The sequence below is a fragment of the Pseudomonas sp. P4_B4 genome (genome assembly GCF_056402255.1).
On record NZ_JBFUHS010000001.1, the window covers coordinates 338699 to 395780 of the forward strand.

At 58.6% G+C, this 57082-nt stretch carries 54 protein-coding genes (2 of these 54 cut by a window edge); 19 read left to right on the plus strand and 35 right to left on the minus strand.

Going from position 1 to position 57082, the window contains the following annotated elements; genetic code table 11:
• From AC1DVE_RS01595 to AC1DVE_RS01605, 3 genes are all read right to left on the minus strand, one after another.
• Positions 1-824: the beginning of a 2Fe-2S iron-sulfur cluster-binding protein gene (locus AC1DVE_RS01595; protein ID WP_223455194.1), read on the minus strand. It extends 1207 nt beyond the left edge of the window; the window shows 824 of its 2031 coding nt (coding positions 1-824); its start codon is at positions 822-824; its stop codon lies off the left edge, out of view.
• Positions 825-887: 63 nt separating this feature from the next.
• Entirely contained in the window at positions 888-1514 is a 627-nt protein-coding gene (locus tag AC1DVE_RS01600) for a glutathione S-transferase family protein (protein ID WP_223455192.1), read from the minus strand.
• A 119-nt stretch (positions 1515-1633) separates the two neighbouring features.
• A complete protein-coding gene (locus AC1DVE_RS01605; RefSeq protein ID WP_223455190.1) occupies positions 1634-2536 on the minus strand; it encodes a LysR family transcriptional regulator in 903 nt (300 codons plus the stop codon).
• Between the two features lie 584 nt (positions 2537-3120).
• Here AC1DVE_RS01605 and AC1DVE_RS01610 point away from each other — a divergent pair.
• From AC1DVE_RS01610 to AC1DVE_RS01630, 5 genes are all read left to right on the plus strand, one after another.
• The gene (locus tag AC1DVE_RS01610; RefSeq protein ID WP_223455188.1) at positions 3121-4278 is read left to right on the plus strand and encodes an AI-2E family transporter; all 1158 of its coding nucleotides are present in this window, start codon (positions 3121-3123) and stop codon (positions 4276-4278) included.
• A gap of 14 nt (positions 4279-4292) precedes the next feature.
• Positions 4293-5804, plus strand: coding sequence for an efflux transporter outer membrane subunit (locus AC1DVE_RS01615; protein WP_223455186.1), 1512 nt, complete (start codon positions 4293-4295; stop codon positions 5802-5804).
• Complete coding sequence (locus tag AC1DVE_RS01620; protein ID WP_223455184.1) at positions 5797-6915, plus strand: HlyD family secretion protein; 1119 nt, start codon at positions 5797-5799, stop codon at positions 6913-6915. The genes AC1DVE_RS01615 and AC1DVE_RS01620 overlap by 8 nt, the downstream gene beginning before the upstream one ends.
• Complete coding sequence (locus AC1DVE_RS01625) at positions 6905-7957, plus strand: DUF2955 domain-containing protein (protein WP_223455182.1); 1053 nt, start codon at positions 6905-6907, stop codon at positions 7955-7957. Before AC1DVE_RS01620 ends, AC1DVE_RS01625 begins: the two co-directional genes overlap by 11 nt.
• 180 nt (positions 7958-8137) lie before the next feature.
• Positions 8138-9442, plus strand: a complete 1305-nt coding sequence (locus tag AC1DVE_RS01630; RefSeq protein ID WP_223531986.1) for an MFS transporter — start codon at positions 8138-8140, stop codon at positions 9440-9442.
• Between the two features lie 330 nt (positions 9443-9772).
• Here AC1DVE_RS01630 and glmS read toward each other — a convergent pair whose 3' ends face one another.
• From glmS to rpmH, 21 genes are all read right to left on the minus strand, one after another.
• Positions 9773-11605, minus strand: a complete 1833-nt coding sequence (gene glmS, locus AC1DVE_RS01635; protein WP_223455178.1) for a glutamine--fructose-6-phosphate transaminase (isomerizing) — start codon at positions 11603-11605, stop codon at positions 9773-9775.
• 1 nt (position 11606) lies between these two features.
• The gene (locus tag AC1DVE_RS01640; protein ID WP_223455176.1) at positions 11607-12383 is read right to left on the minus strand and encodes a DeoR family transcriptional regulator; all 777 of its coding nucleotides are present in this window, start codon (positions 12381-12383) and stop codon (positions 11607-11609) included.
• 194 nt (positions 12384-12577) lie between these two features.
• Positions 12578-13945 (minus strand): bifunctional UDP-N-acetylglucosamine diphosphorylase/glucosamine-1-phosphate N-acetyltransferase GlmU, encoded by a 1368-nt coding sequence (glmU, locus tag AC1DVE_RS01645; RefSeq protein ID WP_223455174.1) that lies wholly within the window; start codon positions 13943-13945, stop codon positions 12578-12580.
• A gap of 113 nt (positions 13946-14058) precedes the next feature.
• Entirely contained in the window at positions 14059-14484 is a 426-nt protein-coding gene (locus AC1DVE_RS01650; protein ID WP_223455172.1) for a F0F1 ATP synthase subunit epsilon, read from the minus strand.
• 45 nt (positions 14485-14529) lie between these two features.
• Entirely contained in the window at positions 14530-15909 is a 1380-nt protein-coding gene (gene atpD, locus AC1DVE_RS01655) for a F0F1 ATP synthase subunit beta (protein WP_095057928.1), read from the minus strand.
• 27 nt (positions 15910-15936) lie between these two features.
• On the minus strand, positions 15937-16797 hold the full coding sequence (gene atpG / locus AC1DVE_RS01660) for a F0F1 ATP synthase subunit gamma (protein WP_008045673.1): 861 nt from the start codon (positions 16795-16797) through the stop codon (positions 15937-15939).
• A 50-nt stretch (positions 16798-16847) separates the two neighbouring features.
• A complete protein-coding gene (atpA, locus tag AC1DVE_RS01665; RefSeq protein ID WP_030132553.1) occupies positions 16848-18392 on the minus strand; it encodes a F0F1 ATP synthase subunit alpha in 1545 nt (514 codons plus the stop codon).
• A 21-nt stretch (positions 18393-18413) separates the two neighbouring features.
• Positions 18414-18950: a F0F1 ATP synthase subunit delta gene (locus AC1DVE_RS01670; RefSeq protein ID WP_008045680.1), complete on the minus strand. Its 537-nt coding sequence runs from the start codon at positions 18948-18950 to the stop codon at positions 18414-18416.
• A 12-nt stretch (positions 18951-18962) separates the two neighbouring features.
• On the minus strand, positions 18963-19433 hold the full coding sequence (locus AC1DVE_RS01675) for a F0F1 ATP synthase subunit B (RefSeq protein WP_008064601.1): 471 nt from the start codon (positions 19431-19433) through the stop codon (positions 18963-18965).
• A gap of 58 nt (positions 19434-19491) precedes the next feature.
• Positions 19492-19749 (minus strand): F0F1 ATP synthase subunit C, encoded by a 258-nt coding sequence (gene atpE / locus AC1DVE_RS01680; protein WP_003097235.1) that lies wholly within the window; start codon positions 19747-19749, stop codon positions 19492-19494.
• Positions 19750-19882: 133 nt separating this feature from the next.
• Positions 19883-20752: a F0F1 ATP synthase subunit A gene (gene atpB / locus AC1DVE_RS01685; RefSeq protein ID WP_108230975.1), complete on the minus strand. Its 870-nt coding sequence runs from the start codon at positions 20750-20752 to the stop codon at positions 19883-19885.
• A 16-nt stretch (positions 20753-20768) separates the two neighbouring features.
• Positions 20769-21176 (minus strand): F0F1 ATP synthase subunit I, encoded by a 408-nt coding sequence (locus AC1DVE_RS01690; protein ID WP_108230976.1) that lies wholly within the window; start codon positions 21174-21176, stop codon positions 20769-20771.
• Between the two features lie 148 nt (positions 21177-21324).
• Positions 21325-22197 (minus strand): ParB/RepB/Spo0J family partition protein, encoded by an 873-nt coding sequence (locus AC1DVE_RS01695; protein ID WP_223455170.1) that lies wholly within the window; start codon positions 22195-22197, stop codon positions 21325-21327.
• Between the two features lie 9 nt (positions 22198-22206).
• A complete protein-coding gene (locus AC1DVE_RS01700) occupies positions 22207-23004 on the minus strand; it encodes a ParA family protein (protein ID WP_007969897.1) in 798 nt (265 codons plus the stop codon).
• 18 nt (positions 23005-23022) lie between these two features.
• Positions 23023-23667 (minus strand): 16S rRNA (guanine(527)-N(7))-methyltransferase RsmG, encoded by a 645-nt coding sequence (rsmG, locus tag AC1DVE_RS01705; RefSeq protein ID WP_223455168.1) that lies wholly within the window; start codon positions 23665-23667, stop codon positions 23023-23025.
• Entirely contained in the window at positions 23664-25562 is a 1899-nt protein-coding gene (gene mnmG / locus AC1DVE_RS01710; RefSeq protein WP_223443616.1) for a tRNA uridine-5-carboxymethylaminomethyl(34) synthesis enzyme MnmG, read from the minus strand. Before mnmG ends, rsmG begins: the two co-directional genes overlap by 4 nt.
• A gap of 550 nt (positions 25563-26112) precedes the next feature.
• Entirely contained in the window at positions 26113-27483 is a 1371-nt protein-coding gene (gene mnmE, locus AC1DVE_RS01715; protein WP_223455166.1) for a tRNA uridine-5-carboxymethylaminomethyl(34) synthesis GTPase MnmE, read from the minus strand.
• Positions 27484-27562: 79 nt separating this feature from the next.
• Entirely contained in the window at positions 27563-29242 is a 1680-nt protein-coding gene (gene yidC / locus AC1DVE_RS01720; RefSeq protein ID WP_223455164.1) for a membrane protein insertase YidC, read from the minus strand.
• A 2-nt stretch (positions 29243-29244) separates the two neighbouring features.
• On the minus strand, positions 29245-29490 hold the full coding sequence (yidD, locus tag AC1DVE_RS01725; RefSeq protein WP_010565858.1) for a membrane protein insertion efficiency factor YidD: 246 nt from the start codon (positions 29488-29490) through the stop codon (positions 29245-29247).
• Positions 29483-29884, minus strand: coding sequence for a ribonuclease P protein component (gene rnpA / locus AC1DVE_RS01730; RefSeq protein WP_223455496.1), 402 nt, complete (start codon positions 29882-29884; stop codon positions 29483-29485). The genes yidD and rnpA overlap by 8 nt, the downstream gene beginning before the upstream one ends.
• Before the next feature lie 16 nt (positions 29885-29900).
• Entirely contained in the window at positions 29901-30035 is a 135-nt protein-coding gene (rpmH, locus tag AC1DVE_RS01735; RefSeq protein WP_003213577.1) for a 50S ribosomal protein L34, read from the minus strand.
• A gap of 566 nt (positions 30036-30601) precedes the next feature.
• Between rpmH and dnaA the strand changes: the two genes are divergently transcribed.
• The 5 genes from dnaA (at position 30602) to dinD (ending at position 37882) form a co-directional block, all read left to right on the plus strand.
• Entirely contained in the window at positions 30602-32122 is a 1521-nt protein-coding gene (gene dnaA, locus AC1DVE_RS01740; RefSeq protein WP_046038773.1) for a chromosomal replication initiator protein DnaA, read from the plus strand.
• Positions 32123-32161: 39 nt separating this feature from the next.
• A complete protein-coding gene (gene dnaN / locus AC1DVE_RS01745) occupies positions 32162-33265 on the plus strand; it encodes a DNA polymerase III subunit beta (protein ID WP_007969885.1) in 1104 nt (367 codons plus the stop codon).
• Between the two features lie 20 nt (positions 33266-33285).
• The gene (gene recF, locus AC1DVE_RS01750) at positions 33286-34389 is read left to right on the plus strand and encodes a DNA replication/repair protein RecF (protein ID WP_223455162.1); all 1104 of its coding nucleotides are present in this window, start codon (positions 33286-33288) and stop codon (positions 34387-34389) included.
• 5 nt (positions 34390-34394) lie between these two features.
• Positions 34395-36812, plus strand: a complete 2418-nt coding sequence (gene gyrB, locus AC1DVE_RS01755; protein WP_223455160.1) for a DNA topoisomerase (ATP-hydrolyzing) subunit B — start codon at positions 34395-34397, stop codon at positions 36810-36812.
• A 122-nt stretch (positions 36813-36934) separates the two neighbouring features.
• A complete protein-coding gene (gene dinD, locus AC1DVE_RS01760) occupies positions 36935-37882 on the plus strand; it encodes a DNA damage-inducible protein D (protein ID WP_263290207.1) in 948 nt (315 codons plus the stop codon).
• Between the two features lie 43 nt (positions 37883-37925).
• Here dinD and AC1DVE_RS01765 read toward each other — a convergent pair whose 3' ends face one another.
• Positions 37926-38642 (minus strand): response regulator transcription factor, encoded by a 717-nt coding sequence (locus AC1DVE_RS01765; protein ID WP_223455158.1) that lies wholly within the window; start codon positions 38640-38642, stop codon positions 37926-37928.
• A 170-nt stretch (positions 38643-38812) separates the two neighbouring features.
• On the opposite strand from AC1DVE_RS01765, the gene AC1DVE_RS01770 reads away from it, so the two are divergent.
• Positions 38813-40348, plus strand: a complete 1536-nt coding sequence (locus AC1DVE_RS01770; protein WP_223455156.1) for a sensor histidine kinase — start codon at positions 38813-38815, stop codon at positions 40346-40348.
• A gap of 216 nt (positions 40349-40564) precedes the next feature.
• On the opposite strand, the gene AC1DVE_RS01775 is transcribed toward AC1DVE_RS01770, so the two are convergent.
• The 4 genes from AC1DVE_RS01775 to glyQ form a co-directional block, all read right to left on the minus strand.
• Positions 40565-41344, minus strand: a complete 780-nt coding sequence (locus AC1DVE_RS01775; protein ID WP_223455494.1) for a lysophospholipid acyltransferase family protein — start codon at positions 41342-41344, stop codon at positions 40565-40567.
• Positions 41345-41427: 83 nt separating this feature from the next.
• Entirely contained in the window at positions 41428-41967 is a 540-nt protein-coding gene (gmhB, locus tag AC1DVE_RS01780) for a D-glycero-beta-D-manno-heptose 1,7-bisphosphate 7-phosphatase (RefSeq protein WP_165798734.1), read from the minus strand.
• A gap of 4 nt (positions 41968-41971) precedes the next feature.
• Complete coding sequence (gene glyS / locus AC1DVE_RS01785) at positions 41972-44026, minus strand: glycine--tRNA ligase subunit beta (RefSeq protein ID WP_477783678.1); 2055 nt, start codon at positions 44024-44026, stop codon at positions 41972-41974.
• Entirely contained in the window at positions 44023-44976 is a 954-nt protein-coding gene (gene glyQ / locus AC1DVE_RS01790; protein WP_003187265.1) for a glycine--tRNA ligase subunit alpha, read from the minus strand. Before glyQ ends, glyS begins: the two co-directional genes overlap by 4 nt.
• Positions 44977-45057: 81 nt before the next feature.
• Here glyQ and tag point away from each other — a divergent pair, with 81 nt between their 5' ends.
• From tag to AC1DVE_RS01805, 3 genes are all read left to right on the plus strand, one after another.
• Entirely contained in the window at positions 45058-45615 is a 558-nt protein-coding gene (gene tag / locus AC1DVE_RS01795; protein ID WP_477783679.1) for a DNA-3-methyladenine glycosylase I, read from the plus strand.
• 40 nt (positions 45616-45655) lie between these two features.
• Complete coding sequence (locus tag AC1DVE_RS01800) at positions 45656-46543, plus strand: lysophospholipid acyltransferase (RefSeq protein WP_223543163.1); 888 nt, start codon at positions 45656-45658, stop codon at positions 46541-46543.
• Between the two features lie 72 nt (positions 46544-46615).
• Positions 46616-46855 (plus strand): PilZ domain-containing protein, encoded by a 240-nt coding sequence (locus tag AC1DVE_RS01805; RefSeq protein WP_477783680.1) that lies wholly within the window; start codon positions 46616-46618, stop codon positions 46853-46855.
• Here the strand turns inward: AC1DVE_RS01805 and AC1DVE_RS01810 are convergent, their stop codons facing one another.
• From AC1DVE_RS01810 to def, 5 genes are all read right to left on the minus strand, one after another.
• Complete coding sequence (locus tag AC1DVE_RS01810) at positions 46856-47170, minus strand: tetratricopeptide repeat protein (protein ID WP_057397334.1); 315 nt, start codon at positions 47168-47170, stop codon at positions 46856-46858. It abuts the gene before it with no gap.
• 117 nt (positions 47171-47287) lie between these two features.
• Positions 47288-48664 carry a Trk system potassium transporter TrkA gene (gene trkA / locus AC1DVE_RS01815; RefSeq protein ID WP_075946934.1) on the minus strand — a complete coding sequence of 459 codons (1377 nt, stop codon included), beginning with the start codon at positions 48662-48664 and terminating at the stop codon, positions 47288-47290.
• Positions 48665-48686: 22 nt separating this feature from the next.
• The gene (gene rsmB, locus AC1DVE_RS01820) at positions 48687-49997 is read right to left on the minus strand and encodes a 16S rRNA (cytosine(967)-C(5))-methyltransferase RsmB (protein ID WP_223455148.1); all 1311 of its coding nucleotides are present in this window, start codon (positions 49995-49997) and stop codon (positions 48687-48689) included.
• Positions 49994-50953: a methionyl-tRNA formyltransferase gene (gene fmt, locus AC1DVE_RS01825; RefSeq protein ID WP_477783681.1), complete on the minus strand. Its 960-nt coding sequence runs from the start codon at positions 50951-50953 to the stop codon at positions 49994-49996. The genes rsmB and fmt overlap by 4 nt, the downstream gene beginning before the upstream one ends.
• Positions 50954-51010: 57 nt before the next feature.
• On the minus strand, positions 51011-51517 hold the full coding sequence (def, locus tag AC1DVE_RS01830; RefSeq protein ID WP_008045730.1) for a peptide deformylase: 507 nt from the start codon (positions 51515-51517) through the stop codon (positions 51011-51013).
• A gap of 187 nt (positions 51518-51704) precedes the next feature.
• On the opposite strand from def, the gene AC1DVE_RS01835 reads away from it, so the two are divergent.
• The 3 genes from AC1DVE_RS01835 to tsaC all read left to right on the plus strand — a co-directional run bounded on the left by AC1DVE_RS01835 (position 51705) and on the right by tsaC (position 54329).
• Complete coding sequence (locus AC1DVE_RS01835) at positions 51705-52529, plus strand: peptidoglycan-binding protein (RefSeq protein WP_223455144.1); 825 nt, start codon at positions 51705-51707, stop codon at positions 52527-52529.
• Between the two features lie 81 nt (positions 52530-52610).
• Positions 52611-53717, plus strand: coding sequence for a DNA-processing protein DprA (dprA, locus tag AC1DVE_RS01840; RefSeq protein ID WP_223455142.1), 1107 nt, complete (start codon positions 52611-52613; stop codon positions 53715-53717).
• Between the two features lie 54 nt (positions 53718-53771).
• Positions 53772-54329: an L-threonylcarbamoyladenylate synthase type 1 TsaC gene (gene tsaC / locus AC1DVE_RS01845; RefSeq protein ID WP_057397341.1), complete on the plus strand. Its 558-nt coding sequence runs from the start codon at positions 53772-53774 to the stop codon at positions 54327-54329.
• 151 nt (positions 54330-54480) lie between these two features.
• Here tsaC and AC1DVE_RS01850 read toward each other — a convergent pair whose 3' ends face one another.
• Positions 54481-55458 carry an NADPH:quinone reductase gene (locus tag AC1DVE_RS01850; protein WP_223455140.1) on the minus strand — a complete coding sequence of 326 codons (978 nt, stop codon included), beginning with the start codon at positions 55456-55458 and terminating at the stop codon, positions 54481-54483.
• Positions 55459-55621: 163 nt separating this feature from the next.
• Here AC1DVE_RS01850 and hemF point away from each other — a divergent pair, with 163 nt between their 5' ends.
• Positions 55622-56536, plus strand: coding sequence for an oxygen-dependent coproporphyrinogen oxidase (gene hemF / locus AC1DVE_RS01855; RefSeq protein WP_223455138.1), 915 nt, complete (start codon positions 55622-55624; stop codon positions 56534-56536).
• A 13-nt stretch (positions 56537-56549) separates the two neighbouring features.
• Positions 56550-57082, plus strand: partial view of a shikimate dehydrogenase gene (gene aroE / locus AC1DVE_RS01860; RefSeq protein WP_223455137.1) — the 5' portion only. Its footprint extends 289 nt past the window's final position; 533 of the gene's 822 nt are visible here — the first part of the coding sequence; its start codon is at positions 56550-56552; its stop codon lies off the right edge, out of view.

A 57082-nucleotide genomic window follows, 5' to 3' on the forward strand; every position in this document is an offset into this window, starting at 1 on the left:
GTCCACAGGCGCTCGGCCCCCTGGAACGCCTCTACCTGAGGGCCTTCCAGGATGATTTCGGTGCGTCCACTGAGCTGCAGCAAATCACCGGTATTGAAATCGATGAACAACAACCCGGCCCGGGGTTTGAGCAGCAGGTTGCCCAAGGTGTTGAAATGCAGGTTGCCGGCGAAGTCCGGAATGGTCAGGCGATTGCCTTCCACCTGTACGAAACCGGCCTGACCGCCGCGGTGAGAAACATCCACCGAGCGCTCACCGTCGACATCCACATAACTGGCAACGAAGAACGTGTCCGACTCGGCGATCATGGCTTTGGCCGTGTCATCCAGTTCGCTGAAATGCTGGGCGACACGCGTCGAGGGATCAGCCAGCGGTACCGAACGAAACTTGCGCAACTGAATGTACTGCGGACAATTGCCGAAGGACTGATCCACCGTCACCCCGAAACCATCCGTGGTCATGGCACGGACATGCCCATTGATGCGGTTGCGGCGGCGGGTGTGCAGCTCGATGCCCAACAGTCCGATGGCCGAACCGTCGCTCAACTGCGCGGGATCATCAAAGGCTGGCAAGCTGCGAAATTGCAGCAGGCCCGGTTCTGGCGAGTGGGCGAAACCGGGCTGACCTTCAAGGATACTGGCCCAGGGGTGGCCGTCGGCATCCACCGCTGCGTACAGCATGAATGGCAATTGCTGATAGAACGTGCGGTGCTGGTCCGGCATCTCGCTGCGAATCACCTTACGACCGAACGCCTCCATTCGTTCGGCAACGCCCACATGCGCCTGCAGTTGTTTCTCGCCGGCATGCCAGGGTGAACGGTCCATACGGCTGCTCCCTTGCGCCACTGGCGCAGAACGGGGCGACCCGGCAACACCGGGCCGCCAGCATCAGGCGGTTTTTTGCAGACCGGCGACGGTGCGCGGCATACCGACAAACCCCGGCAAGGCTTCGACGCGGGCCAGCCAGGCACGAATGTTGGTGTACTCGTCCAGCGACACATTGCCCTCAGGCGCGTGGGCGATGTAGCTGTAGGCGGCGACGTCGGCAATCGTCGGTTCAGTGCCGGCCAGATACGGCGTATCGGCCAGTTCGTGATCGATCACTTTGAGCACGGTATGGGCGTAGGCAATCACTTCTGCAGCGTTGTAAGGCGCGCCAAACACAGTGATCAATCTTGCCCGGGCAGGGCCGAAGGCAATCGGACCGGCAGCCACCGACAACCAGCGCTGGACCTTGGCGGCCCCTACCGGATCAGCCGGTAGCCAGCGACCGTTGCCGTACTTTTGCGCCAGATAAACCAGAATCGCGTTGGAATCGGCCAACACCACGCCCTGATCATCAATCACCGGCACCTGACCGAAAGCATTGAGCGCGAGGAACGCCGGTTGCTTGTGTTCGCCCTTGGCGAGGTCAACGAAGATCAATTCAGTCGGCAGTTTCAGCAGGGACAGCATCAACTCGACACGATGAGCGTGGCCGGAACGTGGGAAGTTGTAGAGTTTGATCGCTTGCATGGTCGACGCCTCGGGTGAGTGGTGCTGTTCAGGAGAGAGATGGGTCGTATCTTCTACTCACATCCAAAACAACAGAATCACCAGCCAACGCAATCCATTATTTCAGCAGGTGAAATAATTCAACGCTTGAGCGCCGGATGCTCGCGCAGGGTCTTCACCGCGAAATCGACAAAACTACGCACACGGGCCGGCGCCTTGCGCCCGCCCTGATAGACCACATGGATGGGCAACGGCGGCAGTTCGAAGTCGGCCAGAATGATTTCCAGCTCACCGGCGGCCACCTTGCTCGCCACTTGATAAGACAGCACCCGCGTGAACCCCAACCCCAGACAGGCTGCTGTGATGGCCGCCTGATTGGCCGTCACCACCAGTCGTGGTTCAGCCCGGACACTCAGGGTTTCGCCGCCTTCAATGAATGGCCAACTCCTGAGTTGGCCGATAGCCGAGGTCGCAATAATCGGCGCCCGGGCCAGTTCCCGGGGATGCCTGGGCCGACCATGGCTAGCCAGTAACTGTGGCGAGGCGCAGATCACCCGCCGCACCTCACCCACGCGGATCGCATGCTGGTTGCTGTCGGGGAGTTCGCCGATGCGAATCGCCACATCGACGCCCTCCTCGACCACGCTCACCACCCGGTCCACCAGCAGCGCGTTGATGCAGACCTCGGGGAATTGCGTCAGATAATTCACCATCAACGGCGTGACAAACAGCTCGCCAAACAAGACCGGTGCGGTGATGGTCAGTTGCCCACGGGGATGGATATGGCTGCCCGCTGCCGAATCCTCGGCTTCCTGCACCTCGGCGAGAATTCTCCGACAGTCCTCCAGATATCGCTGACCGGCCTCGCTCAAGTACACGCTGCGCGTGGTACGTGTGAGCAATTGTGTGCCAATCCGCTTCTCCAGCGCCGCCACCGCTCGGGTCACGCTGGCCGCCGACAGACCCAAACGCCGCGCCGCCGCCGAAAAACCCTGCTCCTTGGCGACAGCAGCGAAGACCTGCATTTCCTGGAAGCGGTCCATGGGACTGTCCTCATTTCAGATAGATAAATCGCAACCAAAGGCCGGAATGTTAAGCGCAAATGTTCAACAACATAGTTGGACGCCTGACATCAGGTAAATCAATGGGCTACTGCACTCTAGCGCCTGCGCCGTAAAAACCAAGCGTGTCACAAACCTCAAAAAACGGACCGGGGATTATTGATAATTATTGAGGATTATTTTCTTGCGACGGGTGCGACTGTTCGCAATTATCCGGATCAGCCCGCTGCAACGGCTAATGCCCGGTAGAGAAAAAGAGCCATTGGCTCAGCTTCCAAACCGTTTCCAGGCAAGGGCTCGTCAGCGGTATCTATCAACTGCGGCAGAATTCCAGCCTGCATAAACAGGCGGAATATACGACTGCTCCTATACTACAAACCACCCTGTTACCTATTGAGTATTTGGTAGGTACCTCGTTGAAATTTTCCCTACTTGAAGTAAGGCGTTATTGGGTTGTTAACGCTTGGACGGCTGTCCGTGGATCTTGCTTCAAGGATTCACTTAGTAGGGAAGAGTTGAACTTGAACTGGCTGGCCAACCTGTGTGACACAGCAAGGAGTTCGATAATGTTGCGCACTAACATTTCCGCTAGAGCACTGTCCGGTGGTTTGCTCGACGTACTGATTCGCGCCGGGCTGATTACGGTGCTGGTACTGTTCTGCTTCCAGATCTTCCACCCCTTCCTCAACCTCATGCTCTGGGCAATGATTCTGGCCATCACCCTGTATCCGCTGCATGCGCTCATCAAACGCAAGCTGGTCAACAAGGACGGTCGCGCCGCCACCCTGATCGTGGTGGTCTCCCTGGCCTTGCTGATGGTGCCGATCTACTTGCTGGGCACCTCGATCAGTGAATCGGTCCAGGGCACCCTGGCGATCCTCAAGTCCGATACTATGCAGATTCCGCTCCCCAGCGAAAAAATCGCTTCCCTGCCGCTCATTGGCAAGCCGCTCTACGGCTACTGGATGCAGGCTGCCACCGACATGAGCAGCGTGGTGATGAAGGTGATGCCCTATATCAAGTCCGTCGGCCTGACCTTGTTGGGCAAAATGGCCGACGTTGGCGTGGGCTTTCTGTTGTTCATCGGCGCCCTGATCATTGCCGGCGTGCTCATGGCCTATGGCGAAAACGGCGAAAGAAGCGCCATGGCCATCACCTCGCGCCTTTCCGGTCCAGAGCGTGGCCCTCGCATTACCGAACTCTGCACTGCAACCATCCGCGCGGTCGCCCAGGGCGTGGTGGGCATCGCGTTCATTCAGATGTTGCTGGTTGGCGTGGGCTTCGTGCTCATGGGCGTCCCCGGTGCCGGGCTGCTGGCCATGGTGGCGCTGCTGATGGGGATCATGCAATTGCCGGTGCTGCTGGTGACTCTTCCGGTGATAGCGTATGTCTTCGCCACCGACGGCACCACCTTGGGCACCGTCGTGTTTGGCATCTACAGCCTGATCGCCGGGATGGCCGACAACGTCCTCAAGCCGTTGATGCTGGGTCGTGGCGTCGATGTACCCATGCCGGTGATTCTGATTGGCGCCCTCGGCGGCATGGTAAGCGGCGGCTTCATCGGTTTGTTCATCGGGCCGGTTGCGCTGGCGGTGGGCTACCAGCTGTTCTGGCAGTGGGTCCAGGACCAACCGACTGTCGAGGCAATGAACGAGACACCCGAGATCGAGGCGTTGAACGAGACACCGAAGACAGAGGCAATGAACGACCAGCGTCCTGTTTGAGGAGTTTGCGCTTGATGCCACGCCCTGCTCGCATCAGCCGGCTTCTGCTCTGTGGCACCGTCGTTCTGGGGGGCTGCGTGCAACTGGGCCCGGATTTCCAGTCGCCGGCCCAGCCCTGGGTCGATCACTGGAACAGCCCGGCCCTGGAGATCGCCGGCCAACAACACGCGCAACCTGACAGCCGCCAATGGTGGCGCGTATTCAACGACCCGGTGCTGGACCATTTGATGGCCGAAGCTGACGCCCACAACCCCGACCTGCACGTCGCTGGCCTGCGGGTCATGGAGTCCCGCGCACAATTGGGCATCGCACTGGCCGGCCGCTACCCGCAATTGCAACAGGCCAGCGCCGACAGCCTGTACCTGAACCGTAAGCAATCGGGCGGCAGCAACCCCCAGGACACGCATTTCTGGCAACACAGCGTCGGCTTCGATATCGGCTGGGAGCTGGATTTCTGGGGGCGTTTCAGCCGTGCCATCGAGTCAGCCGACGCCTCCTGGTTTGCCGCCCAGGCCAACTATGAAAATGCCTTGGTGCTGTTGCACGCGCAACTGGCGCAAAACTACTACGCCTTGCGCACCGCCGAGGCGCGCCTGGCCATCGCCCGCAGTAACGCCAAATTGCAAAAGCGCAGCTACGAGATCACCGAGCGCCTGTTCAACAGTGGGGCCGAAGCAGAACTCGACCTGCAACAAGCCAAGACCCAGTACCTGGGCACCCTGAGTACCATCCCGGATTTCGAGAGCCAGGTGGCGAGCTTGCGCAATGCGCTGTCTACCCTGATCGGCCAGCCACCCGGCTCGATCCCTGACCTCAATCGCAACACCGGCTTAGTGCCGCTGCTCGATACCGCGGTCTTGCAGGATGTGCCGGCCAACCTGCTGGTGCGGCGTCCCGATGTTCGTGCTGCCGAACTGCAAGTGGCGGCGCAATCGGCATTGATCGGTGTGGCGGAGTCCGACCTGTACCCCTCCATCAGCCTGCTGGGCAGCATCGTCTGGTCCGCCAACTCGCTCAACGCTGCACCCAATACCCTCGACTTCGTGGCCGGCCCCAGCCTGCGCTGGGATATCTTCGACCACGGCCGGATCACCAACAACGTTCGCGTGCAGGATGCGCGCTTGCAGCAATTGATCGTTATCTACCAGGACAGCGTGCGCCAGGCGGCGCGTGAGGCCGACGATGCCGCGACCGGCTTGATCAAGGCGCTGGAGCGCGACCAAATCCTCAGCGAAGCCTCGGTGGCCGCCGAACGTTCGGTAACCCTGGCCAATGCCCAGTACCGCGAAGGCTATTCCGACTTCCAGCGCGTGTTGGATGCCCAGCGGGCCCTGTTTGCCCAGCAGGATATCTACCTGGTCAACCGTGGCACCGCGGTCAACAGCCTGATCGCCCTGTACAAGGCCCTGGGCGGTGGCTGGTACAGCGACCAGCCGATGATCGACCCGGCCACCCGCCAACAGATGCAACAACGGACCGATTGGGGCGATCTGCTCGACGAACCGAAGGAAAGTGCCCATGACTGACAGCCAACAACCGGTCGACGAGAAAGCCCCGGCACCCGCCGCCGACCCTGCGAAAAAAGCGATCAACTGGGTGGTGCTGCTGATCATCCTGAGCCTGGTCTGGTACCTGATGGCCGACCGTTACACCCCCTACACGCAACAGGCACGGGTGCAGGCCTTCATTGTGCCGGTGGCCGCTGAGGTATCCGGCCGGGTGATCAAGGTGCATGTACGCAACAACCAGGACGTCAAGACCGGCGAGTTGCTGTTTGAAGTCAATCCGGAGCAGTACCAGATTGCCGTCGATCGCGCCCGCGCCGACCTTGAGTCGACCCGTCGCCAGGTGGGCGCCAACACCGCCGGCGTCGACTCCAAGCAAGCGTCCCTGCGTGCATCCCAGGCCAACGAGCTCAAGGCACGCCAAGACATCCAGCGGCTTGAACGCCTGTACAGCGAAGACCCGGGCACCATCTCGCTGCGACGCCTGGAAATATCCCGCGCCACCCTGGAAGAATCCATCAGCCAGGTCGCCGCGGCCAAGGCCGAAGTGCAACGTGCACGCGAACAACAGGGCGGTAACGAAGGCGAAAACGCCCAGTTGCTCAGCGCCGCGAGCAACCTTGAAAAGGCCGAGCTGGACTTGAGCAATACCAAGGTCCACGCGCGCTCCGCCGGCCTGATCACCGATCTGCGCACCGATGTCGGCCAGTTCGCCGCCGCCGGTGCTCCGGTGATGACCCTGATCGCCATCCACGATGTGTGGATCAGCGCCGACATGACCGAAAACAATCTGGGCGACGTCAAGCCAGGTACACCGGTGTCGATCGTTCTCGACGCGTTGCCGGGGGAGATTTTCAAAGGCCATGTGCGCAGCGTTGGCTATGGCGTCGACATCGGCCAGACCACACAGCCGGGCAGCCTGCCGAAAGTGGAGAACAGCCGCGATTGGTTGCGCCCTGCCCAGCGCTTTCCGGTCATCATCGAGTTCGAGCCCGGAGAGTTGACCGGCCCGCAAGGCATCCGGTCCGGCGGTCAGGCTGAAGTCATGGCGTTCCCGAGTGAAAGTAATCCGCTGAATATTCTGGGTCGCCTGTTCCTGCGCGTTATGAGCTGGATGTCCTATGCGTATTGAGCGTCCGGCCCGGGTTCAGCGCGCCCTGCGCCTGAGCTTCGGTACGGCGCTGTGCCTGGCGGCAAGCTTCGGCCTGGCCCTGCCCATCCCGTTCCTCTCGCCGATGCTGGCGCTGATGATGCTGGCAGCGATGAACCGGCCATTGCCGTTCAAGGCCAGCCTGGGCCTGATCCTGATCCTTATGCTGACCACCGGGACCGGCCTGCTGCTCATTCCCCTACTGCGTTACTACCCGTTCAGTGGCGTGTTGCTGGTCGGACTGTGCCTGTTCCTGGCCTTCGGTTATGGCCTGCGCGGCGGCAACCCGCTGGTGGCGACTTTCCTGGTGGTGGGCCTGACCTTGATCAGTTCGGCGGGAACCACCGAATTCGCCCTGGCGCTTGAGGTGATCGTGGCCCTGGTCAAGGGCCTGTTCCTCGCCGTCACGACGCTGACCATCAGCCATTGGCTATTTCCCGACCCCGCCAGCGCCCCTGCGGCCAAACCCGGCCCGAGCCTTACGCCAACCGAAAGCGGTTGGCTGGCGCTACGTGCCACGCTGGTGGTGCTGCCGACTTTCCTGCTGGCCATGATCGACCCGGCCAGTTACCTGCCGATCATCATGAAAGCCGTCAGCCTCGGCCAACAAAGCTGCGCGACCAGCGCCCGCACCGCCGGCCAGGAATTGCTCGGCTCGACCCTGCTCGGTGGCCTGATGGCGATTCTTTTCTGGTGTGCGCTGAGCCTGTTCGTCAACCTGTGGATGTTCTTTCTGTGGATGTTGCTGTTCGGTTTACTGGCGGCCAGAAAGCTCTATGGCCTGGCCCGGACCCGACAACCACCGAGTTTCTGGCTCAACAGCCTGGCGACCCTGATCATTCTGCTCGGCCAGTCGGTACAGGACAGTGCCGCGGGCAAGGATGTCTACACCGCCTTTGCCATCCGCATGGGCCTGTTCATTCTGGTGACCTTGTACGCCTGCGTCATGGTCCATCTGCTGGACACGCGGCGCCAGCGTCGCCATGTCGCCAAGCCGACACCTGAAGGAGGTCAGCCCGGTTAATAACACGGTACGAACCAGGAAAGTGTCTTGAATATGCTAGAAAAGCCCCCCCTCACATTCCTCGGGCCCATCCAGTTACTGTAAGAAAACTCTCTAGTCAGTGAAGGCTGCATCCGTAAAAAAAAGATTCTTGAACATCCTGCTTGTGCCGTCGCCCCTATCTGGATCAAAGATACATCCATGAATGGAAATTTTTCAGGTACTACTTGGGGTCTTCCCGATATCGACCGGCGCCTGCTGAAACTGCAATTCAGCTATTTGCTGATCACTCTGGGTGGACGGTGCAATCAACTGGCGGTGGCTTGGTGGGCCCTGCAGGTAACAGGCTCTGCGACCTACTTCGCCAACATGATTGCCTGTTCCATCGCGGCGGAAGTGTTAGCCAAACCCCTGCTGGGATGGCTGGGCGACAAGTACAACAAAATCCTCATCATCAAACTGACCTCATGGATCAGCCTGCTGACCGCGTTATTGATGGCGGTACTGTCCGCCACGGAGTCTTTCAACCCTTGGGCGGTTGGCGTGCTGATGATGCTCAGCAGTGCGATCGTCGGCGTTCGTGACCCTCTCCAGGCGTCGATCATTCCTTTGTTTGCAGACGACGATAAAGTCTCCTTGGCCTTTCGGACCAAAAGTGTGATGTCGTCTTTTTCTATTCTTCTGGGACCGGTACTGGCCAGTGGGTTGATTTACGGGGTCGGTATCACTATGGCCTTTGCCACCGATTTTTTTGCAATTCTCATCGCCGGGGCATTGATTGCAACCATCCCGAGCCACATCGGTGCAGTTGACCCATGCGAAAAAACACCACGTGCAAGTGGCTTCAGCATGATCTTTTCAGGTTTCAAAGTGGTTTATGGCGTGAAAGTCGAATTTTACCTGGCCATCATTGCGATGCTGATCAATTTCGCGCTGTTTCCATTTTTCACTATCTTGATCCCACTGTACGTAAAGGACGTCATCCAGTATCCGGTCACTTACATTGGTCTTCTGGATTCGTGCTTCGGGCTGGGCATTTTGGCGGGAAGTTACAAAATCATCGGGTGGTTATCCGAACGGGTCCCTCGTGACATGTGCGTCTCCGCAGGTTTTGCACTACTGGGAGGCAACCTAGTGGTGGTTGGCACTATTTCATCGTCGTTGATCGTACCAGCGGCCTTTTTCTGCGGCGGCATCGGCCTGATGTTGATCAATACTCCTACCTCTGCGGTGAGATTGCTGGCGACGCCCACGCTCCATCGCAACCGGATTTTTGCCACGGTTTCATTTCTGTCTGCAGCGGCTAGCCCCCTCGGCAGTTTCGCGATGACCGCCCTGATCTCTTATCTGGGAATCACACTGACAATTACGCTGCTGGGCATCATGGTGCTGCTGTTATCACTGCTGGTCCTATTGGTACCGGACTTTAGACTTTTCATGCGCTCCCAAGATACGCAACTCAATGATGCCTACCTGGATAAATACCCTAAAGCGTTTGCGCACTAATGTGCCTCGTTGTACTTACAAACGGAGTGGCCTTTCATGATGCCGGAGTCCAAGGATCGACCCGAATCTGCTCGACATGAACAGATCTGCTCAGGCCAATACTTTGATAACAGGGGCTGTACCGGTTTCCTGTGTGATCCGGCTAAGGATCGGACCTCGGTTCTGATGTCAGGGCTTTCGGACGGTGTAGCGCTGGCACCGATCGCAGCCAGCACCAGAGTAGTCCGTCTAATCGCCGACGGAGGCGAACTTTGCCGCCCCTCAACCGTGTTGAGCTGATGGTCTCAAATAGTTCTTAAGCACAAACAGCTCAACTCACCTGTGGATAACTTATTCCACAGTGACCGATTTCGCCAGGTTGCGCGGCTGGTCAACGTCGGTGCCTTTGAGCACGGCGACGTAGTACGACAGCAGTTGCAGCGGGATGGTGTAGAGAATCGGCGACAGGATGTCGTGGATGTGCGGCATGTGCACCACGTGGGTGCCTTCACCGTTGGTCATGCCGGCCTTCTCGTCAGCGAAGACGATCAACTGGCCACCGCGGGCGCGGACTTCCTGAAGGTTGGACTTCAGCTTCTCCAGCAGTTCGTTGTTTGGCGCCACGGTCACCACTGGCATGTCGTTATCCACAAGCGCCAACGGGCCGTGTTTCAGCTCGCCGGCCGGATAGGCTTCAGCGTGGATGTAGGAAATTTCCTTGAGCTTGAGTGCCCCTTCCATCGCCACCGGGAACTGCGCGCCACGGCCGAGGAACAGCGTGTGGTGTTTCTCGGCGAACAGCTCGGAGATTTTTTCCACGGTGCTGTCCATGGCCAGCGCTTCGCCCAGACGGGTCGGCAAACGACGCAGTTCTTCGACCAGCGTTGCTTCGACACCTTCGGCCAAGGTGCCACGAACCTGGCCCAGGGAAAGCGTCAGCAACAACAGGCCAACCAATTGCGTGGTGAAGGCTTTGGTCGATGCCACACCGATTTCGCGACCGGCCTGGGTCAACAGGGTCAGATCGGATTCACGCACCAGCGAGCTGATGCCGACGTTGCAGATCGCCAGGCTGGCGAGGTAGCCCAGTTCCTTGGCGTTGCGCAACGCGGCCAGGGTGTCGGCGGTTTCGCCGGACTGGGAAATGGTCACGAACAGGGTGTCCGGCTGCACCACTACCTTGCGGTAGCGGAATTCGCTGGCGACTTCGACCTGGCAAGGAATCCCGGCCAGCTCTTCGAGCCAGTAACGCGCGACCATGCCGGCGTGGTAACTGGTGCCGCACGCGACGATCTGTACATTGCGTACTTTGGCGAACAGCTCGGCAGCCTGTGGGCCGAATGCCTGTACCAGTACCTGGTTCTGGCTCAGGCGACCTTCCAGGGTGCGCTGCACCACGGATGGTTGCTCGTGGATTTCCTTGAGCATGAAGTGGCGGAACTCGCCCTTTTCAGCGGCTTCGGCACCATCGCGATACTGCACGGCTTCGCGCTCGACAGCCTTGCCGTCAACGTCCCAGATCTGCACGCTGTCGCGGCGGATTTCAGCGATATCGCCTTCTTCCAGGTACATGAAGCGGTCAGTGACCTGACGCAGGGCCAACTGGTCGGACGCCAGGAAGTTTTCCCCCAGACCCAGGCCGATCACCAGCGGGCTGCCGCTGCGGGCTGCGACCAGACGATCCGGTTGCTTCGAGCTGATCACTGCCAGGCCGTAAGCACCGTGCAACTCTTTGACGGTCGCCTTGAGGGCTACGGTCAGGTCGCGCAGATCCTTGAGTTTGTGGTTCAGCAGGTGGGCGATGACTTCGGTGTCGGTGTCCGAGGTGAACACGTAGCCCAAAGCCTTGAGTTGTTCACGCAGGGCTTCGTGGTTTTCGATGATGCCGTTGTGCACTACTGCCAAGTCACCGGAGAAATGCGGGTGAGCATTGCGCTCGCACGGTGCGCCATGGGTGGCCCAGCGCGTGTGGGCGATGCCCAGACGACCGACCAGCGGCTCGGTGGTCAGTGCCTGCTCCAACTCACTGACCTTGCCCGGACGACGCAGGCGCTCGAGTTTTTCATCGTTGGTGTAGACCGCCACACCAGCGCTGTCATACCCACGGTATTCCAGACGCTTCAGGCCTTCGACGAGGATGGCGGTGATGTTACGTTCTGCGACTGCGCCGACAATTCCACACATGCTATTTCTCCTGACTGACAGCCGCGCAAATCAAATTGATGCCGCGGGCCTGAATCTGATCGCGAGCCTCAAGCGGCAGGCGTTCATCGGTAATAAGGGTATGGACACTGCTCCAGGGCAGCTCCAGGTTGGGAATCTTGCGGCCGATCTTGTCGGCCTCCACCATCACGACCACTTCGCGGGCGACTTCGGCCATGACCCGGCTCAGCCCGAGCAGTTCGTTGAAGGTGGTTGTACCGCGAACCAGATCGATGCCATCGGCGCCGATAAACAGCTGGTCGAAGTCGTAGGAGCGTAGTACCTGCTCGGCAACCTGCCCCTGAAAGGACTCGGAATGCGGGTCCCAGGTACCACCGGTCATCAACAGCACCGGTTCGTGCTCAAGCTCGCTCAGGGCATTGGCGACATACAGCGAGTTGGTCATCACCACCAGGCCGGGTTGCTGCCCGAGTTCCGGGATCATGGAAGCGGTGGTACTACCACTGTCGATAATGATCCGCGCATGCTCGCGAATCCGCGCGACGGCGGCACGGGCGATGGCTTGTTTGTATTTTGAAACCGGCTGACCAAGGTCCGCGACCAGCTCTTGAGGCATGGTGATCGCTCCGCCGTAACGACGCAGCAACAGACCATTGCTTTCAAGCGCCGCCAGATCCTTGCGAATCGTAACCTCCGACGTTTCGAAGCGCTTGGCCAACTCATCCACACTGACTTCGCCCTGCTCATTGAGCAAGGCGAGGATGTTGTGACGACGCTGAGGTGTGTTGCGCTTCGACATGAGCTGGTAAGTTTCGTTTCGAAAGATAACGGAAGCAATCAAAACCTATCAGCGAAACTTCGTCAAGCGCCATGCGATAAAAAGAGCTGTGGATAAAAGCATCGCGGGCAAGTTGGATCGGCGATCCGACTTGCCCGCGAATACGATAGATCAGCCTGTGAATAACTTCAGACGATCACCCATATGTGGATAACTTAGCTCTTGTTGATCTTCTCCGGCCGCTTCCAGCCGTCGATGTTCTTCTGACGAGCACGCCCGATGGCCAACTGGGATTTATCCACAGCCGAGGTAATGGTCGAACCGGCCGCCGTGGTCGCACCGTCCAAGATATCCACAGGTGCTACCAACGAGTTGTTGGAACCAATGAACACATCTTCGCCCAACACGGTTTTCCACTTATTGGCGCCGTCATAGTTGCAGGTGATGGTACCGGCACCGATGTTGGTACGCGCGCCCACTTCGGCATCGCCCAGATAAGCCAGGTGACCGGCCTTGGCGCCTTCGCCCAAGTGCGCGTTTTTCAACTCGACGAAGTTACCCACATGCGCCCGGGCCTCCAGCACGGTACCTGGACGCAGACGCGCGAACGGGCCGGCATCGCTGCCTTCACCCAGAATGGCACCTTCAATATGGCTGTTGGCCTTGATGACCACGCCTTTGCGCAGGGTGCTGTCCTTGATCACGCAGTTCGGGCCGATCACCACGTCATCTTCGATTACCACCTTGCCTTCGAGGATCACGTTGATATCAATCAATACATCGCGGCCTACGGTCACGTCTCCACGCACGTCGAAACGAGCCGGGTCGCGCAGCGTCACACCTTGAGCCATCAAACGACGACCGGCGCGCAATTGATAATGCCGTTCCAGTTCGGAAAGCTGCTTGCGGTCGTTGGCACCCTGCACTTCCATGGCGTCGTGCGGTTGCTCGGTGGCCACCACCAGACCATCGCTCACTGCCATGGCAATGATGTCGGTCAGGTAGTACTCGCCCTGGGCGTTGTTATTGGAGAGACGGCTCATCCATTCGCCAAGACGGGCAAAAGGCAGCGCCAGAATGCCGGTATTACCTTCGGTGATTTTGCGTTCGGCTTCATTGGCATCTTTCTGTTCGACGATGGCCGCAACCTTGCCGGCAGCATCACGAACAATGCGGCCGTAACCGGTCGGGTCATCCAGTTCGACAGTCAGCAAGCCCAACTGCTGCGGACCCACCTGCTTGAGCAGGCGCTGCAGGGTTTCGACCTCGATCAACGGCACATCACCGTAGAGCACCAGCACGGTGTCGGACTGAATGAACGGCACTGCTTGAGCAACGGCGTGACCGGTACCCAACTGTTTATCCTGCAGGACGAAATTCAGATCATCCGCCGCCAAGCGTTCGCGCACGGCGTCGGCACCATGACCGATCACGACGTGAATGCGCTGTGGATCAAGTTGCCGGGCGCTGTGGATAACATGACCGAGCATGGAGTTGCCGGCAATCGGGTGCAAAACCTTCGGCAAAGCGGAACGCATACGCGTGCCTTGGCCTGCAGCGAGAATAACGATTTCAAGAGACATGACTGGCTACCAATCCTGGGTGGTCAGCGGCTGCGACCGGGTTGTAAAAATCGGAAAAGAAAAAAGGGTAGCCGAGGCTACCCTTTTTAATCAATCACACAATAAGTGCAGCCTTAGTGGCCGAACTTCTTGCGGATCTGCTGGACGGTGCGCAGCTGAGCTGCAGCCTCGGCCAGACGTGCGGCAGCAGCACCGTAGTCGAACTCACCGCCTCTGTCGTGCAGAGCCTTCTCGGCAGCCTTGACGGCTTCCAAAGCTGCGGCTTCGTCCAGGTCGGCAGCACGTTGCACAGTGTCGGCAAGCACCTTGACCATGTTCGGCTGAACCTCGAGGAAACCGCCGGAGATGTAATACACCTCCTCTTCCCCGCCCTGCTTGATCAGGCGGATCGGGCCCGGCTTGAGATTAGTGATCAGCGGCGCGTGACCCAGGGCGATACCAAGATCACCCAGTGCACCGTGCGCAACCACCATCTCGACCAGGCCGGAAAAGATTTCTCCTTCCGCACTGACGATGTCGCAATGGACTGTCATAGCCATCTGATTGCCTCAACCTAAATTAGCGCCCGTTGCCGGGCGCCGGGATTACAGTTTCTTGGCTTTCTCGATCGCTTCTTCGATGCCGCCAACCATGTAGAACGCTTGTTCTGGCAGGTGGTCGTAGTCACCGTTGAGGATGCCTTTGAAGCCAGCAATGGTGTCTTTCAGGGAAACGTATTTACCCGATGCACCGGTGAAGACTTCAGCCACGAAGAACGGCTGCGACAAGAAGCGCTGGATCTTACGAGCACGGTTTACCAACTGCTTGTCGGCTTCCGACAGCTCGTCCATACCCAGGATCGCAATGATGTCCTTCAGTTCTTTGTAACGCTGCAGAACGTACTGAACGCCGCGAGCGGTGTCGTAGTGGTCCTGGCCGATCACGTTCGGGTCCAGCTGGCGCGAAGTCGAATCCAGTGGGTCTACCGCTGGGTAGATACCCAGGGAAGCGATGTCACGGGACAGAACGACGGTAGCGTCCAAGTGGGCGAAGGTGGTCGCTGGCGACGGGTCGGTCAAGTCATCCGCAGGTACGTATACCGCTTGGATCGAAGTGATCGAACCTTCCTTGGTCGAAGTGATACGTTCTTGCAGAACGCCCATCTCTTCAGCCAGGGTCGGCTGGTAACCTACTGCCGAAGGCATACGGCCCAGCAGTGCGGATACTTCAGTACCGGCCAAGGTGTAACGATAGATGTTGTCGACGAACAGCAGAACGTCGTTACCTTCGTCACGGAACTTCTCGGCCATGGTCAGGCCGGTCAGTGCTACGCGCAGACGGTTACCCGGCGGCTCGTTCATCTGACCGTAAACCAGTGCCACTTTGTCCAGAACGTTGGAATCCTTCATCTCGTGGTAGAAGTCGTTACCCTCACGAGTACGCTCACCCACACCGGCGAACACGGAATAACCGCTGTGCTCGATGGCGATGTTACGGATCAGTTCCATCATGTTTACGGTTTTGCCTACACCGGCACCACCGAACAGACCGACTTTACCGCCTTTGGCGAACGGGCAAACCAGGTCGATAACCTTGATGCCGGTTTCCAGCAGGTCGTTGCCGCCTGCTTGTTCAGCGAACGAAGGCGCTGGACGGTGAATGCCCCAACGCTCTTCAGTAGCGATTGGACCAGCTTCGTCGATCGGGTTGCCCAGAACGTCCATGATCCGGCCCAGAGTCGCTTTACCGACCGGTACGGAGATGGCTGCGCCGGAGTCGATAACGTCCAGACCGCGCTTCAAGCCTTCGGTGGAACCCATCGCAATGGTACGAACCACGCCGTCGCCCAGCTGCTGCTGAACTTCCAGAGTGGTCCCGGCCGCGCTTTGAACTGTCAGCGCGTTGTAGATGCTCGGTACGCTGTCGCGTGGAAATTCCACGTCGATAACGGCGCCGATGATTTGAACGATACGTCCGCTACTCATAGCTGGATCCTCTGAATATTTGAACCGTTAAACCGCGGCAGCGCCGCCGACGATTTCCGAGATCTCTTGGGTGATCGCAGCCTGACGCGCCTTGTTGTAGACCAGCTGCAAATCGCTGATCAAATCACCGGCGTTGTCGGTAGCGTTCTTCATCGCGATCATCCGCGCAGCTTGTTCAGCCGCGTTGTTCTCGACCACCGCCTGGTAGACCTGTGACTCCACGTAACGGACCATCAAGCCGTCCAGCAGCTCCTTGGCATCCGGTTCGTAGAGATAGTCCCAGTGGTGCTTGAGGTCTTGATCCGGGGTTGCCACCAGTGGAATCAACTGCTCCACGGTAGGCTGTTGCGTCATGGTGTTGATGAACTTGTTGGACACCACGGACAGGCGGTCAATACGGCCGTCCAGGTAGGCATCCAGCATCACCTTGACGCTGCCGATCAGATCATTGATCGACGGCTCTTCACCCAGGTGGCTGATAGCTGCAACGACGTTACCGCCGAAGTTGCGGAAAAAGGCCGCACCCTTGCTACCAACGACACACAGATCGATCTCGACGCCGTTTTCGCGGTTTACCGCCATGTCCTTGACCAGGGCCTTGAACAGGTTGGTGTTCAAGCCGCCGCACAGACCACGGTCACTGCTCACTACGACATAACCAACACGCTTGATTTCGCGGTCGATCATGAACGGGTGGCGGTATTCCGGGTTGGCGTTGGCCAGATGCCCAATTACCTGGCGGATACGCTCCGCATAAGGACGGCTAGCAGCCATGCGCATTTGTGCCTTGCGCATTTTGCTGACCGCCACTTTTTCCATGGCGCTGGTAATCTTTTGCGTGCTTTTGATGCTCGCAATCTTACTGCGAATCTCTTTTGCGCCTGCCATGTAACACCTATCAGGTTAGCAAGCGGGAGCCTTGCGGCTCCCGCTGCGGCTTACCAGGTTTGGGTGGCCTTGAACTTCTCGATACCGGCTTTCATGCCAGCGTCGATTTCGTCATTGAAGTCACCTTTCACGTTGATCTTCGCCATCAAATCGGCGTGATCGCGGTTGAAGAAAGCAATCAGCGCTTGCTCGAAGCTGCCGATCTTGGCGATTTCAACGTCAGTCAGGAACCCACGCTCAGCGGCATACAGCGACAGCGCCATGTCAGCGATCGACATTGGTGCGTATTGCTTCTGCTTCATCAGCTCGGTAACGCGCTGACCATGCTCAAGTTGCTTACGGGTCGCTTCGTCCAGGTCAGAAGCGAACTGGGCGAATGCCGCCAGTTCACGGTACTGAGCCAGAGCGGTACGGATACCACCGGACAGCTTCTTGATGATCTTGGTCTGAGCGGCACCACCCACACGGGATACCGAAACACCGGCGTTCACTGCAGGGCGGATGCCCGAGTTGAACATGGCCGATTCCAGGAAGATCTGACCGTCGGTGATGGAAATCACGTTGGTCGGAACGAACGCGGAAACGTCGCCAGCCTGGGTTTCGATGATCGGCAGTGCGGTCAGGGAACCGGTTTTGCCGGTCACTGCGCCGTTGGTGAACTTCTCTACATATTCTTCCGAAACGCGGGATGCGCGCTCCAGCAGACGGGAGTGGAGATAGAACACGTCGCCTGGGTAAGCTTCGCGGCCTGGTGGACGGCGCAGCAGCAGGGAAATCTGGCGGTACGCCACTGCTTGCTTGGACAGATCGTCATAAACGATCAGCGCGTCTTCACCGCGGTCGCGGAAGAATTCACCCATGGTGCAACCGGAGTACGGTGCCAGGAATTGCAGCGCAGGAGATTCCGAAGCACTGGCAGCCACGATGATCGTGTTGGCCAGGGCGCCGTTTTCTTCCAGCTTGCGAACCACGTTGGCGATGGTCGATTGTTTCTGACCGATCGCTACGTAGACGCAGAAAATGCCGCTGTTCTTCTGGTTGATGATCGCGTCGATCGCCAGAGCGGTTTTACCGATCTGACGGTCACCGATGATCAGCTCACGCTGGCCACGGCCGACAGGGATCATGGCATCGACAGCCTTGTAGCCAGTCTGTACAGGCTGGTCTACCGACTTACGCCAGATCACGCCTGGAGCAACTTTCTCGACCGCGTCGGTCTCGGTGTTGCCCAGTGGACCTTTGCCGTCAACAGGGTTACCCAGTGCGTCGACTACGCGACCCAGCAGTTCCTTACCAACCGGAACTTCCAGGATGCGGCCAGTGCACTTGGCGCTCATGCCTTCAGCCAGAGACTGGTATGCGCCCAATACAACGGCACCTACGGAGTCTTGCTCCAGGTTGAGGGCCATACCGAAGACGCCGCCCGGAAACTCGATCATCTCGCCGTACATGACGTCGGCCAGACCGTGAATCCGCACGATACCGTCAGATACGCTGACGACAGTGCCTTCGTTACGGGCTTGGGAGGTCACATCGAGCTTGTCGATGCGGCCCTTGATAATTTCACTTATTTCGGAAGGATTGAGTTGCTGCATTGCTCTGCTGCCCCTTCAAACTCAAGATTTCAATGCTTCGGCAAGTTTCGCGATTTTGCCGCGAATCGAGCCATCGATAACCAGGTCGCCGGCGCGGATGACGACACCACCAATAAGGGCAGCGTCCTCCGCAACTTGCAGGCGCACTTCCCGGTTGAGTCGTGCACTGAGAACCTTGGCGAGTTTGTCTTGCTGTTCTTGGTTCAATGCGAAAGCACTGGTCACTTCAACGTCTACCGACTTCTCTTGTTCGGCCTTGTACAGGTCGAACAGAGCGGCGATCTCCGGCAACAGCGGGAGACGGTCGTTTTCGGCAACGACGTGGATGAAGTTCTGTGCCTTGGCATCAAACTTGTCGCCGCACACGTCAATAAACGTGGCGGCCTTTTCTGCGCTCGTCAGTCGCGGGGCCTTGAGCACGCGCTGCATGGTGTCGTCTTCCGACACCGCTGCAGCCAGGCCGAGCATGGCTGACCAATTGGCCAGTTGCTGGTGGGCCTGAGCGTGCTCGAAGGCCGCCTTAGCGTAAGGTCGGGCCAACGTGGTCAGTTCTGCCATGATCGCCCTCGCTTAGATTTCAGCAGCCAGTTGGTTAACCAGCTCTGCGTGCGCGTTTTGATCGATTGTGGCACCCAGGATCTTCTCGGCGCCGCCGACTGCCAGCAAGCCCACTTGGGCACGCAGCGCGTCTTTGACACTGTTCAGTTCCTGTTCGATCTCGGCCTGAGCCTGAACCTTCACACGGTCAGCGTCGATACGGGCTTTTTCAACAGCCTCTTCGACAATCTGATTACCGCGTTTCTTGGCTTGCTCGATGATTTCAGCTGCCTGAGCTTTCGCTTCGCGCAGTTGCTGACCCGCTTTCTCTTGGGCCAACTCCAGGTCGCGAGCTGCTCGGCTGGCAGCGTCCAGACCATCAGCGATCTTCTTTTGACGTTCGTGCAATGCCGCAATGACCGGAGGCCATACGAACTTCATGCAGAACAGTACAAAAATCAGGAACGCAACGGACTGGCCAATCAGGGTCGCATTAATGTTCACGCCAACACCTCGCAGTTACGTTGTCCATCACACCAAATTACCCGGAAGATCCGAGTAATTAGCCAGCGATTTGACCAACGAACGGGTTCGCAAAGGTGAAGAACAGAGCGATACCAACACCGATCATGGTTACGGCGTCGAGCAGACCGGCAACGATGAACATTTTAACTTGCAGCATTGGAACCATTTCTGGCTGACGCGCTGCGCCTTCCAGGAACTTGCCGCCCAGCAGGCCGAAACCAATTGCGGTACCCAGTGCGCCCAGGCCGATCAACAGTGCAACAGCGATAGCGGTTAGACCAACTACAGTTTCCATCTTTCCTCCCGACTTTTACGTCGTATGGTTTAGGTTTTTTAGATTAAAGCGGTAAAACAAATCGTTTCAGATGCCCCGTAAGGAGCCCCTTCCCGTTTTACCGGGAAGGACATCAGACTAGTCGAGACTGGTCTTAATGGTTTTCTTCGTGCGCCATCGACAGGTAGATGATGGTCAGAATCATGAAGATGAACGCTTGCAGGGTGATGATCAGGATGTGGAATACAGCCCACGCCCATTGCAACACCACAGCCAGACCGCTGAGCCACAGCAGGCCGCTGCCGAACATCACCGCGATCAGGATGAACACCAGCTCGCCGGCATACATGTTGCCGAACAGACGCAGTGCCAGCGAGATCGGCTTGGCGATCAGGGTCACAAATTCGAGCAGGAAGTTAACCGGGATCAGCAGGATCTGCAGGAAAATGTTCTTGCTGCCAAACGGATGCAGGGTCAGTTCACCGAGGAAGCCACCGAGCCCCTTGATCTTGATGCTATAGAAAATGATCAGAGCGAAAACAGAGAAGGCCATGGCCAGCGTCGCGTTCGGGTCGGTCGTGGACACTGCACGGAACGGGATGTGCTTATCGCCGGAAATCAGCATGGCCAGTTGAGGAATCCAGTCGACCGGAATCAGGTCGATGGCGTTCATCATGAACACCCAGACGAAAACCGTCAGTGCCAGTGGAGCAACTACCTGGCTACGGCCGTGGAAGCTGTCCTTCACGGCGCTATCGACGAATTCAACCATCACTTCGACGAAGTTCTGCAGACCGCCAGGCTGACCGGAGGTCGCCTTCTTGGCCGCCATGCGGAAAAGCAGTACGAAAATCAGACCCAGCGCAACCGACCACCCGAGAGTATCGACGTGGAATGCCCAGAAGCCCATTGCTTTGGCTTCTGCTGCGGTGTGGGCAAAGCCCCAGCCGCCGGTAGGTAACTGACCGAAAGTCAGGTTCTGCAAGTGGTGCTGGATATAGCCCGAAGCGGATTCTGCTGCCATGGTTGCCTCAAACGCCCTAAGGTCTCGAAAGTCTTGTTTTCATAAGCAGGGGTGCGAACCAGCTGACCAGTTGGGTCAGCACGAAGACGCCGAATACAGCCAGCGGCGCCAACGGCTTCACACCTGCAAACGTCAGTGCAAACAGCACTGCCGTCAAAATCAGTTTGCCCGCCTCGCCGGCATAAAAAGACCGGACGATGGCTTGAGCTGCCCGGGCGCCGGAAAACCGAAATGCCCTGTGAGCGAAATACACATTGGGCAGCAAGGCTATCAGGCCTCCGCAAAGTCCCGAGTACCCGGCAACGACTCCATACCGTTGCCAGAGCGCCAAAGCGGCAATGAGCAGAACGACAAATTGAGCCATTAACACCGGAAAAACTGCCAGGCGATGGAACGGCAGGCGGTTTGGCGTGCGGGTTTCCATCACGTTTGCTCTCCAATGGTCGGCTGCCGAAATTCAATAACTTGGCATAATTTGTGCCGACAAAATGCGCGCAGAGTATAGGGGCGGTTCTGCCCCTATTCAACTGTCAGGTAGTGATTTCCGTCTGCGCGCTACATGTGGAAATGTTTCAGCGGATATGTGCGAGTACGCCTTGAAGCTCATCCAGGGAGTTGTAACCAATCACCAACTGCCCTTTACCCTTCTTACTGTGGCGAATCTGCACCGCAGAGCCTAGGCGCTCGGCCAGGCGCTGTTCGAGACGGGCGATATCCGGGTCCGGTTTTGCCGGTTCAACAGGCTCCGGTTTGCCACTCAACCACTGGCGAACCAGTGCCTCAGTCTGGCGCACGGTCAGTCCGCGTGCGACAACGTGTCGCGCCCCTTCAACCTGTTGAATTTCCGGCAAACCAAGCAAAGCACGGGCATGACCCATTTCCAGGTCGCCGTGGGACAACATGGTCTTGATGACTTCCGGCAAGGAAATCAGGCGCAACAGGTTGGCCACGGTCACCCGGGACTTGCCCACAGCTTCCGCCACCTGTTGCTGGGTCAGCTGGAACTCCTGCTGCAAACGCTGCAAGGCCACCGCTTCTTCAATCGGGTTCAGGTCTTCGCGCTGGATGTTCTCGATCAGCGCAATGGCAATGGCGGTTTCATCGGGTACATCGCGAACCATCGCCGGGATGGTTTCCTTCCCGGCTTGCTGGCTGGCGCGCCAGCGGCGTTCGCCGGCAATGATTTCAAAACGGCCGCTGCCGATCGGGCGAACCACGATGGGCTGCATGACGCCCTGGGCCTTGATCGACTGCGCCAACTCTTCGAGCGCTTGCGGATCCATGTCACGACGCGGCTGGTACTTGCCGCGCTGGAGCAGATCCAGGGGAAGGTGCTGCAGCTCACGCTGATCGGCTTGCGCCGCTTGATCTTCCAGCGAGCTGACAGTCGGACCACTCAACAGAGCATCCAGTCCACGTCCGAGACCTCGTTTCTTGACGGCCATGGGGATTCCTTAAGTTGCCTGAGCAGCGGCGATGCGTGAGTTTTTGCGTTGACGACGAACCATTTCGCCCGCCAATGCCAGGTAGGCAACGGCGCCTCGCGATGCTTTGTCGTACGCCAGCGCCGGCATGCCGTAGCTTGGCGCTTCGGCCAGTCGGATGTTGCGCGGAATGACGGTGTCGTAGAGCTGCTCGCCGAAGTGTTCCTTGAGCTGCGCCGAGACATCGTTCATCAGGCTCAGGCGCGGGTCGTACATCGTACGCAGCAGGCCTTCGACCTTGAGGTTCGGGTTCAGCAGTTCCGCGATACGCTTGATGTTATCCACAAGATCGCTCAAGCCTTCGAGTGCGAAGTACTCGCACTGCATGGGGATAATGACCCCGTCGGCGGCAACCAGTGCGTTCAAGGTCAGCATCGACAGCGACGGCGGGCAATCGATCAAAATGTAATCGTAGTTTTCCCGGATTGGCGCCAGCGCACTGCGCAAACGGCTTTCCTTCATCTGCATTTCCAGCAGAACCACTTCGGCCGCGGTGAGGTCGCGGTTGGCCGGCAACAACTGGTAACCACCGTGTTCGGAGAAGTGCATGGCCTGGGCCAGATCACATTCTCCGATCAACAGGTCGTAGACCGAGTTTTCCAGGCCATGTTTATCCACACCGCTACCCATGGTGGCGTTGCCCTGTGGATCAAGATCGATCAACAGCACCCGGCGCTTGGTCGCGACCAGGGATGCTGCGAGGTTGATGCAGGTGGTGGTTTTGCCCACGCCACCTTTTTGGTTCGCAATCGCGAATACCTTAGCCATTCTTGCTTGTGTTCCCAATCATGCCGTGCGGCGCAGTATCAGCAGATGGCGTTGGCCTTGGCAACCAGGTACGGCCAGGGCGTGTTCGCTATCGAGGTGGAAGTCTTCCGGCAATGCTACCAGCTCATCGGCCGGATGAACGCCCTTCATTGCCAGCCAGCGTGTTTCGCTATCGCCAAGGTGGCGAGTCCAGTTGCTGAAGTTCTCCATGCTGCTGAACGCCCGGGAAATGATCCCGTTGAACGGCTGGGCAGGCTGGAACGCTTCGACGCGACTGTGGATAACTTGCAGGTTATCCAGTTTGAGTTCGAGTTTTACCTGGGTCAGGAAGCGGGTTTTCTTGCCATTGCTGTCCAGGCAGGTCACCTGGGACTCGGGAAACAGGATCGCCAGCGGAATGCCTGGCATGCCGCCGCCACTGCCGACGTCGAGCCAGCGACCGTTTTCGATGAACGACATCACACTCAGGCTATCGAGCAAGTGACGGGAAACCATTTCGTCCGGATCACGCACGGCGGTGAGGTTGTAAGCCTTGTTCCATTTGATCAACAGGGCCAGGTAACCCAGCAGTTGTGCGTGCTGGGTTTCTGTCAGCGTGACGCCAAGCTGGCGGGCACCTGTGGATAACTCTTCTGCGTGTTGCGAAGTGACCAACGAACTCAAGCGCTTTGCTCCAACTGACGGCCCGCGCCGCGTTTTTTCAAATGAATCATCAACAGCGAAATGGCTGCCGGCGTAACGCCCGGGATACGCGAGGCCTGGCCCAAGGTTTCTGGACGGGTCGCGCCGAGCTTGCTCTGGATCTCCTTGGAGAGACCGGAAATGTTCGTGTAATCGATATCCACAGGCAATTTGGTGTCTTCGCTGGCGCGCAAGCGGGCGATTTCATCCTGTTGACGATCGATGTAGCCGGCGTACTTGGTCTTGATTTCGACCTGCTCGGCGACCTGTGGATCTTCTGCCCCCCCACCGGTCACGGCGATCAGACCAGCGTAGTCGATTTCCGGACGACTCAAGAGATTGAGCAGGTTGTATTCGTGGGTCAGTGGCGTGCCGAATTTTTCGGCAATGGCATCGCCCTGTTCGGTGCCCGGGCGTACCCAGGTGCTTTTCAGGCGCTGCTCTTCCAGTTCGATGCTTTCGCGTTTTTTGCAGAAAGCCGCCCAGCGCACGTCATCCACCAGGCCCAGCTCGCGACCTTTTTCGGTCAAGCGCAGGTCGGCGTTGTCTTCGCGCAGGATCAAGCGATATTCGGCACGGGACGTGAACATCCGGTACGGCTCTTGGGTACCGAGGGTAATCAGGTCGTCGACCAACACGCCGATATAGGCCTCGTCGCGACGCGGGCACCAGGCGTCTTTGCCTTGCGCACGCAATGCAGCGTTGGTCCCAGCGAGCAAACCCTGGGCACCGGCTTCTTCGTAACCGGTGGTGCCGTTGATCTGCCCGGCGAAGAACAGGCCGCCGATGACTTTGGTTTCCAAGCTGTATTTCAAATCGCGTGGATCGAAGTAGTCGTACTCGATCGCGTAGCCCGGCCGCACGATGTGCGCGTTTTCCATGCCGCGGATCGATTGCACGATCTGCAATTGCACGTCGAACGGCAAGCTTGTGGATATCCCGTTCGGATACAGCTCATGGGTGGTCAAACCTTCCGGTTCGATGAACACCTGATGGCTTTCCTTGTCGGCGAAGCGATGGATCTTGTCTTCGATCGACGGGCAATAACGCGGGCCGATGCCTTCGATCTCACCGGCAGCGGAATACATCGGCGAACGGTCGAGGTTCGCGGCAATGATTTCGTGGGTGCGGGCGTTGGTGTGGGTAATCCAGCAGCTGACTTGCTTCGGATGCTGCTCTTTGGACCCCATGAACGACATCACCGGGATCGGCGTATCACCCGGTTGCTCGGACATCACCGAGAAATCCACAGACCGGCCGTCGATACGTGGCGGAGTACCGGTTTTCAAACGACCCACACGCAATGGCAGTTCACGCAGACGGTGAGCCAGCGCGATCGATGGCGGATCACCGGCGCGACCGCCGGAAAAATTCTGCAACCCGATGTGGATAAGTCCACCGAGGAACGTGCCGGTGGTCAACACCACGGAATCGGCGAGGAAACGCAGGCCCATTTGCGTGACAACACCACGGACTTGTTCCTGCTCGACGATCAGGTCGTCAGCGGCCTGTTGAAATATCCACAGGTTCGGCTGGTTCTCCAGGATTTCGCGGACAGCTGCCTTGTACAGAACCCGGTCTGCCTGTGCGCGGGTTGCTCGCACGGCCGGGCCTTTGCGGCTGTTCAACACGCGAAACTGGATACCGCCTTTATCGGTAGCCATGGCCATCGCACCGCCAAGGGCGTCGATTTCCTTGACCAGGTGGCTTTTGCCGATCCCGCCGATGGCCGGGTTGCAACTCATGGCACCGAGGGTTTCCACGTTATGCGTCAGCAACAGGGTTTTAACCCCCATACGTGCTGAGGCCAGTGCTGCCTCGGTACCGGCATGACCGCCGCCGATGACGATCACTTCAAAACGGGAAGGGAAATCCACCACGCACCTCGTGCCTGCTTAAGTAGGTAATTCAGGAATAGTTTGAGCTCAGGTTTTTGGACCTGGTCGACAAGTATAGGGACTTCGCCCTTCCTAAAGAACCCTTTGCACAAAATTTAACCAGCTGTGGAAAAGTCGGAGTTATAGAAATTAAAAAGAAAGAAATTTATTAAATCTTTGTTTTTATGTTTATTTCTATGCACACGCCTTTCTGTGGACAGATTGATACAGCCCTTTGTTTTCAATATGTACAGAGATTCAAAACCCTGTGGTCATGTGCCAATGAGGCCCTTGGATAACCGGTGTAAGCCTGTGGATGAAAGGGGTGGTTATCCACAGAGGCGGTTATCTTCAGTTTTCAGGCCCTGTTATCAACTGCCCTTAGCTGCGGTTATTCACAGGGCTTAATCCACAGAAAAATGCCGTTTGCTCGAAATTCGGGTACAGGAATTCCGCTCAAGCAGACGAAGTCCGCTCGGCACTGGAGGTTTTTTTCAGAAAAGGAGAGAGCAGACAGGCACGGATGGCCTGTCTGTGAATAACAGGAGGGCTACTTACCGATACAGAAGCTGGAAAAAATCCGCCCCAGCAGGTCATCGGAACTGAAAGCACCGGTGATTTCACCCAGCGACTGCTGAGCCTGGCGCAAATCCTCGGCCAACAACTCGCCAGCACCGGCCAGGGTCAATTGCGCGCGGCCATGCTCGAGGGCAGCACTGGCATGACGTAGCGCCTCAAGGTGTCGCCGGCGAGCGCTGAAGCTGCTTTCGGACGTTTGTTCATAGCCCATGCAGGCCTTGAGGTGTTCACGCAGCAGCTCCAGCCCGACACCACCAGACTTGGCGCTCAGGCTGATGGTGACATGGCCGTCCTTGCTGACCTCCAGGGCAATGGCTTCGCCCGTAAGGTCGGCCTTGTTGCGAATCAGGGTGACTTTCGCAGGATCGGGACGGATTTCGAGAAACTCTGGCCAGAGTGCGAAAGGATCGAGGGCTTCAGGCGCCGTGGCATCGACCACCAGCAATACCCGATCCGCTTCGCCGATGGCTTTCAAAGCACGCTCGACGCCGATTTTTTCCACATGATCATCGGTATCGCGCAGACCGGCGGTATCCACTACGTGCAGCGGCATGCCATCGATGTGGATATGTTCACGAAGCACGTCACGGGTGGTGCCGGCAATTTCGGTCACGATCGCCGCTTCACGCCCGGCCAGGGCATTGAGCAGGCTGGATTTACCGGCATTCGGACGACCGGCAATGACCACGGTCATGCCGTCTCGCAGCAAGGCGCCCTGCCCGGCTTCGCGCATGACGGTGGATAACTCGTCGCGCACCTTGTCGAGCATGCTCAAGACGTGGCCATCGGCGAGGAAGTCGATTTCCTCCTCAGGAAAATCGATGGCCGCTTCGACATAGATTCGCAGGCCGATCAGTTGTTCGGTGAGGTTATGCACACGTGACGAGAAGGCACCCTGCAGGGAGCGCAACGCGTTTCGCGCAGCCTGGGCGGAACTGGCTTCAATCAGGTCGGCAATGGCTTCGGCCTGGGCGAGGTCCAGTTTGTCGTTGAGGAAGGCGCGCTCGCTGAATTCCCCCGGTCGGGCGAGACGGCAACCCAGTTCCAGGCAGCGCTTGAGCAGCATATCCAGAACGATCGGACCGCCATGACCTTGCAGCTCCAGCACATCTTCGCCAGTGAACGAGTTCGGGCCGGGGAAATACAAGGCAATTCCCTGGTCCAGCACCTCGTCGTTTTCACTGAAAAACGGACCGTAGTGAGCAAATCGCGGCTTGAGCTCGCGACCGCTGAAGGCCTTGGCCGCAACGCTGGCCAACGGCCCGGAAATACGCACGATGCCTACACCGCCGCGACCTTGAGCGGTGGCGACGGCTGCGATGGTTTCGCGAGGAACGCTCATAAACCGGTATCCAGACAAAAGTGACAGATAGCAAAACGCCCCACTAGGGGGCGTTTTGAGTGGTTATCCACAGTGTAAATCAGGCAGCTGCTTTAGCGGCCGCTTCGATCTTACGTGTGATGTACCACTGTTGGGCGATCGACAGGCAGTTGTTCACTACCCAGTACAGCACCAGACCAGCCGGGAACCACAGGAAGAAGAAGGTGAAGATGATTGGCATCAGCTTCATCACCTTGGCCTGCATCGGATCCGGAGGAGTCGGGTTCAACTGCTGCTGGATGAACATGGTTGCACCCATGATGATCGGCAGAATGAAGAACGGATCCTTGATCGACAGGTCAGTAATCCACAGCATGAACGGTGCCTGACGCATCTCGACGCTTTCCAGCAGAACCCAGTACAGCGAGAGGAAAACCGGCATCTGCACGAGGATTGGCAAGCAACCACCCAGCGGATTGATCTTCTCTTTCTTGTACAGCTCCATCATGGATTGCGACATTTTCTGCCGGTCATCGCCATGTTGCTCTTTCAGCGCAGCCAGTTTCGGTGCCACTGCACGCATGCGCGCCATGGATTTGTAGCTGGCAGCCGACAGCGGGAAGAATATCCCTTTGATCAGCATGGTCAGGAAGATGATCGACCAGCCCCAGTTACCCACAATGGCGTGGATATGTTGCAGCAACCAGAAGATCGGTTGGGCGATGAACCACAGAATGCCGTAGTCGACCGTCAATTCCAGACCTGGGGACAACTCTTTGAGCACAGCCTGGCTTTTCGGACCTGCATACAGAACAGCACTGGTCTCAGCCTTGGCACCCGGTGCAACACTCATCGATGGGCCGGTGTAGCCGATGATGTAGTTGCCCTTGCTGTCTTTACGGGTCTGGACGACGTTGTTTTCGCCCTTGGCCGGAATCCATGCGGTCACGAAGTAGTGTTGCAACCAGGCAACCCAACCGCCGGTGACGGTTTCTTTCAACGGCGCCTTGTCCATGTCCTTCATGGACACTTTCTTGTACGGCTCCGAACTTGTCCACAGGGCGGCGCCCAGGTAAGTCGCGGTGCCGGTAGCCGTGGTCGACGAAGGATCGGCGCTGGCGTCGCGCTTCAACTGGGCGAACATTGCACCGGTCCAGGGCTGGGCGCTCTGGTTGTCGATCAGGTAGGAAACGGTTACGTCATACAGGCCGCGTTTCAGGGTGAAACGCTTGATGTAGTTGACGCCGTCCTTGCTGAACTTCAGGTCCACGACCAATTGGTCCTGACCTTCAGCCAGTTGATAAACCTTCTTCTCCGAGGAATAAACCGGACGACCGGCCGGATTGGCATCCGGACCGTTGCTGCCGATCAGACCGCTTTGCGCCAGATAAGTACGTTCGCCGCCGTTATCGAACAGCTGGAACGGAATTTCCGGGTGATCCTGGCGACGTGGATACTTAGGTAACGTCAGCTGGGCAACATCGCCACCTTGTGGGTCGACAGCCAGGTCCAGTACATCCGTTTTGATCTGGATGAGGTCCTTGCTCACAGCCACCGGCGTTTCGGCAGGTGCACTGGTGTCGCTTGCAGCACGTGGAATGTCGTCACTGGCAGAAGCGTTGGAGCCAGATGCCGTATCCGGCAGGCCCGATGCAGTCGTATTGGTGGCAACATTCTGAGTCGGCAGGGCAGCCTGGCCATAGTCCTGGTTCCATTTAAGAACCATAACGTAGGACACGATTGCCAGGGCGACGATCAGGATCGTGCGTTTGATATCCATGATTACTCGGCCATCGAAGAAGAACGGGAGGTAGGGATAGGTGGAACCGGGTCATAACCACCGGGATTCCACGGATGACAGCGACCTAAACGACGAAAGGTCAGCCAGCCACCGCGAAGAAGGCCATGATTTTCGATGGCTTCTAACGCGTAGCAGGAACAACTGGGGTAGAAACGACAGTGATCGGCCATCAGGGGACTAATGGCATAGCGATAAAACTGGATCGGAACGAGTGCCAGTTTACGCATCCGGACTGTCTACCCCTACAGGTTCGGTTTTGACTGCTGGTACCGGCGAACTGCGAGCCAGACGTTTCCAGAGTTTGCCGAAATGCTGAATCAATTCGGGGTTTTCTACATCACCCAAACCTTTGCGCGCGACGATAACTATGTCCCAGCCGACCAGAGAATCCTGGTTCAGGCGAAACGATTCGCGCATCAGACGTTTGAGGCGATTGCGCTCGACGGAGAGCTTTACGCTCTTTTTCCCGATAACCAACCCGAGACGGGGGTGATCAAGATCGTTGTTGCGCGCAAGGAGCAGGAGATTTTTCCCCGGAACCTTGCCGGTAGGGGAGTCAAAGACTGCCTTGAATTGCCGGGGGGTAAGCAGACGCTTTTCCCGACTGAAGTCCTGACTCACCTCCAGTGCCGGATTATCAAACTGCCAGACGCGCACGACCTTTGGCGCGACGACGCGACAGGACGGCACGACCGTTCTTGGTAGCCATGCGAGCACGGAAACCGTGGGTACGAGCGCGTTTGATAGTGCTTGGTTGGAAAGTACGTTTCATTGTCGTGTTACCTGGTTCGTCCACAACGGGCCGGAATGGCCCCCGTTTTAAGAGACCGGGGATTCTAGAGAAAGCAAGCCTTCAGGTCAATTTCCAACCAACGTTTCCTTATAAATAGATCTCCAGAGGCTTTTCGGCGTTTGCACCTTGCGTAGATATAAAAATAAGAAAGGAAAGTATTTAAAGCTTTTCTGTAAAGCTTATAAAAGCTAGGCCCGCATCCTTCTGTGGATAACTCTATTCAGCCCTTGTTTTACCTGATGTACAGAGAATGACAACTACAGTGGAAAACAGTGTTCAGCCTGTGCTGCGCTGTCGGATAACCTGTGTGTGAAAGCACGCCTTATCCACAGGCCGGTTATCCACCGAGTTTCGCCCCCACTTGTGCAATGACCTTAACCCCGGTTATCCACAGAGCTTATGCACAGACCACTGGTCGCCTTTTTTGCGTAAGAAACGGTGATTCTTCTTGGTCGATGAACTACCTACGTGTGGATAAGTCGGCGTCTGGTCGCTACAATGGCCGCTTGTTTTTGCCTCACCGGCTTTCAACTTAGGGGATATCCGTGTCAGTGGAACTTTGGCAGCAATGCGTGGAGCTTTTGCGCGATGAGCTGCCTGCCCAACAATTCAACACTTGGATCCGCCCACTACAGGTCGAAGCCGAAGGCGACGAGTTGCGTGTCTATGCGCCCAATCGTTTTGTTCTGGACTGGGTCAACGAAAAATACCTGGGGCGTGTTCTCGAATTGCTCGATGAACACGGCAATGGCATGGCGCCTGCGCTTTCCCTATTAATAGGCAGCAAACGCAGTTCGGCACCCCGTGCCGCGCCCAATGCTCCCCTGGCTGCCGCGGCTTCCCAGGCCCAGGCTGCTCAAGCGCCCGCCAGTCCGCCGCCAGCACCTGCCGCAGCGTCGACCAAACGTGCGACGCAAAAAGTGGCTGAGGTCACCGAGGAAGAACCTTCCCGTGACAGCTTCGACCCAATGGCCGGTGCCAGTTCGCAACAGGCCCCGGTTCGCGCCGAGCAACGTACCGTGCAGGTCGAAGGTGCGCTCAAACACACCAGTTACCTGAACCGTACATTTACCTTTGAGAATTTCGTTGAAGGTAAATCCAACCAGCTGGCGCGCGCCGCCGCCTGGCAGGTGGCAGATAACCCCAAGCACGGATACAACCCGCTCTTCCTTTATGGTGGCGTCGGCCTGGGTAAAACCCACTTGATGCATGCTGTGGGTAACCACCTATTAAAGAAGAACCCGAATGCCAAGGTGGTGTACCTGCATTCCGAGCGTTTCGTGGCGGATATGGTCAAGGCCCTGCAACTGAACGCGATCAACGAGTTCAAACGCTTCTACCGTTCGGTGGACGCGTTGCTGATCGATGACATCCAGTTCTTCGCCCGCAAGGAGCGTTCCCAGGAAGAGTTTTTCCACACCTTCAACGCCCTGCTCGAAGGTGGCCAGCAGGTCATTCTCACCAGTGACCGCTACCCGAAGGAAATCGAAGGCCTTGAAGAACGCCTCAAGTCCCGCTTTGGCTGGGGCCTGACCGTAGCGGTCGAGCCGCCGGAGCTGGAAACCCGCGTGGCGATCCTGATGAAGAAGGCCGATCAGGCCAAAGTCGAGCTGCCTCACGACGCTGCGTTCTTCATTGCCCAACGCATTCGCTCCAACGTCCGTGAGCTGGAAGGCGCGCTCAAACGCGTGATCGCCCACTCGCACTTCATGGGCCGCGATATCACCATCGAGCTGATTCGCGAATCCCTTAAGGACTTGTTGGCGTTGCAGGATAAACTGGTATCTGTGGATAACATTCAGCGCACTGTCGCCGAGTACTACAAGATCAAGATCTCCGACTTGCTGTCCAAACGCCGTTCGCGTTCGGTCGCTCGTCCGCGTCAGGTCGCTATGGCGTTGTCCAAGGAACTGACCAACCACAGCCTGCCGGAAATCGGCGATGTGTTTGGCGGTCGCGACCATACAACGGTCTTGCACGCGTGCCGCAAGATCAACGAACTTAAGGAATCCGACGCGGACATCCGCGAGGACTACAAGAACCTGCTGCGTACGCTGACCACTTGATGAACACCAGCGCAGCTTATTAAGGCAAGGGACTAGACCATGCATTTCACCATTCAACGCGAAGCCCTGTTGAAACCCCTGCAACTGGTCGCAGGCGTCGTCGAACGCCGACAGACCTTGCCGGTACTTTCCAACGTGCTGCTGGTTGTCGAAGGCCAGCAATTGTCGCTGACCGGTACCGACCTGGAAGTCGAACTGGTCGGTCGTGTTCAACTCGAAGAGCCGGCGGATCCGGGTTCCATCACCGTGCCGGCGCGCAAGTTGATGGACATCTGCAAAAGCCTGCCGAACGATGCGCTGATCGACATCAAGGTCGACGAGCAGAAGCTTGTGGTCAAGGCCGGCCGTAGCCGCTTCACCCTGTCGACACTGCCGGCCAACGACTTCCCTACCGTGGAAGAAGGCCCGGGTTCGCTGACCTGCAGCCTGGAGCAAAGCAAACTGCGTCGTCTGATCGAACGCACCAGCTTCGCCATGGCCCAGCAGGACGTGCGTTACTACCTCAACGGCATGCTGCTGGAAGTTTCCGCTGGCGTGATCCGCGCCGTGGCTACCGACGGTCACCGTCTGGCCATGTGCTCGATGCAGGCCGATATCGGTCAGCCGGATCGTCACCAGGTCATCGTGCCGCGCAAAGGTATCCTCGAACTGGCGCGGCTGCTCACCGAGCCGGACGGCAATGTCAGCATCGTGCTGGGTCAGCACCACATCCGCGCCACCACCGGTGAGTTCACCTTCACTTCGAAACTGGTCGACGGCAAATTCCCGGACTACGAACGTGTTCTGCCTAAAGGCGGCGACAAGCTGGTACTTGGCGATCGCCAGGCTCTGCGCGAAGCGTTCAGCCGTACCGCCATTCTGTCCAACGAGAAGTACCGTGGTATCCGTCTGCAACTGGCCAGCGGTCAGCTGAAGATCCAGGCGAACAACCCGGAGCAGGAAGAAGCGGAAGAAGAAGTGGGCGTTGAATACAACGGCGGCTCTCTGGAAATCGGCTTCAACGTGAGCTACCTGCTCGACGTACTGGGCGTGATGACCACCGAGCAGGTTCGTCTGATCCTGTCCGACTCCAACAGCAGCGCACTGGTGCAGGAATCGGATAACGACGACTCGGCCTACGTTGTCATGCCGATGCGTCTGTAATCATGCTCAGCAGAAGCTAGATGTCCTTAAGTCGCGTCTCGGTCACCGCGGTGCGCAATCTGCACCCGGTGACCATCTCCCCCTCCCCCCGCATCAATATTCTTTACGGCGCCAACGGCAGCGGCAAAACCAGTGTTCTGGAAGCCATCCATCTGCTGGGGCTTGCCCGTTCATTTCGCAGCACCCGTCTGTTGCCGGTCATTCAATACGAACAACTGGCGTGCACAGTCTTTGGCCAGGTTGAACTGGCGGAGGGTGGGCATAGCGCCTTGGGCATTTCTCGGGATCGCCAAGGCGAATTCCAGATCCGTATCGATGGGCAGAATGCGCGCAGCGCCGCGCAACTGGCCGAGATCTTGCCACTGCAACTGATCAATCCGGACAGCTTTCGATTGCTGGAAGGTGCGCCGAAGATTCGTCGGCAGTTTCTCGACTGGGGTGTGTTCCACGTGGAACCGCGCTTCATGTCAACCTGGCAACGCTTGCAGAAGGCCCTGCGCCAGAGAAACTCTTGGCTGCGGCATGGTACACTTGACGCCGTTTCGCAAGCGGTTTGGGACAGGGAACTGTGCCAGGCCAGCGCTGAAATTGATGAATACCGCCGCGCTTATATCAAAGCCTTGAAACCAGTCTTTGAACAAACCTTGAGCGAACTGGTTGAGCTTGAAGGCTTGACGCTCAGCTATTACCGCGGCTGGGACAAGGACCGTGAACTGAGTGCTGTGCTCGCCGGGTCTCTTCAGCGGGACCAGCAAATGGGGCATACCCAGGCCGGACCACAACGTGCTGATTTGCGGCTCAGACTGGGCGCGCATAACGCTGCGGACATCTTGTCCCGTGGCCAGCAGAAGTTGGTGGTTTGCGCGTTGCGGATTGCCCAAGGGCACTTGGTCAGCCAGGCTCGACGCGGTCAGTGTATTTATCTGGTGGATGACTTGCCGTCCGAACTGGACGAGCAACACCGTCGCGCCCTTTGCCGCTTGTTGGAAGACTTACGCTGCCAGGTATTTATCACCTGTGTAGATCACGAATTATTGAGGGAAGGCTGGCAGACGGAAACGCCAGTCGCTCTGTTCCACGTGGAACAGGGCCGTATCACCCAGACCCACGACCATCGGGAGTGAAGGCATTGAGCGAAGAAAATACGTACGACTCAACGAGCATTAAAGTGCTGAAAGGCCTGGATGCCGTACGCAAACGTCCCGGTATGTACATTGGTGACACCGACGATGGCAGCGGTCTGCACCACATGGTGTTCGAAGTGGTCGATAACTCGATCGACGAAGCTCTCGCCGGCCACTGCGACGACATCAGCATCATCATTCACCCGGATGAGTCAATCACCGTTCGCGACAACGGTCGTGGCATCCCGGTAGACGTGCACAAAGAAGAAGGTGTTTCGGCAGCCGAGGTCATCATGACCGTACTGCATGCCGGCGGTAAGTTCGACGACAACTCCTACAAAGTATCCGGTGGCCTGCACGGTGTAGGTGTGTCGGTGGTGAACGCACTGTCCAAAGAACTGGTCCTGACCGTTCGCCGCAGCGGCAAAATCTGGGAACAGACTTACGTCCACGGTGTTCCACAAGAGCCGATGAAAATCGTTGGTGAGAGTGAAACCACCGGCACCCAGATTCACTTCAAGCCATCGGCCGAGACGTTCAAGAACATCCACTTCAGCTGGGACATCCTGGCCAAGCGGATTCGTGAACTGTCCTTCCTCAACTCCGGTGTCGGCATCGTCCTCAAGGATGAGCGCAGTGGCAAGGAAGAGTTGTTCAAGTACGAAGGCGGCCTGCGAGCGTTTGTTGAATACCTGAACACCAACAAGACTGCGGTCAATCAGGTGTTTCACTTCAACATTCAGCGCGAAGACGGCATCGGCGTGGAAATCGCCCTGCAGTGGAACGACAGCTTCAACGAGAACCTGTTGTGTTTCACCAACAACATTCCACAGCGCGATGGCGGTACTCACCTGGTGGGTTTCCGTTCCGCACTGACGCGTAACCTGAATACCTACATCGAAGCCGAAGGTCTGGCGAAGAAGCACAAAGTCGCGACCACCGGTGACGATGCCCGTGAAGGCCTGACCGCGATCATTTCGGTGAAAGTACCGGATCCGAAGTTCAGCTCCCAGACCAAAGACAAGCTGGTGTCTTCCGAAGTGAAGACCGCGGTCGAACAGGAAATGGGCAAGTACTTCTCCGACTTCCTGCTGGAAAACCCGAACGAAGCCAAGCTGGTCGTCGGCAAGATGATCGATGCGGCGCGTGCTCGTGAAGCGGCGCGTAAAGCCCGTGAAATGACCCGTCGTAAAGGCGCGCTGGATATCGCCGGGCTGCCGGGCAAACTGGCTGACTGCCAGGAAAAAGACCCTGCCCTTTCCGAACTGTATCTCGTGGAAGGTGACTCTGCTGGCGGTTCCGCCAAGCAGGGGCGTAACCGTCGGACCCAGGCCATCCTGCCGCTGAAGGGCAAGATCCTGAACGTCGAGAAGGCGCGCTTCGACAAGATGATCTCTTCGCAAGAAGTGGGCACCTTGATCACCGCGCTGGGCTGCGGCATCGGCCGCGACGAGTACAACATCGACAAGCTGCGTTACCACAACATCATCATCATGACCGATGCTGACGTCGACGGTTCGCACATCCGTACCCTGCTGCTGACCTTCTTCTTCCGTCAGTTGCCGGAGCTGATCGAACGCGGCTACATCTACATCGCTCAGCCACCGCTTTACAAGGTCAAGAAAGGTAAGCAAGAGCAATACATCAAAGACGACGAGGCCATGGAAGAGTACATGACGCAGTCGGCCCTGGAAGATGCGAGCCTGCACCTGAACGAAGAAGCACCTGGCATCTCCGGTGAAGCGCTTGAGCGTCTGGTGAATGACTTCCGTCTGGTGATGAAGACCCTCAAGCGTCTGTCGCGCCTGTACCCACAGGAGCTGACCGAGCACTTCATCTACCTGCCAGCGGTGAGCATGGAGCAACTGTCCGATCATGCAGCAATGCAAGATTGGCTGGCTCAGTACGAAGTTCGCTTGCGCACCGTAGAGAAGTCCGGCCTGGTTTACAAAGCCAGCCTGCGTGAAGATCGTGAACGTAACGTCTGGCTGCCAGAGGTCGAACTGATCTCCCACGGCCTGTCGAACTACGTCACCTTCAACCGCGACTTCTTCGGCAGTAACGATTACAAGACTGTCGTTTCGCTAGGCGCTCAACTGAGCACCCTGCTGGACGACGGCGCGTACATCCAGCGTGGCGAGCGCAAGAAGCCGGTGACCGAGTTCAAGGAAGCCCTTGAATGGCTGATGGCTGAAAGCACCAAGCGTCACACCATCCAGCGATACAAAGGTCTGGGCGAAATGAACCCGGATCAGCTGTGGGAAACCACCATGGACCCAAGCCAGCGCCGGATGCTCAAAGTGACCATCGAAGACGCCATTGGCGCGGACCAGATCTTCAACACCCTGATGGGTGATGCGGTCGAACCACGTCGTGACTTCATCGAGAGCAACGCCCTGGCGGTGTCCAACCTGGACTTCTGATCGAATGGGTTGTAGCTGTCTGTGAAGCAAAATCAAGCCCGGAGGATTTCTGATTCGCCGGGCTTTTTATTTTTGGATAATTGCTTTGGCGTGATGGCGCTGTCTGCGACTACGCGGTAACTATGTTTGCATTTGTTAATACACCATTGATTAGTTTTGGTGTCGATGCAACGCTCAACCGGGTTATCGAATCGAACCGGTTCTGGATATCCAATCCTGTGGAGGGATTACCTTTGAGCGAGCAGCATCAGTCTTTTGAGGGCCTGAAGCACCTATCGAACGATGGTTTTGAATACTGGTCTGCCCGAGAGCTTGCGCCTCTGTTGGAGTACCGAGAGTGGCGGAACTTCGAGAATGTCATTGGCAAGGCTATACAGGCTTGTGAGCTCAGTAATCACCTGGTCACCAACCATTTTGTTGACTCCACCAGAATGGTTTCTCTGGGGTCGGGTTCCCAGCGGGAACTGAAGGATGTCCGGCTCTCTCGTTATGCTTGCTATCTGATCGTACAGAATGGCGACCCTACCAAGCCGGTTATTGCCGCGGGGCAGACTTACTTCGCGCTCCAGACTCGACGTCAGGAATTGGCAGATGACGTCACCTTTCAGAAGCTAAGGGACGATCAGAAGCGTTTGTTACTGCGTAATGAACTGCGTGAGCACAACAAGCAATTGGTTGAAGCGGCGCAGCAAGCCGGAGTTGAAACAGGCTTGGACTTCGCCATTTTCCAGAATCATGGATACCAGGGGCTATATGGCGGGCTTGATCAGAAAGCCATTCACCAACGCAAAGGGCTTAAAAAGAGTCAGAAAATTCTGGATTACATGGGTTCAACTGAACTGGCTGCCAATTTGTTTCGTGCGACACAAGCTGAAGAAAAATTACGCCGCGATAACGTCCAAGGTAAGCACCAGGCCAATCAGGTTCATCTGGAAGTAGGTAGAAAGGTACGAGAGACCATTGCCGAATTGGGAGGAACCATGCCGGAGGATCTACCTGTTCCCGAAAGCAGTATCAAACAAGTGGAGTCCGCCGCGAAGAAACTTCATGGAAAGTCGGTGGAAGAGTGACCATTGAGATTCAAGCCTCCACCTGAACGTAAATGCTAATGGGCTATTCGGCTACGGGCGCCACACTCTCCAACCGATACCCATACCCGTAAATCGTCAGCAACTGCCAACCGCGATCCGCCGTCAGGCCAAGCTTGTTGCGCAGACGATAGATGTGGGTGTCCAGCGGCCGGGACGACGACATTTCTTCATGGGGCCAGAGTCGTTCGTACAGGTAATCCCGCGACAGCGGTCGACCGAGGTTGCTGAACAGGCAATGCGCCAGGCGGTATTCGCGTTCGGTCATGACGATTGGTTTGCCGTCGCGAGTGACGGTCAGTTCGGCGTCGTCGAAAACCAGATCATTGAAGCTCAACCCTTCGGCCGCCGCGCGCTGCTGGCCATGCCGGCGCAGGACCGCGCCAACACGGGCTTTCAGTTCATTGGGGCGGAACGGTTTGCTGACGTAGTCGTCGGCGCCGGCATTCAGGGCCTGAACGATATCGCTTTCGCCGTCGCGACTGGTGAGCATGATTGCCGCAGGCGGCGCTTCCATGTGCTCGCGGGTCCAGAGCAGCAATGACAAACCCGTGAGGTCAGGCAGTTGCCAGTCGAGGATCAGCAGGTCGAAAGTTTCCCTACGCAGTAGGCGCAACAGGTCTTCGCCCCGTTCGAAGCTGTACAGCGACCACGGCTGCTCTCCGGCTTCGGCCATCTGTTGCAGGGTTTGTTCGACCCGGCGCAGTTCGGCGGGCTCATCGTCCAGTATCGCAACGCGCATACAGGGTGATTCCTTGTCGCTTGGGCAGCTCTTTATCGACGATAGCGGCTCAATCGATACAGCGAAAGCAAGCGGCCCGCCGTTGGTCGCGGCGTCCGCTATGATTCTTTGAGTCGAAACCTCAGGCGTAGGAACCATGAACCCATTCACCCCGCCCTCCCCCGTTGGCCATGTTTGACCAACGCCGCCGTGAAAGCCGAGAGCCAAGCCAAGTGCAGCGATTGTTTCGGCAATTGGTGCGCGAGTGGTTGTGGATAAGTCTCGTGCTGTTGCCGCTGACGACGTTGCTGTCCTATCGCGCGCAAATCAACTTGGGCGATGCATCCCCAGGCTTGAGTGCATGGCTTTCCCTTGGTCTGGTGACGTGCGTGCTTGGGCTGTTGCTGTGGCGCCCGCGCCTGGCGCTCTGGCTGACGCTCACGGGGATGGCTTGTGCGTTGCTGATCAGCGCCGGCCTTGCGGAGTTCAAGCGCTGGTGGTGGTCACCGACGCCTGCGGTGCTGGGGATGCTGTTTGGTTATCTGATCTGGAACTGGCGGCGCCTCAGTGTGGTGCTGACCTATTTCGGTTGGGAATTGGCGCGGCTGGACAGCGAGCCGAAAGTGTTTCCGGAGCGCCGTCGTGCCCAGTATCCCGGTGGCGACCGATTGCAGAAGCAGATCATGGCGCTGGAACAAGCCATGAGCCTGACCCGCGATACCCACCGATTCATTGCCGATGGCCTGGAGTACTTGCCGGTGGCCACGTTGATCAGCGATCCCCAAGGCCAGATTCTGCTCGGCAACCGCAAGGCTCGCGACCTGTTTGGCGGGGATCTGGTCGGCGATGATGTGCTCGGGCGACTTAGACAGCTCGGTTATCCGGATATGAGCCGTGGGCCGGGCTCGTCTTTATCGACACTGCCGCTGCTGGAGTTTCGCGACCTCAAGGAACGCAGCCTGCGTCTGGAGCGTGCCGGGTTGTTGCCGGTAGACGGTGATATTCCGGTCGGCTGGCTATGGAACCTGACTGATTTGAGTGTGGAGCGCGATGCGGAGGAACAGCGCGCGGTCCTGTTGCGGTTCCTGTCCCACGACCTGCGGGCGCCTCACTCGGCCATCCTCGCGTTGCTCGACGTCCACCGTCATCAGGTGGGTGGTGATTCGCAACTCTTTGATCAAATCGAGCTACAGGTACGCCGGGCCCTGGAACTGACTGACGGTTTCGTTCAACTGGCGAGGGCCGAGTCCGAGGCTTATCAGTTTCAGCCGAGCCTGTTTGCGATGCTGGTGCTGGATGTGTTCGACCAAGCGCTGCCCATTGCGCAGTTGAAACAGATCGAACTGGTTCATCAAGTAGAAGAAGAGGCACAGGAAAGTCTGGTTCTGGCGGATCAGGCGCTGCTGACCCGGGCATTGTTCAATCTGCTGGAAAATGCCATCAAATACAGTGTTTCAGGTACTCGTATCCGTTTGCGCGTCAGTCAACGCGACGGCTGGCTGATCTGTGAGCTCATCGATCAGGGCAAAGGCATCGCCGCTGAGGAGTTACCCGAACTGTTCAGCCAATACCGACGCTTTTCTTCCGCCCAGGGTATTGATGGCGTGGGGCTGGGATTATCGATGGTCAAAGCCGTTGTGGATCGGCACGGCGGGCGAATCGAGTGTCACAGCGAGGTGGGTCAGGGCACGACATTCAGGCTGCAATTTCCACTGTTTACAGAATGAAAGCGAGCGACCCAGGTCGCCCTGTCATGTCGACAGTCTGCGATTGTTCCGGGCATAAAAAAACCGGCTATATCAGCCGGTTTTTTTACGTCCGAAAAAAACTTATGCACGCTTTTATGGTTTTTATCTCTCTGAGAAATATGTAAAAAAATCATGAAGTTACGTACAAATAACGACGGTTTTCAAGGAAACGGTACACAGGTTATCCACAGAATCTCAGACAGCCACCTGATCGTTTGAAACCGGGGCTTGCGGAGCCGGTGGCAGCGAGCCCATTTCCCGTTGCATCTGCTCGTTCCACGCCTGGACCCGGTCGTTCAATTCGGCAATGGCTCGTGGCCCGTTGCCTTCGGCATACATCGGTGCGCCAATGATCACAGTGATGACGCCCTGCTTCTTCGCCCAACCGGTTTTCGGCCAGAACTTGCCTGCGTTGTGCGCAATCGGCAGCACCGGCAATTCGGCGTTGACCGCCAATGCGCTGCCACCGCGCGAGAATTTTCCGACGGTGCCGAAAGGAACGCGCGTGCCTTCAGGGAAGATCAGCACCCAAACATTGTCCTTGAGCAGTTCATCGCCCTTCTTCGCAACATGCTTGAGTGCGGCTTTCGGGTTGTCGCGATCGATGGCGATCGGTCGCAGCATGGCCATGGCCCAACCGAAGAACGGCACATAGAGCAATTCACGTTTGAGCACCTGGCTCAGCGGTGAAAAGTAAGCAGAGAGAAAGAACGTCTCCCACGTGCTCTGGTGGTTCGACTGAATGACGCAAGGCCGTTCAGGTACGTTCTCGGCACCCTTCACTTCGTAGCGAATGCCCAGAAACACTTTGCTCAGCCACAGGGCGCAGCGGCACCAATACACGTTGATGAAGCGATAACGCGCCTTGAAAGGCAAAAACGGCGCGATAAAAAAACTCAGGCTGCACCACAGCAAGGAGCTGGTGCCCAGCAGCAGGTAAAAGAGGAAGGTTCTGATGGCCTGCAATATCGACATGGTGACGTTTACCGTTGCGGGCATTGCCCGCCTGTATAAAGCGCACTCCTGATGGGTCCTTTATCAGGAATTTCAGAAGCACTCTAATTGTGGATAAGTTCTGCGGCAATCGCCGCCAGATCGTCAAAAATCAATGTGCCAACCGGAAGGGTTTTACCCAAAGTCTTTTCGCCTTTCCCGGTCTTTACCAAAACTGGCTGTGAATCGACGGCTTTGGCGGCTTCCAGGTCACCAAGGCTGTCGCCGACGAACCAGAGATTGGTCAGCGACACGTTGTAATGAGCGGCGATGGTTTTCAACATCCCGGGTTTCGGCTTGCGGCAATCGCAGCCTTCGTCCGGCCCGTGCGGGCAGTAGACGATCAGCCCGACTTCACCGCCCTGCTCTGCCACCAGCGCGCGCAAACGCTCGTGCATGGCATCCAGGGTGGCGAGGTCGTAATAACCGCGAGCGATGCCCGACTGGTTGGTCGCGACAGCTACCGTCCAGCCGGCCTTGCTCAACTGCGCGATGGCTTCGATCGAACCGGGGAGTGGAATCCACTCCTCCACCGACTTGATGTAAGCGTCGGAGTCGTAATTGATCACTCCGTCCCGATCGAGAATCAGCAGTTTCAACAGCAATCCCTCAACCCAGCAGCGAAATGTCGGCGACGCCGAGGAACAACCCACGCAGGCGCGCCAACAACGCATAACGGTTGGCGCGGACTTTTGCGTCCTCCGCGTTGACCATCACGGCTTCGAAGAACGCATCCACCGGCTCGCGCAGTGCAGCCAGGCGTGCCAGGGATTCGCTGTACTGACGCGAGGCGGCCATTGGCTGTACAGCCTGGTCAGCCTGCTGGATCGCCGAGTACAGGGAGAACTCGTTGGCGTTGTCGAAGTACTTGGCTTCCACGACTGTCGGAACGGTGCCTTCGACCTTGCTCAGCAAGTTCGACACGCGCTTGTTCACCGCGGCCAGGGCGGCAGCTTCCGGCAGTTTGCGGAAAGCCTGAACCGCTTGCACGCGCTGGTCGAAGTCCAGGGCCGAGCCTGGCTTCAGGGCACGTACCGACAGGTAGGTCGCAACATCGACACCTTCGTCTTCGTAACGGGCACGCAGGCGGTCGAAGATGAACTCCAGCACCGATTCGTTCAGGCCGGCAGCCTTGACCTTGGTCCCGAATGCATTCACAGCGAAGGCCACCGCGTCGTTCAGGTCCAGATCCAGTTGCTTCTCGATCAGGATACGCAACACACCCAGTGCGGCACGGCGTAGGGCGTACGGGTCTTTGCTGCCGGTCGGCAGCATGCCGATACCGAAGATACCCACGAGGGTGTCGAGCTTGTCGGCGATGGCCACGGCCGCACCGGTCAGGGTGCTCGGCAACTCAGCGCCGGCACCGCGCGGCATGTACTGCTCGTTCAGCGCCAGTGCGACATCTTCCGGCTCGCCGTCGTTGAGGGCGTAGTAGTAACCGGCGACACCTTGCATCTCCGGGAACTCGCCGACCATCTCGGTCGACAGGTCGCACTTCGACAGCAGGCCCGCACGGGCTGCCCACGCAGTGTTGCCGCCGATGCGCTGAGCGATGAAGGCGGCGAGCTTGGAAACGCGTTCGGCCTTGTCGTAGACGCTGCCGAGTTTCTCCTGGAACACCACGTTCTGCAGGCGCAGGTTGAAGTCTTCGAGCTTCTGCTTCTTGTCTTGCTTGAAGAAGAACTCGGCGTCGGTCAGGCGTGGGCGAACCACTTTCTCGTTACCGGCGATGATCTGCTGTGGATCTTTGCTCTCGATGTTGGCCACGGTAATGAAACGTGGCAGCAACTTGCCGTCGGCATCCAGCAGGCAGAAGTACTTCTGGTTGTCCTGCATGGTGGTGATCAGGGCTTCCTGCGGCACGTCGAGGAAGCGCTCCTCGAACGAGCACACCAGCGGCACCGGCCATTCGACCAGCGCGGTCACTTCATCGAGCAGGGCAGGCGGAACGATTGCCGTGCCTTCCTGGCGGGTGGCCAGCTCTTCGGTGCGCTTGCTGATGATCTCGCGACGCTCGTTGGCGTCGGCCAGCACGTAGGCGGCACGCAGGTCGGCCAGGTAGCTGGACGGCGAACCGATGCGCACGTTTTCCGGGTGATGGAAGCGGTGGCCACGGGAGTCGCGGCCGGCCTTCTGGGCGAGGATGGTGCAGTCGATGACCTGGTCACCGAGCAGCATCACCAGCCACTGGGTCGGACGAACGAACTCTTCCTTGCGCGCGCCCCAACGCATGCGTTTCGGGATCGGCAGGTCGTTCAGGGAATCTTCGACGATGGTCGGCAGCAGGCTCGCGGTCGCCTTGCCGGCGATGCTCTGGCTGTAGCGCAGTTTCGGGCCGCTCTGATCGATTTCGCTCAGGTCGACGCCGCACTTCTTGGCAAAGCCCAGTGCCGCTTGGGTCGGGTTGCCTTCGGCATCGAACGCGGCCTGGCGTGGCGGGCCGTCGAGGTTGATGCTGCGATCCGGCTGCTGGGTGGCCAGTGCGGTGATCAGCACGGCCAGGCGGCGCGGCGCGGCGTAGACGGTTTTGCTCTCGTAGTTCAGGCCGGCAGCTTGCAGGCCCTTGTCGATACCGGCGAGGAACGCCTCGGCCAGGGTGTTCAGGGCTTTGGGTGGCAGTTCTTCAGTGCCCAGTTCAACCAGAAAATCCAGAGCACTCATTGTGCAGCCTCCAGCTTGGCCAGTACTTCATCACGCAGGTCCGGGGTCGCCATCGGGAAGCCCAGCTTGGCGCGAGCCAGCAGGTAGGCTTGCGCAACGGAACGCGCCAGGGTGCGTACACGCAGGATGTATTGCTGACGCGCGGTCACCGAGATTGCCCGGCGCGCATCCAGCAGGTTGAAGGTGTGGGAAGCCTTCAACACCATTTCGTAGCTCGGCAACGGCAGCGGCTGGTCGAGTTCGATCAGGCGCTTGGCTTCGCTTTCGTAGAAATCGAACAGTTCGAACAGCTTGTCGACGTTGGCGTGTTCGAAGTTGTAAGTGGACTGCTCCACTTCGTTCTGGTGGAACACGTCGCCGTAGGTCACTTTACCGAACGGACCGTCAGCCCAGACCAGGTCGTAGACCGAGTCCACGCCTTGCAGGTACATGGCCAGACGCTCGAGACCGTAGGTGATCTCGCCGGTCACTGGATAGCACTCGATGCCGCCCGCTTGCTGGAAGTAGGTGAACTGGGTCACTTCCATGCCGTTGAGCCAGACTTCCCAGCCCAGACCCCAGGCGCCGAGGGTCGGCGATTCCCAGTTGTCTTCGACGAAGCGGATGTCGTGGACCAGCGGGTCCAGGCCGACATGCTTGAGGGAGCCCAGGTACAGTTCCTGGAAGTTGTCCGGGTTCGGCTTCAGGACCACCTGGAACTGGTAGTAGTGCTGCAGACGGTTCGGGTTTTCGCCGTAGCGGCCGTCAGTCGGACGGCGGCTTGGCTGCACGTAGGCAGCGTTCCAGGTTTCCGGGCCGATGGCGCGCAGGAACGTTGCGGTGTGGAAAGTGCCGGCGCCTACTTCCATATCGTAGGGCTGAAGTACCACACAACCTTGCTCGGCCCAGTATTGCTGGAGGGCGAGGATCAAGTCTTGGAAGGTACGCACGGCTGGCGTAGGCTGGCTCACGAAATTCACCTGTTTCTTGGGCTGCGATTTAAAGAGCGGGAGTATACCCGATTCATTGCTGCGCACGCCCCCTGGAGCCTTATGCCACGCTGCTTTTGGTGTTCCGAAGATCCGCTGTACATGGCATATCACGATCAGGAGTGGGGCACGCCGCTACGCGATGCGCAGGGATTGTTCGAGTTGCTTTTGCTCGAAGGGTTCCAGGCCGGGCTTTCCTGGATCACTGTGCTGCGTAAACGCGAGCATTATCGCCAGGTGATGTTCGGTTTTGATGTCCAGCGAGTGGCGCAGATGAGCGATGCCGAAATCGACGAGTTGATGCTCGATCCCGGCATCATCCGCAACCGCCTCAAGCTCAACGCCGCCCGGCGTAATGCCCAGGCGTGGCTGGCGCTGGAGGATCCGGTGACGTTTCTCTGGTCGTTTGTCGGTGGCACGCCTGTGATCAATCATTTCAAGGATCGCAGCGAAGTCCCGGCCGTGACGCCGACCGCCGTGGAAATGAGCAAAGGCCTGAAAAAAGCCGGTTTCACGTTCGTCGGGCCGACCATTTGCTACGCGCTGATGCAGGCCTCGGGCATGGTCATGGATCACACCCGGGACTGCGACCGCTACGCGCAGTTGGCGAACGGCGGTTAGAATGGCCGCCTCGCGCACAGCACAAAATCAGGAGTGACCTGTGGATAAGTTGAAAGGCGCCTTGCTGGTAGGCGCTCTGCGGCTGTTTGCCCTGCTTCCGTGGCGGGCCGTGCAGGCCGTGGGCTCGGCGATTGGCTGGGTCATGTGGAAAACCCCGAACCGTTCCCGCGACGTGGTACGGATCAATCTGTCCAAGTGCTTTCCGGACATGGACCCCGCCGAGCGTGAGCGCCTGGTGGGTCAGAGCCTGAAGGACATCGGCAAGTCCCTGACCGAAAGCGCCTGCGCCTGGATCTGGCCGGCCCAGCGCTCCATCGACCTGGTGCGCGAAGTCGAAGGCCTCGACATATTGAAGGACGCCCTCGCCTCCGGCAAAGGCGTGGTCGGCATCACCAGCCACCTAGGCAACTGGGAGGTGCTGAACCACTTCTATTGCAGCCAGTGCAAACCGATCATTTTCTATCGTCCGCCGAAGTTGAAGGCTGTGGATGAATTGCTGCAAAAGCAGCGGGTGCAGTTGGGTAACAAGGTCGCCGCTTCCACAAAAGAAGGCATCCTCAGCGTCATCAAGGAAGTGCGCAAAGGTGGTGCAGTGGGTATTCCTGCTGACCCGGAACCGGCCGAATCCGCCGGGATTTTCGTGCCGTTCTTCGCCACTCAGGCGCTGACCAGCAAGTTCGTACCGAACATGCTGGCCGGCGGCAAAGCGGTCGGCGTGTTCCTGCACGCCCTGCGCCTGCCGGACGGTTCAGGCTACAAAGTGATCCTTGAGGCCGCGCCAGAGGCCATGTACAGCACTGACACGGCGGAGTCCTGTGCGGCCATGAGCCAGGTGGTCGAGCGCTATGTGCGGGCGTACCCGAGCCAGTACATGTGGAGCATGAAGCGCTTCAAGAAGCGTCCACCGGGTGAAGAGCGTTGGTATTGATTCAATTGGCATGATCTGTGGATAACCTTGGCATCGGGGTTATCCACAACCGTTCATTCAAGGGCGCAGAAGATGTCCGAACACCGCAAGTCGTTCCGAATCAAGATCAGTCACGAAAGCATCGGTGATTGCCTGGGGCAGACGCGCAACCTGTCGACCACCGGCGTTTACGTCAAGCATCCGCAACTGTCGACGCTGCCCCGGGGGGCGGTTGTTTACGGTCAGGTGCAGGACTTACCCACAGGCGCGCCGCGGGTACGCATGGAGGTGGTGCTGGTGGATGCCGAGGGCATCGGTTTGCGTTATCTCTGATCAGTGCGCCTGACGCTCGAGCTTCTTCAGGAACACTGTCATTTCCTTCTCGGCCTGCTTGTCGCCATGGCCGCGAGCGGCTTCCAGGCCTTGCTCCCAGGCCTGCCGCGCGGCCGCAAAGTCCGCCAGCGCCAGATGGGCCTTGCCCAGTAGTTTCCACGCCGCCGAATACTTCGGATCGAATTCGACGCAGCGTTGGAAATGCTCCGCAGCCTTGGCGTTCTCCCCCAGATCCAGATAGCCCTTGCCCAGTCCGAAGCGTAGCAAAGCGTTATCCACACCCTTGGCGAGCATTTTTTCCAGGGATTCGATCATGGCGATATTTCCGAATGGGTGTCGTTTGCAAAATCGTCTTCGCCGGCAAGCCGGCTCCTACAGGTTATGCGCGATTCTCTGTAGGAGCTGGCTTGCCAGCGAAGGCGGTCTAAAGGATCAGAAGAAGCTCAACCCCACATGGAACAACTTCTCCACATCGCGAATATGCTTTTTATCCACAAGGAACAAAATTACATGGTCGCCCGTTTCGATCACGGTGTCGTCGTGGGCGATGATCACTTCTTCGTCACGGATAATCGCACCGATGGTAGTGCCCGGTGGCAGGCCGATGTTCTCGATGGCCTTGCCGATGACCTTGCTCGATTTCGCATCGCCATGGGCAATCGCCTCGATGGCTTCAGCCGCACCTCGGCGCAGTGAGTGCACGCTGACGATGTCGCCACGGCGTACGTGGGCCAGCAAGGTGCCGATGGTCGCCAGTTGCGGGCTGATGGCGATGTCGATGTCGCCGCCCTGGATCAGATCGACATAAGCCGGGTTGTTGATGATGGTCATCACCTTCTTCGCACCCAGGCGCTTGGCCAGCAGCGAAGACATGATATTGGCTTCGTCGTCGTTGGTCAGGGCCAGGAAAAGGTCGGCGTCGGCAATGTTCTCTTCCATCAGCAGGTCGCGGTCCGAAGCACTGCCCTGCAACACCACCGTGCTGTCCAGTGTGTCGGAGAGATGACGGCAGCGTGCCGGGTTCATCTCGATGATTTTCACCTGATAACGGCTTTCGATGGCCTCGGCCAGACGCTCGCCAATCTGCCCGCCACCGGCGATGACAATGCGTTTGTAGGTTTCGTCGAGACGGCGCATTTCGCTCATCACCGCACGAATGTTCGCCTTGGCAGCGATGAAAAATACTTCGTCGTCGGCCTCGATCACCGTGTCGCCCTGGGGCAGGATCGGCCGGTCACGACGGAAAATCGCCGCGACGCGGGTTTCCACGTTCGGCATGTGTTCACGCAACTGCCGCAGTTGCTGGCCCACCAGTGGCCCGCCGTAGTACGCCCGCACTGCCACCAGTTGCGCCTTGCCTTCGGCGAAGTCGATTACCTGCAAGGCGCCGGGGTGCTGGATCAGGCGCTTGATGTAGTTGGTCACCACTTGTTCCGGGCTGATCAGCACGTCCACTGGAATCGCTTCGTTCTGGAACAATTGCTCCTCACGGGTCAGGTACGCGGCTTCGCGAACCCGGGCGATCTTGGTCGGGGTGTGGAACAGGGTGTGGGCGACTTGGCAAGCGACCATGTTGGTTTCATCGCTGTTGGTCACGGCGACCAGCATGTCCGCGTCATCCGCTCCGGCCTGACGCAACACGGTCGGGAACGAGCCGCGACCTTGTACCGTGCGGATGTCCAGGCGGTCGCCGAGATCGCGCAGGCGTTCGCCATCGGTGTCGACCACGGTGATGTCGTTGGCTTCGCTGGCCAGGTGTTCCGCCAGCGAGCCGCCCACCTGCCCTGCTCCGAGGATGATGATTTTCATCCAGTCACTCCATTGAATCCATTTAACCGCGAGCGGCGGCGATCTTGATCAGCTTGGCGTAGTAGAACCCGTCGTGGCCGCCTTCCTGGGCCAGCAACTGGCGACCATGGGGCTGCTTGATGCCGGCCGCCGTGGCGAGGTCCAGTTCACGAGCACCCGGCGTACGGGCGAGGAAGGCTGCGATGACTTCGGTGTTTTCGGTCGGCAGCGTGGAACAGGTGGCGTACAGCAGGATGCCGCCCACTTCCAGGGTTTTCCACATGGCATCGAGCAACTCGCCCTGCAGCAGCGCCAGCGCGGCGATGTCGTCGGGTTGGCGGGTCAGCTTGATGTCCGGGTGACGACGAATCACACCGGTGGCCGAACATGGTGCGTCCAGCAGGATGCGCTGGAACGGCTTGCCGTCCCACCACGCCTGAGTGTCGCGACCGTCGGCAGCAATCAGTTCGGCGCTCAGTTTCAGGCGTTCGAGGTTTTCCCGCACCCGCACCAGCCGCTTGGCTTCCAGGTCTACTGCCACGACGCCAGCCAGTTTTGGCTCGGCCTCGAGAATATGGCAGGTCTTGCCACCTGGCGCGCAGCAGGCATCCAGCACCCGTTGACCTGGGGCCAGGTCGAGCAGATCAGCGGCCAGTTGCGCGGCTTCGTCCTGCACACTGATCCAGCCCTCGGCGAAACCCGGCAGGCTGCGTACATCGGCGGCGGCGTCGAGTACGATACCGTCGCGGCTGTAGACACACGGCGTGGCGGCAATTCCCGCGTCAGTCAGCAAACCGAGGTAGGCATCACGGCTGTGATGGCGACGGTTGACCCGCAGGATCATCGGCGGATGCGCATTGTTCGCCGCGCAAATGGCTTCCCATTGCTCTGGCCAGAACGCCTTCAGGGATTTTTGCAACCAGCGTGGGTGAGCGGTGCGTACCACCGGATCACGTTCCAGCTCGGCGAAAATCGTTTCGCTTTCGCGCTGAGCATTACGCAGCACAGCGTTGAGCAATGCCTTGGCCCAGGGTTTTTTCAGCTTGTCGGCGCAACCGACGGTTTCACCGATGGCGGCGTGGGCCGGGACACGGGTATAGAGCAGCTGATAGAGACCGACCAGCAACAGCGCCTCGACATCGGCGTCGGCCGCCTTGAATGGTTTTTGCAGCAGCTTGGCCGCCAGTGCCGACAGGCGTGGCTGCCAGCGCGCGGTGCCGAACGCCAGGTCCTGGGTAAAGCCGCGATCACGGTCCTCGACCTTGTCCAGTTGGATCGGCAGTGAGCTGTTGAGCGAGGCTTTTCCGTTCAGGACGGCAGCGAGTGCCTTGGCGGCGGCCAGACGCGGGTTCATTGAGCGTCCGCCGCTTGACCGAGGACAGTGCCGGTGGCGAACTTCTCACGGCGGCTGTTGAACAGGTCGCTGAAGTTCAGCGCCTTGCCGCCGGGCAATTGCAGACGAGTCAGGCACAGGGCCTGCTCGCCGCACGCGACGATCAGACCGTCCTTGCTGGCGCCGAGGATTTCACCCGGGGCGCCTTTGCCTTCAGCGAGGTTTGCGGCCAGCACTTTCAGGGCTTCGCCGTTCAAGGTGCTGTGGGTGATCGGCCACGGGTTGAAGGCACGGACCAGACGCTCCAGCTCAACCGCCGGGCGACTCCAGTCTATGCGTGCTTCGTCCTTGTTCAATTTGTGCGCATAGGTAGCGAGGCTGTCGTCCTGCACTTCGCCCTCCAGGGTTCCGTCGGCGAGGCCGGCAATCGCCTGGACCACGGCCGGCGGGCCCATTTCGGCCAGGCGATCGTGCAGGCTGCCGCCGGTGTCTTCGGCGCTGATCGGCGTGGTGACCTTGAGCAGCATCGGCCCGGTATCGAGGCCGGCTTCCATGCGCATCACGGTCACGCCGCTTTCGGCGTCTCCCGCTTCCACGGCGCGCTGGATCGGCGCCGCACCACGCCAGCGTGGCAACAGTGAGGCGTGACTGTTGATGCAACCCAGGCGCGGAATATCCAGCACCACTTGCGGCAGGATCAGACCGTAGGCGACCACTACCATCAAGTCCGGCTTCAGTGCAGCCAGTTCAGCCTGAGCATCTTCGTTGCGCAAGGTGGGCGGTTGCAGCACCGGGATATTGTTCTCTAGAGCAAGCTGCTTGACCGGGCTCGGCATCAGTTTTTGCCCGCGACCGGCCGGACGATCCGGTTGTGTGTAGACCGCGACGATCTCGTAAGGGCTGTCGAGCAACGCCTTGAGGTGTTCGGCGGCGAATTCGGGGGTGCCGGCAAAGACGATGCGCAGTGGCTCAGTCATGGGTGACGTCTCTTGAAAAGAAAAAGGCTTGCCGCAGCAAGCCTTTGAAGATGGGCATCAGGCGTTCTGGCGATGAAGCTTTTCCAGTTTCTTCTTGATGCGGTCGCGTTTGAGCGTGGACAGGTAATCAACGAACAATTTGCCGTTGAGGTGGTCGCATTCGTGCTGGATGCACACGGCGAGCAAATCTTCGGCGATCAGTTCGTAAGGCTGGCCGTCGCGGTCCAGCGCCTTGACCTTGACCCGTTGCGGGCGATCGACGTTTTCGTAGAAACCCGGCACAGACAGGCAGCCTTCTTGATACTGGCCCATCTCGTCGGTCAGCGGTTCGAACTCGGGGTTGATGAACACTCGCGGTTCGCTGCGGTCTTCGGAGAGGTCCATCACGACGATACGTTTGTGCACGTTGACCTGGGTAGCGGCGAGGCCGATGCCAGGCGCTTCATACATTGTTTCAAACATGTCGTCGACCAACTGACGCACTTCGTCGTCCACTACGGCCACTGGTTTGGCGATAGTGCGCAGACGCGGATCAGGGAATTCGAGGATGTTTAAAATGGCCATAAGCTTGATTAGTGCACGTGTGAAGTAAGGTCGGGTCGATGGCCTGGCGGGTCCGAAGAAATGCAGGCTACCGTTGTAAAACGTAGCTCCCTTCTGTTGACAAGCAAGTTTTGACAAGCAAGCCGGGAGCGAGCCACTGAGGGCTCTGGCGTTTCACGCGAACGTACATAATAAAGGGATTCACCGCATGAGGAAATCACTACTCGCCCTGCTGCTCCTGGCTTCGGCCGGTCTGGCGTACGGGCAAGTGCAACTTCGGGAAGATATTCCCACCATAAAGCTGTCGCCTCAGGTGCGCAGCAGCCCAGTGACCGAGGCTATCCCTGGCATTGCGCTGAAATCGATCAACAGCTTTCTGCTGAGCAACCGCATCGTCGACAAGGCCGAGGAATTCGACAAGGCGCCCTATATCGTCGCCGGCGATGCCGAACGCGTACTCAGCGGCGCGGGTGACCGTATCTTTGCCCGCGGCCATTTCGATCCGTCGCAACCGGCGTACGGCATCTTCCGCCAAGGCAAGGTCTACACCGATCCGCAGAGCAAGGAAATCCTGGGGATCAACGCCGACGACATCGGCGGCGGCGAGGTCGTGGCGATCGAAGGTGATATTGCCACCCTGGAGTTGCAACGCACGACCCAGGAGGTCCGCCTCGGCGATCGCTTGTTCAGCGGTGAAGAGCACGCGATCAACTCGACCTTCACGCCGAGCGCACCGAGCCACGAAATCAGCGGTTTGATCATCGATGTGCCGCGTGGGGTCACGCAGATCGGCGAGTTGGACGTGGTTACGCTGAACAAGGGGCAGCGCGACGGCCTGGCCGAAGGCAATCTGCTGGCGGTGATGAAAACCGGCGAAACCGTGCGGGACCGGATCACCGGCCAGCCGTTGAAAATTCCCGATGAGCGCGCCGGTCTGCTCATGGTTTTCCGTACCTACGACAAGCTCAGCTATGGGCTGGTGCTCAGCGCTTCGCGCTCGCTGTCGGTGATGGACAAGGTGCGAAATCCGTAAGAGTGCTTCACAAGTTACCAACAGAGTTATCCACAGCTTATTCCCGTTTGTACGGGTGCTTATTACGATCAAGGATGATCCATGTCGCTGCCTACTGTTACACCGGTTTCCCCCGCGGAACTGGAAGCTCGATTACGTCTGCACCGTTTGCCGGAACTCGGTCCGGCACGGTTCAAGAAGCTGCTTGAAGCCTTTGGCTCGGCGTCCAAAGCGATCAGCGCACCGGCCAGTGCCTGGCGCGCGCTGGGTTTGCCACTGGCCTGTTCCGAGGCCAGGCGTAGCACTGAGATCCGTGATGGCGCCAGTCATGCATTGGCCTGGCTGGAGCATCCGGCCCAGCATTTACTGATGTGGGACCAACCGGACTACCCGGCCCTGTTGGCACAAATCAGCGATGCACCGCCGCTGTTATTTGTCGCGGGCGATCCGGGCATTCTGGAAAAACCACAACTGGCGATGGTCGGCAGCCGTCGCGCGTCCCGGCCGGGGATGGACACCGCTGCCGCGTTTTCCCGCAGCCTGGCGGGTGCCGGTTTTGTCATTACCAGCGGCCTGGCCCTGGGCATTGACGCTGCCGCGCACCAGGCCGCGCTCGACGTCGGCGGGCAAACGGTCGGTGTGCTCGGTACGGGGCTCGAGAAGTTTTATCCACAGCGAAACAGACGCTTGGCGGACGCCATGATCGCTTCGGGTAGCGCAGTGCTTTCGGAGTTTCCGCTGGATGCAGGCCCCAGCGCTAGCAACTTCCCCCGGCGCAACCGGATCATCAGTGGTTTGTCACTCGGGGTGCTGGTGGTCGAAGCCAGTGTCGCCAGCGGTTCACTGATCACCGCGAGGCTGGCGGCGGAACAGGGGCGTGAGGTGTTTGCGATGCCCGGGTCGATCCATCACCCCGGCGCCCGCGGCTGTCATCAGTTGATTCGGGACGGTGCGGTGCTGGTGGAAACCATCGAACATATCCTTGAAGCCTTGCGCGGCTGGCAACGACTGTCGTTATCTACAGAAACCTGCACCCCTACGACGACTCACCCACTGCTGAAACTGCTGCATGCCGCGCCTCACACCAGTGAAGCGCTGGCCGACGCAAGCGGCTGGGCCTTGCCGAAAGTGCTGGCGGCGCTGACGGAACTGGAAATGGATGGCCGCGCCGTGTGCGAAAGCGGGCGCTGGTTTGCGCGGGTGAGCTAGGTTTTATAAACAAGATCGGTAAACTGCGCAGAGCCTTAGTCTGGAGTGTTTTTCATGGTCAACAGTTGGCGTGTGCAACAAGCCGCGCAAGCAATTCGCGCCGGGGCGGTGATTGCCTACCCAACCGAAGCAGTCTGGGGCCTGGGTTGCGACCCGTGGGACGAGGAAGCGGTGGAGCGTCTGCTGCTGATCAAGGGCCGGTCTGTGGATAAGGGGCTGATTCTGGTCGCCGACAACATCCGTCAGTTCGATTTCCTCTTCGAAGACTTCCCCGAGTTGTGGATGGATCGCATGGCCAGCACTTGGCCGGGTCCGAACACCTGGCTGGTGCCGCACCAGAACCTGCTGCCGGAGTGGATTACCGGCGTGCATGAAACCGTGGCGCTACGGGTCAGCGATCACCCACTGGTGCGGGACTTGTGCGCGCTGGTCGGGCCGCTGGTGTCGACGTCGGCCAACCCGCAGGGACGCCCGGCGGCACGTACGCGGATTCGCGTCGAACAGTATTTCCGTGGCCAGGTGGATCTGGTGCTGGGTGGCAATCTGGGCGGGCGCAAGAACCCGAGCGTGATTCGCGATCTGGCGACCGGCAAGGTTGTGCGCCCGGACTAAAGCTGGATGGACATGTGGCGAGGGAGCTTGCTCCCGTTCGGGTGCGCAGCACCCGCAAAATCTGCAGTCGCGTTGTAACTGAAACTACACAGTTGCCGAATGCAGGGCTGCTGCGCAGCCCAACGGGAGCAAGCTCTCTCGCCATAGAGGGTTATGGCAACAAAACAACCGAACCTGTCGTGCGCCGCGCCGACAACTCGGTCTGCGCCTTCGCCGCGTCAGCCAGTGGATAACGCTGGCTGATGTCCACGGTCAGCTTGCCGCCGATGATCATCTCGAACAACTCGTCGGCCATGCGTTGCAGATTCTCGGCGTTGTTCGCATAAGTGCCCAGTGTTGGCCGGGTCACGTACAGCGAGCCTTTCCCTGCCAGGATCCCCAGGTTCACCCCGTCGACCGCGCCGGACGCATTGCCGAAACTCACCACCAGCCCGCGCGGCGCGGCGCTGTCGAGTGAGGTCAGCCAGGTGTCCTTGCCAACGCCGTCGTACACCACCGGGACTTTTTTGCCGTCGGTCAATTCCAGCACGCGTTGCGCGACATTTTCATGGCTGTAGTCGATGGTCGCCCATGCACCGTTGGCCTTGGCCAAAGCGGCTTTCTCCGCCGAGCTGACGGTGCCGATCAGCTTCACGCCCAAGGCCCTGGCCCATTGGCAAGCCAGGGAACCGACCCCTCCGGCCGCGGCATGGAACAGGATGGTTTCGCCACCCTTGAGTTCATAAGTCTGACGCAGCAGGTACTGCACGGTCAGGCCCTTGAGCATCACGCCGGCGGCCTGTTCGAAGCTGATGGCGTCCGGCAGTTTCACCAGATTGGCTTCGGGCAAGACGTGAACATCGCTGTAGGCGCCCAGAGGGCCACTGCCATAGGCCACGCGATCGCCGATCTTGAAGCGGGTCACGTCGCTGCCCACCGCCTCGACCACGCCCGCACCTTCTGAACCGACACCCGACGGCAGGGACGGCGGCGGGTACAGGCCGCTGCGGTAATAGGTGTCGATGAAGTTCAGGCCGATGGCCTTGTTGGTCACGCGCACTTCCTTCGGACCTGGCTCGGCGGGTTGGTAATCCACATATTCGAGCACTTCGGGGCCGCCATGGGCGCGGAACTGGATACGCTTTGCCATCAGAACTCTCCATAGGTCGTTTTACCAAGCTCCCTATCGGACTCCTAAGCTTGATCTTCGTCAACTGCGACGGGGTGACTTGCGATGGTATGCTACGCGCCCATTTGCGCAGGCTGAGCTCCAATGGAGCGCCGCGTTGTTTTGCCCGATTCAAGGTGATGACATGACGACCCGCACCGAGGCCGTAAAAGCCTACCTGCTCGACCTGCAAGACCGCATTTGCTCCGCCCTGGAAGCCGAAGACGGTGGCACGCAATTCGTCGAAGACGCCTGGACCAGGCCAGCGGGCGGTGGCGGTCGCACCCGTGTGATAGAAAACGGCGCGGTGATTGAAAAGGGTGGGGTCAACTTTTCCCATGTCTTCGGCAGCGGTCTTCCACCGTCTGCCAGCGCTCATCGACCGGAACTGGCCGGCCGTGGCTTCGAAGCCCTCGGCGTGTCGCTGGTGATTCACCCGCACAACCCCCATGTGCCGACTTCCCACGCCAACGTGCGCTTTTTCATCGCGGAAAAAGAAGGTGAAGAACCGGTCTGGTGGTTTGGTGGCGGCTTTGACCTGACCCCGTATTACGGCAACGAAGAAGACTGCATCCACTGGCACCGCGTCGCCGAGCAGGCCTGTGCGCCATTCGGACCGGACGTCTACCCGCGTTTCAAGGCCTGGTGCGACAGCTACTTCCACATCAAGCATCGCCACGAGCCGCGAGGCATCGGTGGGTTGTTTTTCGACGACCTGAACGAGTGGGACTTCGACACCAGCTTCGCCTTCATGCGCGCCATCGGCGACGCGTACATCGACGCTTATCTGCCGATCGTGCAGCGCCGCAAAAACGATGCGTTCACCGCCCAACAGCGTGAGTTCCAGGAATTCCGCCGTGGCCGCTACGTTGAATTCAATCTGGTCTACGACCGCGGCACGCTGTTCGGCTTGCAATCGGGTGGGCGTACCGAGTCGATCTTGATGTCGCTGCCACCGCAAGTGCGCTGGGGTTACGACTGGAAGGCCGAGCCCGGTAGCGAAGAAGCGCGCCTGACCGAGTACTTCCTGCAAGACCGCGATTGGTTGGCCGAAGCCTGAACGAGGAATACTGATGGACCGTTATGTCGTATTCGGTAACCCGATTGGCCACAGCAAGTCGCCGCTGATCCATCGCCTGTTCGCCGAGCAGACTGCGCAAAAGCTGGACTACAACACGCTGCTGGCGCCACTCGACGACTTTTCCACCTGCGCCCGGACGTTTTTCCTCGAAGGACGCGGCGCCAATGTGACGGTGCCTTTCAAGGAAGAAGCCTATCGATTGGCGAACAGCCTGACGGCGCGGGCGCAACGGGCGGGCGCGGTCAATACCTTGAGCAAACTGGCCGATGGCAGTCTGCTGGGCGACAACACCGACGGCGCCGGGTTGGTGCGCGACCTGACGGTCAATGCCGGGTTCAGTCTCAAGGGCAAACGCATCCTGCTGCTCGGTGCCGGCGGCGCGGTGCGCGGTGCTTTGGAGCCCTTGCTGGCCGAGCAACCGGCATCGGTGATCATCGCCAACCGCACGGTGGAAAAGGCCGAATTGCTGGCGGAACTGTTCTGCGATCTGGGGCCGGTCTCGGCCAGCGGCTATGACTGGTTGCT

Bases quoted from the DNA above. Each gene is read 5' to 3' on its own strand.
- AC1DVE_RS01700 (WP_007969897.1), bottom strand. From the start codon at position 23,004: ATGGCTAAGGTATTCGCGATTGCGAACCAAAAAGGTGGCGTGGGCAAA.
- AC1DVE_RS01625 (WP_223455182.1), top strand. From the start codon at position 6,905: ATGCGTATTGAGCGTCCGGCCCGGGTTCAGCGCGCCCTGCGCCTGAGC.
- tsaC (WP_057397341.1), top strand. From the start codon at position 53,772: ATGGTCAACAGTTGGCGTGTGCAACAAGCCGCGCAAGCAATTCGCGCC.
- AC1DVE_RS01775 (WP_223455494.1), bottom strand. From the start codon at position 41,344: ATGTCGATATTGCAGGCCATCAGAACCTTCCTCTTTTACCTGCTGCTG.
- AC1DVE_RS01670 (WP_008045680.1), bottom strand. From the start codon at position 18,950: ATGGCAGAACTGACCACGTTGGCCCGACCTTACGCTAAGGCGGCCTTC.
- AC1DVE_RS01630 (WP_223531986.1), top strand. From the start codon at position 8,138: ATGAATGGAAATTTTTCAGGTACTACTTGGGGTCTTCCCGATATCGAC.
- AC1DVE_RS01620 (WP_223455184.1), top strand. From the start codon at position 5,797: ATGACTGACAGCCAACAACCGGTCGACGAGAAAGCCCCGGCACCCGCC.
- atpA (WP_030132553.1), bottom strand. From the start codon at position 18,392: ATGCAGCAACTCAATCCTTCCGAAATAAGTGAAATTATCAAGGGCCGC.
- glmU (WP_223455174.1), bottom strand. From the start codon at position 13,945: ATGTCTCTTGAAATCGTTATTCTCGCTGCAGGCCAAGGCACGCGTATG.
- yidD (WP_010565858.1), bottom strand. From the start codon at position 29,490: ATGCGTAAACTGGCACTCGTTCCGATCCAGTTTTATCGCTATGCCATT.
- AC1DVE_RS01615 (WP_223455186.1), top strand. From the start codon at position 4,293: ATGCCACGCCCTGCTCGCATCAGCCGGCTTCTGCTCTGTGGCACCGTC.
- AC1DVE_RS01605 (WP_223455190.1), bottom strand. From the start codon at position 2,536: ATGGACCGCTTCCAGGAAATGCAGGTCTTCGCTGCTGTCGCCAAGGAG.
- AC1DVE_RS01765 (WP_223455158.1), bottom strand. From the start codon at position 38,642: ATGCGCGTTGCGATACTGGACGATGAGCCCGCCGAACTGCGCCGGGTC.
- glyS (WP_477783678.1), bottom strand. From the start codon at position 44,026: ATGAGTGCTCTGGATTTTCTGGTTGAACTGGGCACTGAAGAACTGCCA.
- dprA (WP_223455142.1), top strand. From the start codon at position 52,611: ATGTCGCTGCCTACTGTTACACCGGTTTCCCCCGCGGAACTGGAAGCT.
- rsmB (WP_223455148.1), bottom strand. From the start codon at position 49,997: ATGAACCCGCGTCTGGCCGCCGCCAAGGCACTCGCTGCCGTCCTGAAC.
- glmS (WP_223455178.1), bottom strand. From the start codon at position 11,605: ATGTGTGGAATTGTCGGCGCAGTCGCAGAACGTAACATCACCGCCATC.
- atpD (WP_095057928.1), bottom strand. From the start codon at position 15,909: ATGAGTAGCGGACGTATCGTTCAAATCATCGGCGCCGTTATCGACGTG.
- yidC (WP_223455164.1), bottom strand. From the start codon at position 29,242: ATGGATATCAAACGCACGATCCTGATCGTCGCCCTGGCAATCGTGTCC.
- dnaN (WP_007969885.1), top strand. From the start codon at position 32,162: ATGCATTTCACCATTCAACGCGAAGCCCTGTTGAAACCCCTGCAACTG.
- AC1DVE_RS01690 (WP_108230976.1), bottom strand. From the start codon at position 21,176: ATGGAAACCCGCACGCCAAACCGCCTGCCGTTCCATCGCCTGGCAGTT.
- AC1DVE_RS01810 (WP_057397334.1), bottom strand. From the start codon at position 47,170: ATGATCGAATCCCTGGAAAAAATGCTCGCCAAGGGTGTGGATAACGCT.
- mnmE (WP_223455166.1), bottom strand. From the start codon at position 27,483: ATGAGCGTTCCTCGCGAAACCATCGCAGCCGTCGCCACCGCTCAAGGT.
- rpmH (WP_003213577.1), bottom strand. From the start codon at position 30,035: ATGAAACGTACTTTCCAACCAAGCACTATCAAACGCGCTCGTACCCAC.
- AC1DVE_RS01640 (WP_223455176.1), bottom strand. From the start codon at position 12,383: ATGTCGAAGCGCAACACACCTCAGCGTCGTCACAACATCCTCGCCTTG.
- hemF (WP_223455138.1), top strand. From the start codon at position 55,622: ATGACGACCCGCACCGAGGCCGTAAAAGCCTACCTGCTCGACCTGCAA.
- AC1DVE_RS01610 (WP_223455188.1), top strand. From the start codon at position 3,121: ATGTTGCGCACTAACATTTCCGCTAGAGCACTGTCCGGTGGTTTGCTC.
- AC1DVE_RS01650 (WP_223455172.1), bottom strand. From the start codon at position 14,484: ATGGCTATGACAGTCCATTGCGACATCGTCAGTGCGGAAGGAGAAATC.
- recF (WP_223455162.1), top strand. From the start codon at position 33,286: ATGTCCTTAAGTCGCGTCTCGGTCACCGCGGTGCGCAATCTGCACCCG.
- AC1DVE_RS01805 (WP_477783680.1), top strand. From the start codon at position 46,616: ATGTCCGAACACCGCAAGTCGTTCCGAATCAAGATCAGTCACGAAAGC.
- tag (WP_477783679.1), top strand. From the start codon at position 45,058: ATGCCACGCTGCTTTTGGTGTTCCGAAGATCCGCTGTACATGGCATAT.
- AC1DVE_RS01695 (WP_223455170.1), bottom strand. From the start codon at position 22,197: ATGGCCGTCAAGAAACGAGGTCTCGGACGTGGACTGGATGCTCTGTTG.
- dinD (WP_263290207.1), top strand. From the start codon at position 36,935: ATGTTTGCATTTGTTAATACACCATTGATTAGTTTTGGTGTCGATGCA.
- AC1DVE_RS01600 (WP_223455192.1), bottom strand. From the start codon at position 1,514: ATGCAAGCGATCAAACTCTACAACTTCCCACGTTCCGGCCACGCTCAT.
- trkA (WP_075946934.1), bottom strand. From the start codon at position 48,664: ATGAAAATCATCATCCTCGGAGCAGGGCAGGTGGGCGGCTCGCTGGCG.
- AC1DVE_RS01850 (WP_223455140.1), bottom strand. From the start codon at position 55,458: ATGGCAAAGCGTATCCAGTTCCGCGCCCATGGCGGCCCCGAAGTGCTC.
- atpG (WP_008045673.1), bottom strand. From the start codon at position 16,797: ATGGCAGGCGCAAAAGAGATTCGCAGTAAGATTGCGAGCATCAAAAGC.
- AC1DVE_RS01835 (WP_223455144.1), top strand. From the start codon at position 51,705: ATGAGGAAATCACTACTCGCCCTGCTGCTCCTGGCTTCGGCCGGTCTG.
- atpE (WP_003097235.1), bottom strand. From the start codon at position 19,749: ATGGAAACTGTAGTTGGTCTAACCGCTATCGCTGTTGCACTGTTGATC.
- AC1DVE_RS01770 (WP_223455156.1), top strand. From the start codon at position 38,813: ATGTTTGACCAACGCCGCCGTGAAAGCCGAGAGCCAAGCCAAGTGCAG.
- fmt (WP_477783681.1), bottom strand. From the start codon at position 50,953: ATGACTGAGCCACTGCGCATCGTCTTTGCCGGCACCCCCGAATTCGCC.
- atpB (WP_108230975.1), bottom strand. From the start codon at position 20,752: ATGGCAGCAGAATCCGCTTCGGGCTATATCCAGCACCACTTGCAGAAC.
- def (WP_008045730.1), bottom strand. From the start codon at position 51,517: ATGGCCATTTTAAACATCCTCGAATTCCCTGATCCGCGTCTGCGCACT.